Source organism: Streptomyces sp. NPDC057617 (genome assembly GCF_042800555.1).
Classification (GTDB): domain Bacteria; phylum Actinomycetota; class Actinomycetes; order Streptomycetales; family Streptomycetaceae; genus Streptomyces.
In genome coordinates this window covers 57,672-111,444 of record NZ_JBHVGV010000009.1, presented here as the reverse complement: position 1 = coordinate 111,444, position 53,773 = coordinate 57,672, and the positions used below count along the sequence as shown (strand labels likewise).

The window sequence follows — 53,773 nt, the reverse complement described above, 5'->3', positions numbered from 1 at the left end:
CCTTCTTCGTCTATGGCGCCACACAAAACCCCCCACTGGGGGGTTTGGTTGGGTGAGTGTGGGCCGAACCCCTCACGGCTTTTCCCCCTCCTCTTTCTCCCGCCCCCACCACCGACCCGTGGTTCAGGACGGGTTCAGTCGGTTCAGGACGGCGTTCAGGACGGGGTTCAGGACGGATTCAGCTTGATGGCGAAGCCGTTGAAGATGGACCACACGTCGACCCAGCCCAGGCCCGTACTGCACTCCTTGGTGGGGGTGCAGCCGTAGCCGACGCTGATTATGCCGTTGAGCTGACGGGAGTTGGGGTCGTTGATGTAGATCACGGGGCCGCCGCTGTCACCGCCGCGGGCGACAATGCCGCCGTTGTGCGGGACGCCGTAACTGCCCCAGACCGTGGTGCCGTTGACATTCCAGGTGACATTGCCCGCGTACACCGTACGGATGTTGCAGACGACCTTCGAGTTGTACCCGAGCTGGCAGGTGAAGTCGCCGACCGCGACATTGCGTACACCGTTCAGATAGCGGGAATAGCCCGTCGCGTCGACGCCGTCCCAGGTGGAGCGGTAGGTCGGGGCCTCGATGAAGGCCGCGTCGAGGTCGGGCCGCTTGTACATGACCTGGCCGATGTAGTTGCCGCCGGCGGCATAGACGTAGTCACCGACGTTGTAGCAGTGGCCGGCCGTGACCAGCCACTGGCGGCCGTCCCAGGTGCTGACGGCGGGAATCCCGCTGGTGCAGTTCGACTGGCTGCCGTACGCGGGGCCGAGCGCGGCGCCCGCGTAGAACGGTGTGGTGTCGTTCCAGCGGGACAGCGGCGTCGAGTTCGGTGCCTGCTTGACGCGGACCTCGCTGGCGCCGGTGGCCGCGCTCTGCTGCGCGACGGCCGGCGATGCGAAGTACCGTTCCGCCGCCTTCGGATCGTCCACGGCCAGTTCGATGACACCGCCGTCGACCGAACTGCCCGCCAGAGTGACCTTGAAGGGCAGGCCCTTGCGGTCGACGATCCCGGTGATCTCCTTCCTGAGCTGCTGTCGGGACTTCTTGCCCTGGACCACGTTGATCAGGCGCGTGTCCACCTCGGGATTGGTCTTGCGCACCGCGGCCACGAAGTTCCGGCCCTGGCGCACATCGGTCAGATAGACATTGACCGAGCGGTAGTCGGAGGCCATTTCGACCTGTGTGTAGATGTCCGTTCTGGCCCCCTGTCCCACCTGGGCCACGGCGTCCGCCGCCAGCCTCAGCGGTTCGAGAACCTGGGCCTGCTCCTCCGGCGTCATGGCCGCGACCGCCTCGACCGAGAGCGGCCCCGGTGGCTCCGCCTGCGCGGAGACCGCCATGAGCGGCAGGACGGCCATGGCCCCGACCAGGGCGATGGCACGGCGAATTGCCTTTTTCATCTGTCCCCCCTCATCGACCTCATGGGCGTGAGGTCGCACTCTGAGGGGACAGAAAGTAGTGATACGGGTACGGGGCGACAAGGACTGATTACAGACGAAGTTCACGGAGGAATCGGTACGGACGGCCTCCGCCCGGGGCCGCGTACGGGACGGAGTCCCAGCACCGCACGGACCACGGCCGCCCGTTCCTCCGGTCCCCCGTCGCCGCACGCACCGAGGTCATCCGCCTGGCCGGAAACACTCGGGCCCCGACGGGGCTACCGGCAGGTCCAAGGACTATTCCCTCTACCGCTCTCAATCGCCCGGCAAAAACCCGGAGTTGGTTCAGCAGTGCATGATGTCGTCGAAGTGCTCGACGAGCGGGGCCCCGGCCAGATAGGGGCGCAGGGCCGACCCGTACCTCGCGTACCGGTCGGTGCCACGGAAGTTGTCGAGGTGAGCCTCCTTCGACTCCCACTCGTTCACACCGACGAACCGCGTCGGTGTCTCACTGCTCTGGTGCATCGTCGCGCTGACACACCCCGGTGTGGTGGCGAGCAGGTCGTGACCCGTGTCCCGGTATGCGGACGCGAAGGCGGCCTCCTCGCCGGGTTTGACATCAATGATCGCGATTTCGGTAACCATGGGACGATCCTGACACAGGTACCGGGGCTTGTCCTGGCTGAATATGAGCCTCGCCCGGACTCGTTCCGTCCGCGGCCCCGGGCCGCGGCTCCGGGCCGCGGCTCCGTGGACACAACCCTCTATCACGACAAAGCGATGGCTGGGAGACGCCCTATTGGCCGAACTTTTCGGTAGCTGACGTTTTTGTGAAAACTGTGCCGACCAGAGTGGGGACGCGCGTGGCAGAAGAGCGCGCGACATCGTTGTCGGGGCGGGTGTGCCGTCCGGCAAGAGTCGAGAGGACCACCCCATGCTGGATTCCATGGTCGCCGTGGGCCAGGCGCGGCCCCCGGCACCGCTGTCGGGACGGAGACGCGTCCGCGCGGCCGTGGTGGCCGGTCTGACGGCCGGTGCGCTGGTCGCCGGACTGTCCCCCTCCTCCTCCGCCACCACCGTCCCGGACGAGAAGAGCAGCTCAAGCATCAGCGCGTTCGACGCCGTCGACCAGTTCATCGGCACGGAGCTGGACGGCACCCAGAACAAGGGCAACAGCGCCTACGGCAACACCTGGCCCGGCGCCACCGTGCCGTTCGGCATGGTCCAGTCGAGCCCGACCACGTACCGGTCGAGCGACGGCGACCAGAAGGGCGGGTACGAGTACACCGCCGACAAGATCCGTGGCTTCGGCATGACCCGGCTCTCCGGCACGGGCTGCGAAGGCCGGTTCAGTGCCTTCGACTTCCCCGTCCTGCCGTACACCGGGGCCCTCGCGGGCGGCGCGCTCCCGACGAGTCCGGCCGCCGGAATCACCCCGTACTACCTGGACTTCGACCACAGCGCAGAGTCCGCCGAGCCCGGCTACTACTCGGTGGATCTCGCCAACGGCGTCGGTACGGAGCTGACCGCGACGACCCGTACGGCCGTCAATCGGTACGACTTCCCCGCCGGCAGCGACAGTTCGACCCTGATCCTGGACGTGGCCGGTTCCAACAACCGCGTCTTCGACAGCGAGGTCACCGTCGAGGGCCGCACCGTCAGCGGCTGGGTGGAGACCGCCTCGGTGTGCGAGGAGGGCGGCCGCTACCGCGCCTACTTCTCGGCCACCTTCGACCGCCCCTTCACGTCGTACGGCACCTGGCAGGGCGGTACGGTCACCCCCGGCGCCCCCACCGCCCGCGGCGGCGCGGTCAAGCACGGCGCCGGCGCCTATCTCGTCTTCGACAAGGGCGCGGAGGTAACCGCGAAGACCGGTCTGAGCTATGTCAGCGTCGAGAACGCCGCCGAGAACGCGGCCTCGGAGGCCGACCACTCCTTCCAGGGAGTACGGTCCCGGGCCGCGCGGCTCTGGAAGGACGCGCTGGACACCGTCGACGTGAAGGGCGGTACGGAGGCGGAGCGCGTGAAGTTCTACACCGCGCTCTACCACTCGCTGCTGCACCCGAACGTCGCCGACGACGTGAACGGCCAGTACGCCGGCCATGACGGCACGGTCCGCACCGTCGAGCGCGGCCGGCACCACTACGTCACCTACGCGGGCTGGGACACGTACCGCGGGCAGTCGCAGCTTGTCGCGCTGCTCTTCCCGAAGGTCGGCGACGACATCAACCAGTCCATCGTGGACATGGTCCAGCAGAGCGGGAAGTGGCCCAACTGGCCGCATCTGAACCAGTCGCAGCAGAAGATGAGCGGCGACTCGCTCCAGGTGATCCTCTCCTCCATCGACGCCTTCGGCAGTACGCACTACGACCGTGAGGCCGCCCTCGCGTCCATGAAGACGACGCAGTCGCTGCCCGCGGACACCACCCTGCGCCGGTACGCGCAGCAGTACTTCAGCACCGGCTTCATCGAGAACCGCAAGGGCGACTCGGCCACCTCCAAGACGCTGGAGTACGCGATCGACGACTTCGCGATCGCGCAGCTCGCCGGCCGGCTCGGCGACAGCGACACCCGCGAGCGGTTCATGACGCGCGCGCAGAGCTGGCAGAACCTCTTCGACCCCACCACCCGGCAGATACGGCCCCGCGAGCGCAACGGCTTCGACCGCGGCTTCAACCTCGGTGAGCGCGGCGACCAGTTCGAGCAGGCGACCGGCTACCAGTACGGCTGGATGGTGCCGCAGAACATCGGCACACTGATCGAGAAGCGCGGCGGCGCCGACACCGTCATCAAGGACCTCGACCAGCACACCGCCGCCCTGGACGCGGGCGTGTACAACACGACCGGCGCGTATCTGAGCAACCAGCCCAGCTTCTCCATGCCGTTCATCTACAACTGGCTGGGCCAGCCCGACCGGACCGGCGACGTGCTGCGCCGCGCGGTCACCGAGATGTACGACACGACGCCCTCGGGGCTGCCGGGCAACGACGACCTGGGCTCGCTCAGTTCGTGGTACGTGTGGGCCAACATGGGGATGTACCCGTCGGTCTACGGCACGGCCAATCTGGTGCTGAGCGCGCCGATGTTCGAGCGCGTCACCGTCGACAGCGCCGACGCCGACCGGAAGATCACCATCAATGCCCCGGATGTCACGGCCGGCAAGCCGTACATCAACGAGATGAAGCTCAACGGCAAGAAGACCACGAGGTCCTGGGTGGACGAGGACTTCGCCCGGCACGGCGGGAAGATCGCGTACACCATGGACAGCGCTCCCGGTACGTGGGGCACCGGCGCCGCCGACGTCCCGCCGTCGTACACCGAGGGCGGCGACAGCCGCAACGGCATCGGGATCACCCCGGACGGCCAGGGCAAGCTCGGCTCGCTCGACCTCAGCGACAACTCGCTCTCGCGTGAGAAGCTCGCAGCGGCGGGAGCCGCTCCGGGCGCGAAGCTGCCGCTGACCGACACGGGCGTGACCTTCACCTGGCCGGACACCGAGCCGGGCGAGCCCGACAACTGGGTTCCGCACGGCCAGCGCGTCTCCCTGGCGGACGCCGAGGGCAAGGGCGTCGCGGCGAGCGGGATCTCCTTCCTCGGTCTCGCCACCAACGGGCCCTCGCAGGGCACGGCGGTCGTCGAGTACACCGACGGCACCACCCAGGATGTGCCGGTGCAGTTCACGGACTGGACCCCGGGCACGAACTACCAGTTCGGCAATGTGCCGGTGGTGGCCACGGCGGGCCGGAACAATGTGAACGGCAGCTCCGACACCGTACGGACCCTGGTGTTCGGTACGGCGCCGCAGGCGCTCGACCCGGCGAAGCGAGTGAAGTCCGTGGTGCTGCCGCAGGGCACCGACCGCGGTGTGATGCACATCTTCGACATCGCGCTGCGCCCCTGAGCCAGAGGCACTTCTGAGTCGGAAGAGGCCCAGTGGCCGAACCACTCGGCCACTGGGTCTCTTCCGGTCCGGAGGATCGGCCGCCCGCCCCGCCCCGGGATCTCCGTACCGGCCGTCTGTAGGGTGACAGCGACCGACTGCTTCGATGTGGAGGCGACATGGGAGACTTGAACCCCGACGTGATATTGGGGATGGCGGCCCAGGCACCCGATGGCATGGTGATCATCGACGGCGAAGGACTGATCCGCTACTGGAACCGCGGCGCGGAGCGCATCTTCGGATTCACCGCCGCCGAGGTCGACGGCCGCAGCCTGGATGTGATCATCCCGGAGAAGCACCGGAAGCGGCACTGGGACGGCTTCCAGGTGGCCATGGCCGAGGGAGTCACCAAGTACGGCGACAACGACCTGCTGAACGTACCCGCGCTGACCGCGTCCGGCGGGACGATCTCGATCGAGTTCAGTGTGATGCTGCTGGACGGACCCGAGGGCGGTCCGGGGTATGTCGCGGCCGTCATCCGTGATGTCACCGCGCGCCGGGCCCAGGAGCGGGAGACGCGCAAGCGTCTGATGGAAGCCACCCAGGACCGCGCCGCGTCCTGAGTCCTCAGGCCTGAATTCTGACCGCGTTCCGTGCACCGCCACGGAAGCGCTGCCGTCCCCAGGGGCGCGGGACGGCAGGGGCGCGCGACGGCGCGCGAAGCCACGGTCAGAGCAGTGCGGCGGCGGCCGTCAGCGGTTCCCACCAGGACCGGTTGGCCCGGTACCAGGCGACCGTCCCGGCGAGACCTGTGGCGAGGTCCACGGTCGGTCGGTAGCCGAGTTCCCCGGTGATGCGGGTGTGGTCCACGCAGTAGCGCCGGTCATGGCCCCTGCGGTCCTCGACGTACCGTACCTGCCCCCAATCGGCGTCGCAGGCGCGCACGATCAGATCCACCAGATCCCGGTTGGGCAGCGGTGTGCCGCCGCCGATGTTGTACGCCTCACCCGCCCGGCCCCGCGTCCTGACCAGCTCGACCGCGCGGACATGGTCCGTCACATGGAGCCAGTCCCTGACGTTGCCGCCGTCCCCGTACAGCGGCGCCTCCCCGCCGTCCAGCAGCCGGGTGACGAACAGGGGGATCAGCTTCTCCGGGAACTGGTACGGGCCGTAGTTGTTGGAGCACCTGGTGACCCGTACATCCAGGCCATGGGTCCGGTGCTGGGCCAGGGCGAGCATGTCCCCGGCCGCCTTGGAGGCCGCGTACGGACTGTTCGGCCGCAGCGGCGAGTCCTCGGTCCAGGAACCGCTCTCGATGGATCCGTAGACCTCGTCCGTGGAGACATACAGAAAAGGCCCGACCTCATGGCGCAGCGCCGCGTCGAGCAGATTCTGTGTCCCCACCACATTGGTCCGCACAAAACCGGACGCATCGCGGATGGACCGGTCGACATGGGATTCGGCCGCGAAATGCACCACTTGGTCGTGTCCGGCCATCAGCGCGTCGACCAGCTCCACATCACAGATGTCCCCGTGGACGAATTCCAGCGCGGGATGGCCGTCGACCGGGGCGAGGTTGGCCGGATTTCCCGCGTACGTCAGGGCGTCCAGGGCGGTGACGGTGATATCGCCAGGACCGCCGGGGCCCAGCAGCGTACGCACGTAATGGGAGCCGATAAAACCCGCTCCGCCCGTGACGAGAACTCTGGTCATGGCCGGAGGCTATGAACGCGCCCTCGCACGGAGCTGGACGGCCGCTTGAGATGGCTCCCGCCATGCCGCCGCGGGCTGTTCGAGCCGGTGTCGAGAGAGGCTCCAATACGGCATGGCTCAGTTGTGGGCGCGCGGCTTCACCGGAATCGACGAACGGGAGTGACCTGATGAAGGGGATCATACTGGCGGGCGGATCCGGTACCCGGCTCCAGCCGCTGACCCTGGCCGTCTCCAAGCAGTTGCTCCCCGTGGGCGACAAGCCCATGATCTATTACCCGCTCAGTGTTCTCATGCTGACCGGTATCAGGGACATCCTGATCATTTCCACCCCGGAGGATCTTCCGCAGTTCCGCCGGCTTCTGGGTGACGGCTCCCAGTTGGGACTGCGGATCGGGTACGAAACACAGGCCAGGCCCAATGGGCTGCCCGAGGCCTTTGTCATCGGCGCCGATCACATCGGTGACGATCCGGTCGCGCTCATCCTCGGTGACAACATCTTCCACGGCCAGAACTTCTACTCCGTCCTCACCGAGAACAGCCGGGATGTCGACGGCTGTGTCCTTTTCGGCTATCCGGTGCAGGATCCGGAACGGTACGGCGTGGGCGAGACCGGCCCCGACGGAACGCTGGTCTCCATCGAGGAGAAACCGGAGAAGCCGCGCTCCAACACCGCGATCACCGGGCTCTACTTCTACGACAACACCGTGGTGGACGTGGCGAAGAATCTGAAGCCCTCCGACCGCGGCGAACTGGAGATCTCCGATGTGAACCGCTGGTATCTGGAGCGGGGGAGCGCCCGCCTCGTCAATCTCGGCCGGGGCTTCGCCTGGCTCGACACCGGCACGCCCCACTCGCTCCTCCAGGCCGGGCAGTACGTGGGCACACTGGAGGAGCGGCAGGGCGTACGCATCGCCTGCGTCGAGGAAGTCGCCCTGCGCATGGGCTATATCGACAGCGACGAGTGCTACGGGCTCGGCGTCCGGCTCGGCAAGTCGCGCTACGGCGAGTACGTCATGGCGATCGCGCGCGAACTGGCCCCGGCCTGAGGCGGCCGGCCTGGAGCGTCAGGGAAGGAGAGCGGCGAGCGAGGCGGGCATACGGGACTTGAGGTCTTTCCACTCGCCCTCGCTGATGTGCTGCTGGAGCACGGTCAGTACGGTGTGCACCAACTGCTCGGTGCCGCCCTCCACCGAATAACGGAAATCCTGCCGGATCCGCTCCAGGAATTCCTCCTTGTGCATCTTCACCGGTGTTTCCGAGGGCTTCCAGCCGTCGTAGTAGATACCGCGCAGCAGAGTGGGCAACTGCGCGGCGAACTGCGCGCTCTCGTCGACGGGCAACCGGTCCCGTAGCTGGTGCAGAACCGCCCGCAGCGCGGCATAGGACTGCTTTCTGCGGTCCTTCGGCCATCCATAGGCCTTTTCGATCTCATTGAGGATGTGGTTCGCCTTGTCCACCATGGTGTCGAACGAAGAGAATCCTGTGTCGACCATCTCGTGATCCTTTCGGCTGTCCGAATTTAAGATCACGAACGGTCCTCTGTGCCAGTCATGGCGGGCGAACGGGTTCATCGGGCCCCCGCGCGGACCCGCCGTACCACGCATAAGGGTGCCCAGCGCGCGGAACTCGCGCGCGGGGCACCCTGCGGGATCGGACGGCCTCAGATCAGGCTGTCTCGGATCAAGCGGCCTCGGATCAGGCGACGACGTTGTCCTCGTGCAGCTTGGCGATGGCGTACGCGTCGTAGCCCAGGTCGGCCAGGACCTCGTCCGTGTGCTCGCCGAGCAGCGGCGCACCCTTGATGTCGGGCTTGAAGCCGGAGAACTTCACCGGGCTGCCCACCGTCAGGTACGTGCCGCGGTCCTTCTGCTCGACCTCGACGATCGTGCCGCTCTTGCGCATGTCGGGGTCCTCGGCGAGCTCCTTCATGCTGAGCACGGGGGCGCAGGGCACCTCCCACTCGCGCAGGATGTCGACCGCCTCGTACTTGGTCTTGTCGGCCAGCCACTTCTCGATCTCGCCGAAGATCTCCATGATGCGCGGCTGACGGGCCCGGGCGGTCGTGTAGTCCGGGTCCTCGACCCACTCGGGGTGGCCGATGGCCTCAGCGGTGCGCTTCCAGTTCTGCTCCTGGATCGTGAAGTAGATGTAGGCGTTGGGGTCGGTCTCCCAGCCCTTGCACTTCAGGATCCAGCCCGGCTGGCCGCCGCCGCCCGCGTTGCCGCCACGCGGCACCGCGTCGCCGAACTCACCGTGCGGGTACTGGGGGTACTCCTCCAGGTAGCCGATCTTCTCCAGGCGCTGCTGGTCACGGAGCTTGACGCGGGTCAGGTTGAGCACGGCGTCCTGCATGGACACCGATACCTTCTGGCCCAGACCGGTCGCGTTGCGCTGGATGATCGCGGTCAGCAGACCGATCATCAGGTGCATACCGGTGTTGCTGTCGCCGAGGGCCGAGCCGCTGATGGTCGGCGGGCCGTCCCAGAAGCCGGTGGTGGACGCGGCGCCGCCGGCCGCCTGCGCGACGTTCTCGTAGACCTTGAGGTCGGACCACGACGAGTCGTCGTTGAAGCCCTTGACCGAGCCGAAGATCAGCCGCGGGTTCAGCTCGTGGATGTACTCCCAGCTCAGGCCCATACGGTCCATGGCGCCCGGCGCGAAGTTCTCGACCAGCATGTCCGACTCGCGGATCAGCTTCTCCATGACCTCCTTGCCCTCGGGGGTCTTGGTGTTGATCGCCAGCGAACGCTTGTTGCTGTTCAGCATGGTGAAGTACAGGGCATCGAGGTCGGGGATGTCCCGGAGCTGGTTGCGGGTCACGTCGCCGCCCTGGGGGCGCTCGACCTTGATGACGTCGGCGCCGAACCAGGCGAGCATCTGTGTACAGGCGGGACCGGCCTGAACCCCGGTGAAGTCGATCACCTTGATTCCGGCGAGCGGCTTGTCACTCATGGTGGCTTCCTTCTTGTGAATGATCTCGGTACGGAGGGTGTGGTGTACGGGGGAGCGCGGTGAGCCGGTCGCTCACTTCTTCGCCGGCGTGATGTTGCCGACGGTGATGCCCTTCGGGTTGAGGTGCGCGATGTGACCGCTCTCGGTGCCGGCCGACGGGTCGATCGCGCAGTCGATGAGCGCCGGGCCGCCCGAGGCCAGCGCCTCGGTGAGGGCCGCGGTGACCTCGGCGGGCGTGGTGGCGCGGTAGCCCTTGCCGCCGAACGCCTCGATCATCAGGTCGTGGCGCGCCTGGAGCATCAGGGTCGTCGGCGACGGGTCGTCGTCGGACTCCAGGGGGTTGATGTCGTCGCCGCGGTACACACCGCCGTTGTTCATGATGACGGTGACGATGGGCAGCTTGTAGCGGCAGATCGTCTCCAGCTCCATCCCGCTGAAGCCGAAGGCGCTGTCGCCCTCCACGGCCACGACCGGCTCGCCGCTCTCGACGGCGGCGGCGATCGCGTAGCCCATGCCGATACCCATGACACCCCACGTACCACTGTCGAGGCGGTGGCGCGGCACATGCATGTCGATCACATTGCGCGCGATGTCCAGCGCGTTGGCGCCCTCGTTGACGAGGTACGTCTCGGGGTGCTCGTGGATGACGTCACGGACCGCCTTCAGGGCGCCCATGAACTGCATCGGGTGCGGGTCGGCCTTCAGACGCTCCGCCATCTTGGCGACGTTCTGCTTCGAGCGCGCCGCCAGCTCCTCGCGCCAGGCGGTGGGCGCCGTGATCCGGCCGGGCTTGGTCCGCTCGGCGAGCGCTTCGAGCACCGACTCGATGTCCCCGACGAGCGGGGCCGCGATGGGCTGGTTGCTGTCCAGCTCCTTCGGCTCGATGTCCACCTGGATGAACTTGGCGTCCGGGTTCCACTGCGGAGCCTCGCCGTGGTTCAGCAGCCAGTTCAGCCGCGCGCCGATGAGCATCACGACATCGGCCTTCTTCAGCGCCAGCGAACGGGCGGTGGCGGCCGACTGCGGGTGGTTGTCGGGCAGCAGGCCCTTCGCCATCGACATCGGTACGTACGGGATGCCCGTGGACTCGATGAACTCGCGGATCCGCTCGTCGGCCTGCGCGTACGCGGCGCCCTTGCCGAGCACCACCAGCGGGCGCTGAGCGCCCTCCAGGATCTCGATGGCGCGGTCGACCGCCTCGGGCGCGGGAAGCTGGCGCGGCGACGGGTCGACCAGACGGCTCAGCGTCTTGTCGCCCTCTTCCTTGTCCATGATCGAGCCCAGCACCGCGGCCGGGATGTCGAGGTACACACCGCCGGGGCGGCCCGAGATCGCGGTGCGCAGCGCGCGGGCGATACCGCGGCCGATGTCCTCGACCCGGCTCACCCGGTACGCGGCCTTGACGAACGGCTGCGCGGCGGCGAGCTGGTCCATCTCCTCGTAGTCGCCCTGCTTGAGGTCGACGAGGTGCCGCTCGCTGGAGCCGGAGATCTGCACCATCGGGAAACAGTTCGTGGTGGCGTTGGCCAGCGCGACCAGGCCGTTGAGGAAGCCCGGCGCCGACACCGTCAGTGCCACCCCCGGCCGCTTCGTGAGATAGCCGGCCGCCGCCGCCGCGTGTCCGGCGTTGCTCTCGTGACGGAAGCCGATGTAGCGAATGCCCTGCGCCTGCGCGAGGCGGGCCAGGTCGGTGATCGGGATGCCGACCACCCCGTAGATGGTGTCGACATCGTTCATCTTCAGCGCGTCGACGACCAGGTGGTACCCGTCGGTGAGCTCGGCCGGAGCGTCGACGGTAGCCGCGGTCTCCAGTGCAGAAGGGGCGGTCATGGTCCGAGGTCCTCCTTGGGCAGTCATGCCTGTTCGGCTTCTTGTCCCACCTTCGGTGCCGTGCGCGCAGCCGTCCAAGACCTATCGGCGACCAGCCGATAAACAACATTTATCGAGCGTGGTCGCCGCAGCTCGCACCGCGTGGCGGCCTCCCTTGATAGATACTCGCTATCGACTGTTCGTCAGCGCGTATTGGACGCACACCGCGCGCCCGCGCAGGCTCGACAGGTGACGGATTCAACAGATCTGTACGAGGAGGTGGTGGCCATGGCCGTCCCGACCGCGGCATCCGTGCGCGACACGGGTCCGTACCGGCCCCCGGGGGTCACGGGCCTCGTCGATCTCCTCGACCGGCACGCGCGCGACCGGCCCGACGCCCGCGCACTCGTCGTCACCGGCGACCGGCTGGGCCTGTCGTACGGCGCCCTCGCCGCGCTGGCCGACAGTGTGGCCGCCCGGCTCACCGGTGCGGGGCTGCGCCGCGGCGACGCGGTCGGTCTCGTCGGCGCCAACACCGCCGAATTCGTCGTGGCGTTGCTGGGCGCGGCGCGGGCCGGAGTGGTGGTCGCCCCGCTGGACCCGGCGCTGCCCGAGGCCCAGCTCACCGCGCGGATCGAGGCGCTGGGGGCACGCGCGGTCGTCCTCGGTCCGACCGCCCCCGACGCGGAACCCGTCGCCCGGGTCCCGGTCCCGGCCTGGCCGCTGCGCGTGGACATCTCCCGTACCGGCACGGCGACCGCCACCCTCGACACCGGCACACCGGCACACCGGGACGTTCCGGCCACGAGCGAGGCGCTGACAGCACAGGACGCCCTCGTCCTGTTCACCTCGGGCACCACCGACCGGGCCAAGATGGTCCCGTTCACCCACGCCAATGTGGCCGCCTCCCTCCGCGACATCTGTGCCACCTACGAGCTGGGCCCCGGCGACGCGACGGTCGCGGTAATGCCGTTCTTCCACGGTCACGGTCTGCTGGCGGCGCTGCTCGCCACGCTGGGCAGCGGGGGATGCGTCCTGCTGCCCGAGCGCGGCCGGTTCGCCGCGCACACCTTCTGGGACGACGTCCAGGCCGTGGCCGCCACGTGGTTCACCGCCGTCCCCACCATCCACGAGATCCTTCTCGACCGGTCGGCGACCGAGTACCCGGGCCCGCAGGTCGCGCCCCTGAGATTCGTACGGAGCTGCAGCGCCCCCCTCAACACGGCCACCCAGCGGGCACTGGAGCGCACCCTCGGCGCGCCGCTGCTCTCCGCGTACGGGATGACCGAGGCCACCCACCAGGTGACCAGTGAACCGCTGCCGGACTACGGGCCCCTGAAGCACGGGTCCGTCGGGCGGTCGACCGGGGTGGACCTCCGTGTCGTCGACCGGAACGGGCGCCCCTGCCCGCCCGGAGTCCGCGGCGAGGTGTGGCTGCGAGGGGCCACCGTCACCCGCGGCTATCTCGCCGACCCCGACGAGACGGCGCACAGCTTCACCGACGGCTGGCTGCGCACCGGCGATCTGGGCTCGCTCGACGAGGACGGCTATCTCTTCCTCGCCGGGCACATCAAGAACCTCATCAACCGCGGCGGTGAGAAGATCTCCCCCGAGCATGTCGAGGACATCCTCGCCGGGTGTCCCGGAGTCGCCGAGGCGGCGGTGTTCGCACTGCCCGACGAGGTGTACGGGCAGCGGGTCGGCGCGGCCGTGGTGGTACGCGAGGGCGAGATCATCGGGCCCGGGGAGATCCTTCAGTACTGCCGCAACCGGCTGTCCGCCGTCGAACTGCCCGACCGGCTCAAAGTCGTCGCCGCGCTGCCCCACACCGCCAAGGGCGGTCTCGACCGGCGGGCGGTGGTCGCGCTGTACGGCAGGGACGGAGACGACACGGGGCCGGGGCCCGGACCGGGCCCGGCCGCTGACAGCGCCGGCTGACGGCACCCACCGACGCCGGCGCCGGGGGGCGCCGGGGAACACCACCCGTAGGCCACGGGTCCGCGCGGCCGGCGCGGGCCTGCGGGGTACGGGCAGGTCGTGTCCGGCCTGAGGCCGGCCGGTTCGTCGCGGGGCCGGCCGGCCTATCTCACCCGGTGCTCGGTCGGCAGCGGCTGGTCGAAGAACTCGTCCAGCGACAGGCCCGTCGCCGCGTTCACAAAGGCGCGCGCGGCCACCGAACCGGGGATCGCCGAGTGGATCGCCACCGACACCGTCGCCCTGGCGTCCGGGGCGACGAGCCGTACGGCCCGGGTCCTGCCGATCACCGGCATCGCGCGCAGCCAGGTGTGCGGCACGATGCTCGCCCAGTCGCCGACACCCACGGTCGCGTAGAGCGAGGCCACCGAGTCCGTCTCCACCTGCGGGGTCACCACCACGCCGGCCTCCGCGAACACACTGTCGATGAGTTCGCGGATGCGCATGTCGGGGGTGAGCAGCGCGAGCGGCAACTGGGCCGCTTCCGCCCAGGTCATGGTGTGGGTCTGGGGCATCAACTGGTCACCGGAGGCCAGCAGTACGTACCGCTCCTGGTACAGCGGCACCACCTGGAGGCTCTCTCGCTCCTCGGGCGCGAAGTGTGAGATCGCCGCGTCCAGCTCGAACTCGCGGAGCTGGCGGTGCAGTTCCCTCGCCGACAGCCGGGAGTGGACCTGCACCTTGGCCAGCGGATGCGCCCCGCAGAACGCGGCGACCGGCAGCGCCAGGGTCGTCGACGCCGTCGGTTCCGTGCCGAGCCGCAGGGTGCCGGTGATGCCGGACTGGACGGCGGCGACCTCGGCCTTGAACGCGTCCTGCTCGGCGAGGATGCGCTTGGCCCAGACGACCAGCCGCTCTCCCTCGGGGGTGAGGCCCTCGTAGTTGTGTCCCCGGTTGATCAGCGTGACGTTCAGCTCGCGTTCGAGCTTGGCGATCGCCGCCGACAGCGCGGGCTGGGAGACGTAGCAGGACTCCGCGGCCCGCGCGAAGTGCCTCTCCCTGGCCACCGCCACGAAATACTCAAGCTGACGGAACAGCATCAGCGACTCCTCCCTGCCGGACACCGCGCCGGAATCGACCCGCGGACTCCGGTTACTCCGGTGACACCTTGAATCATCCTACTTATCAACCGCCCAACCAGCGGTTTTCGGACGCTGCCGCCGAGGGCGAGGCTCGCCGCCGGGAGCGGGAGGAAGCAGGGGCTGGGGGGAGTCAGCTGGGATGGAGAGGCCCTAGCCGCGCGTCGCGGTGCTGTAGACGTACAGCGCGATCACACCGGCGACGCAGGCGAGGATCACCCAGGAACCGAAACTGGTGTGTTTCCCACTGCCTCCGCGCTGCGCCACCTTCCCGGACCGTGTGGATCGTGTGGATCGCTTCGGCCGCTTGGGTGCTGCCCGTCCCGGGGTGACCGGCGTCGCGTCGGCCGCCGCCTCGGCCAGCAGTCGGCGGCAGGCCGCGGCGAGTACGCCCGTACCGGCGGAGAGGGGCACCACGGCCTCCGAACGCGCCGGAGCGGTGGTGCCGCCGTCCAGGATGCGCCCCGCGCGTACGAGGACCTCGTCCCGGCCGCCCGCCGGAGCGAGGCTGATCCAGCGCCGTACATGCTCGCCCCGGATGACCACACCGCCGGACCGCTCCCGGTACACGGTGTGTTCCCGCCACAACACCTCCGCCAACTCCCCGGCGATGTCCCTCAGTTGTGCGCTCACAACCCCTCCCCCTCCGCCCCACGGCGAATCGAACAAGCATCGCACTCTAGCGGCAGGCGCGGAGCGGGGGCCCAGCAGTACCCCTCAGCGGCCGTGCCCGGCCCCGGAGACGGATTTAGCCTGGTCGGCATGAGTGACTCTCTCCGCGGGACCGGCCCTGCCACCGGCCCCGGAACCGGTTCTTCCGGCTCCGGCGGCAACAGTGAGCTGCGGGAATTCCTGCGCTCCCGCAGGGCCCGGATCACGCCCGAGGCCGTCGGTCTGTCGCCGCAGCCGGGCACCCGGCGGGTACCGGGGCTGCGCCGCGAGGAGGTCGCCCAGCTCGCCGGGGTCAGTGTGGACTACTACGTACGGCTGGAGCGCGGGCGCGGTGCCAACGTCTCCGAGGCCGTGCTGGACGCGGTGGCCCGTGCCCTGCTGCTCGACGACACCGAGCGTGCGCATCTGTACGCGCTGGCCCGGCCGGCCCGTTCCCGGCGCCGTCCGCTGCCCCCGCAGCGGGTACGGGCGGGGCTGTACCGGATCCTGGACACCCTCGGCGACACCCCGGCCCTGGTCCTGGGCCGCCGTACGGACGTCCTCGCCGCCAACCGGCTCGCCCGCGCCTTCTACACCGACTTCGACGCCCTGCCGCACCGCGAGCGCAACATGGCCCGTTTCATCTTCCTCGACGAGGCCGCCCGTGAGCTGTACGCGGACTGGGAGCACTCCGCACGCGGCACCGTCGCGGCGCTGCATCTGTACGCCGGAGCGCATCCGCACGACCCCCAGCTCGCCGAGCTGATCGGTGAACTCTCCGTACGGGACACCGATTTCCGCCGCTGGTGGGCCGACCACGATGTGCTGGAGCGAACGTATGGCGCAAAGCGGTACCGCCACCCGCTGGTCGGTGAACTCACCCTGGACTACGAGGCGTTCCACCCCACCGGCGACCCCGACCAGATCCTCGGCGTGCACACGGCCGAGCCCGGCTCACCGTCCGAGCACGCTCTGCGTCTGCTGGCGAACTGGACGGCGGGCCCCGCCGCGGCGGCCTCGCCGGAGGAGGCCTCTCGTACCCCCTCGTCCCGGCCCGCTCAGTAGGACCACCGCGGCAGGACCACCGCGGCGTGAGCGCGAGCTGGCCGTGTCCGGCTCCGGTCGTTTCTGGTCGGAATTCAGACTGATTTCGGTCGGCTACGGGTGAGATCCGGACAACGGCAGAAACAAGCCGGATGGAACCGCGCCGCGACGGGCAGGTCCCGGCGGGCCGTGCCCGCGGCCCGCCGTCCTCGCCGCGCACCTTCCCGCGCGGCCGGCTCCGCCCCAGGACCGACCTCGCCCGGACCGGGTTCTTCTCACCCGGCAGCGTGAAAAACCCCAGCCCAAACGGGCTATCATCCGCTCTACACATTCCGATTGCGCACAGCCGCGCAGGCCGTGGAGTCATGGCACCGGTGAGTCTGCCCGGCCTGGTTCCGTGTGCCCCGCGGCCATGTCGCCCTGTGTCGAGAGGAGCGTTCCCGATCGCACTTCGCATCTGGCTCAGCAGCGCGGGGGTCGCCGCCACCGAGGTGGCCCGGATGTTGCGTGAGAACCCCGACGCCACCGATGTCCGTATCTACGGCACCAACATCAGCCGGCACGCTCCCGCGCTCTCGGTCTGCGACGTGAGCGAGGTCGAACCCCACCGGGTCAGCAACGCGGCATACGCCGAGTTCGCCCTGGACTTCTGCCGCCGGCATGCCATCGACGTCCTCATCCCTCCCCGGCGCCTGGACGCGCTCGCCCCCTACGCGGACGCGTTCGCCGCGCTCGGCACCAAGCTCATGTGCTCACCGGCCCCCGCCGTCTCCGTACTGACCAGCAAGAGCGGAACGTACGAAGCGGCCCGGGCGATCGGTGTCCCCGTACCGCCCTGGTGGATCGTCTCCGACGGCGACGCGCTGCGCGCGGCGGCGCGGGAGATAGCCGACGAGGGCGGCACCGCCTGCATCAAGCCCGCGGGGGAGTTCTCCGCGTTCGGCTTCCGCATCCTCGACGACACGCCCCTGCGGATCACGGACCTGCTGGCACCGGCACGGCCCGTCGCCTCCCTCGGCGCCGTGGCCGACGCGCTCAACCGGGCCGTGGACCAAGGGGAGCGGGTGCCCGAGTTCATCGTGATGCCCTATCTGGACGACCCGGAGGTGAGTATCGACTGTCTCTCGGCGCCGGGCGGCGCCATGGTCACCTGTGTCGCCCGCTCCAAGGACGGCCGCTACCGCCATCTCCTCGACGCCCCCGCCCTGACCGATATCGCCCGGCGTCTGGTGAGCCATTTCCGGCTCGCGTATCTCTCCAATGTCCAACTGCGGCACTGGCGCGGCCGGCCGATGCTGCTCGAAGCCAACCCCCGGGCCTCCGCCGGGATCTTCCAGACCGCCTTCGCCGGAGTGAACCTCCCGTGGGCCGCCGTCCGTCTGCTTCTGACGGGCGATCCCGGCCGGCTGGAGCCGCCGCGCCTGGGCGGCCGGGTCGCCGTCACCGAGACGGTGATGGCCCTGACCCCGGCTCAGCCACCGGTCAAACAACTGGCTCAGCCACCGCTCCAGCAACTGGCTCAGCCACCTGTTCACGCACTGGCTCAGCCACCGGCCCAGTCCCTGGCACCACCCGTCTCCGCCGGAGCCTGAGCCCGCCCGGGATTCCGGCCCTGAAGCGGGGGCGGTACGGTCCGCCGCCCCGCCCCCGCCCACGAACCCGTCCTGCCACCAGGGGCGGGTCATGCGCCGCCGGACGGCGCGGCCTCCGCCGACGGCACGTCGCGCAGGCCCAGGCGCAGATGCTCCACGTGGTAAAGGGCCTGGTCGAGCAGTTCGGCGACATGGTGGTCGTAGAGGGCGTAGATGACCGACCGGCCTTGACGCTCGCCGGTGACCAGTCCCAGGTTGCGCAGCAGCCTGAGCTGGTGGGAACAGGCGGACTGCTCCATCCCGACGGCCTCGGCGAGTTCACCGGCCGCGCAGGAACCCTCCTGGAGGCGCGCGAGGATCCGCAGCCGGGAGGGCGTGGCGAGGGCCTGGAGGGTCGCGGCGACATCGGCCGTCCCCACGGCGTCCAGGCGTTCGCGGGTGGTGGCGGTGTTCGTGGCGTCGACTCCATGGCCCATGGCGTCCATCCTACCGATGGCAAATGAAGACTTATTCATATATTCCTGGGTGAAGGTTCGTCCGGGTGCCCTGCCCCGATGGTGGGGCGCGCGGGGCGGATGCAGCGTGGTCCGTATGACAGAGACCTCGGCCGTGGCGTCCGGCCCGCAAGGGCAGGAGTCACCGGCCGGGCAGGGCCGCTCGACGGCGGGCGGCCTCGGACTGCCGGCCGCGGTCGCCGGGGTCTACACCCTCGTCCAACTGGCGCTCGTGGTACGGGGATCGGGGCTCGGCTGGGACGAGACCGTGTACGTCAGCCAGGTCGCCCGGGACGCCGAGGCCGCGTTCTTCAGCGCGCCGCGCGCCCGGGGCATCACCTACCTCGTCGCGCCCGTCACCCTGCTGACCTCGTCCGTCGGGGCGCTGCGGGTGTATCTGGCGCTGCTCTCCGGCGCCGGGCTTCTCGTCGCGCTCCGGGTGTGGCGCAGGCTGCTGCCCGTACCGGTACTCGCCGTTGCCGGAGCGCTGTTCGCCGGGTTGTGGATCACCGTGATCTACGGTCCGCAGGCCATGCCCAATCTCTGGGCCGCCCTCGGATCGCTCTTCGCTGCCGGGTGTTTCCTGCGGGCCGCGCGCGACCCGTCGGACCGCGCCGCGCTGGCCGGACTCGGCGGGGGAATGGCGTTCGTCGCGCTCATGCGCCCCTCGGACGCCCTCTGGCTCGCTCTGCCGCTCGGCGTCGCCGCACTGGTGGTCCCGGCGTGGCGGCGGACCGCTCTGCTGCTGGTGCTCGTGGCCGGTACGGCGCTGGGCTGCGGGCAGTGGGTCGTCGAGGCGTACACGGATTTCGGCGGTCTGCTCGCGCGGCTGCGCAGGGCCAGCGAGATCCAGGGGCACTTGGGCTGGCACCTCGCCTTCGACGACCAGGTGCGCGCACTCGACGGGCGGCTGCTGTGCCGCCCCTGCGATGTGCCCTGGCGGCGGCCGGTCACCGCCGTCTGGTGGTTCGTACTCCCGCTGCTCACCGCGGGCGGTGCACTGGCCGCCGCCCGACTCCGCCGGCTGCCCGTCGTCCTGCTGCCCGCACTGGCCGCGCTGGCCACGGCCGTTCCGTACCTTCTGCTGATCGGCTACGCCGCACCGCGCTTCCTGCTGCCCACCTACGCGCTGCTGTCCCTGCCGGTGGCGCAATGCCTGACCTGGATCTGCTCGGCCGTACGCCCGCGCCTCCTGGTGGTGAGCGTCCTCGCGGTGGCGCTCGCCGGGCATCTCGCGGTGCAGTACGCGGTCCTCGCCGCCGTCGCCGCGCGCAACCGCGAGAGCCGGGCGGCGTTCGGGCGGGTGGCGGCGGAGCTGGCACGCCAGGGAGTCCGGCCGCCGTGTGTGGTGAGCGGCACGGAGGCCGTCCGTATCGCCTTCCGCGCGGGCTGCGCGTCCCGGCAGACCGGCGGCCACGACCGCAGCATCACCCCCGCGGCCCTCGTCGCCACCGCCCGCGAGCGGCCGGTGGCCGTTGTGGTGGCGGGCAAGGACGCGCCACCCTCGTACGCCAGAAGCTGGCGGCTCCAGCGCCTCCCGGATCTGCCGGGCCGGCCCGGCCTTCGCGCCTATCTGGCCCCTTCCGCCCAACTCGGCCCGGGGAGCCGCCTATCCGGTTGAGCGCCTTCTCCGGCCCGTGCTACCGCTGACGGGCTCCGCGAACTCCGGTGCTGAGCAACGCTGTTCGCGCCGCCCGTCCTCAACCGCCCCCGGAGCAGGCTCAATACGGCCCGCTGCCTTCGAGGATCCGTCTTGGATTGTCGACCAGCATCGTGGTGATCTGCTCCTCGCTCACGCCCCGCCGCCGCAGCGCGGGCAGCACATCGCGGGAGATGTGCAGATAGTGCCAGTTCGGCAGCAGGACGGGCACATCGCGCATCGGGAGCCAGTCGATATAGCAGTTGGCGTCGTGCGCCAGCACGATCCGGTCGGTGTAGCCGCGCGCGCAGAGCGCGGCGACCGTGTCCACCCGCTGCTCGAACGGCAAGAAGACATCCAGCCCGAAACGGTCCATGCCGAGATACGAGCCCCGGTCGGCGATCGACATCAGATAGCCGAGATCCGTGGTGTCGCCGCAGCGCCCGATGACCACCCGGGTCAGATCCACCCCCTCGGCCGCGAACACGTCCTGCTGCTCGGTGCCGCGGCGGGTCTGCGCGTGGCTGTGCGTGAGGATCGGGACCCCGGTGGCCCGGTGCGCCTGGGCGACCGCCCGCAGCACCCGCTCCACCCCCGGGGTCACCCCCGGCACATCGGTCGCGCACTTGAGGATCCCGGCCTTCACCCCGGTGTACGCGATGCCGTCGACGATGTCGGCGATGAACATCTCCACCAGCGGCTCGTCCCCGCCGAGCAGGGTGCCGGGCCCGCGCATGCTCACAAAGTGCGGGACGTCGTCGTACGTGTAGAGCCCGGTCGCGACGACGATATTGAGGCCGACCTGCTCCGCGACCTTCTGGATCCGCGGGATGGAGCGGCCGAGGCCGATCACGGTGGGATCGACGATGGTGGAGATACCGTTGGCGGCGAGATCCGTCAGCCTCCTGACCGCCCGCGGCACCGCCTCGGACTCCCGGAACCCGGCCCGTTCCGGATGGTTGGTGACGAACTCGGGGTTGAGGACGAAGATATGCTCATGCATCAGGACCCGGCCGAGACCGCCGACCGGTACAGGACCACGGACGGTGTTCACCTCGGCCGTGGCGGAGGCCGTGGACGAGACGGTTTCGTACGGCATGTCGGACTCCCGCATCACGCGTGGGCGCACGGCACACGGCCGCACCGGGGACGGACTCGCATTGGCGGACTCCGCATGGCTCGGCGGCCGTACGGCACAGCCGGTACGTCGGCGGGACCGCCCGCCGTGGACACCTCGTCCCGACAGGACGCGGTGGGCTCACGAGCACCCCTGGTACAGGCTTCCCGGCCGCGCCGGTGCTGAAAAGGCGCATGCTCCCGGCGCTTGACGCATAGGCGCTCGCCACCCGGTGCGCCGAAGCGCCCCCTGCTTCAGCGGCACTCCCCGCACCGCCGCCCGCGCGCTCTCCTGTGTCCGGCTCCTGTGTCCGGCTCCGGGGCCCGGCTCCGGGGCCCGGAGCCGGGGACCGCGCGAGGGCGAAGCCCCGGAATTCCGGTTGGCCCGGCGCCCCCTGAGGATGGATCGTTCAGATGCTTCCCGTACACCCCTCCACCCCTCCCGCCTCGGAAGGCCCCGCCGATGACACCAAGCCCGATGACCGCGAACTCCTGGACAGACCGCCTCGACCGGGCCCGCGCGGCCGCGTCCGCAGCCGGTATCGACGCCCTGCTCGTCTCGCCCGGAGCCGATCTGCGCTATCTCACCGGCTATGACGCGCACCCGCTGGAGCGCCTGACCTGCCTCGTGCTGCCCGCCGGGGGTGCTGCCGGGGGCGAGCCCTTCCTCGTCGTACCGGCCCTGGAGAAGCCCGCCGCCGAGGCGTCGCCCGCCGGGAGCCTCGGGATCGAGATCACCGGCTGGGACGAGACCGACGACCCGTACGCCCTGGTCGCCGCGCGCCTCCCGCGCGCCCTCGCCCGCGTCGCCCTCGACAACCGGATGTGGGCCGAGAAGGCACTGGCCTTCCGCGCCGCGCTGCCCGGAGCAGAGCAGGTGCTCGCCGGACAGGTGCTGTACGGGCTGCGGGCCCGCAAGACGCCGGACGAGGCCGGGGCCCTGCGCCGCGCCGGGGAGGCGATCGACCGGGTGCACTCCCGGATGGGCGAGTGGCTGCGGCCCGGCCGTACCGAGCGCGAGGTGGCCCGGGACATCGCTGACGCGATCATCGCGGAGGGGCATGTGCGGGTGGACTTCGTGATCGTCGGCTCCGGACCGAACGGCGCCAGCCCGCACCACGAGGTCTCCGACCGGGTCGTGGAGGCCGGCGATCCGGTGGTCGTCGACATCGGCGGCACCACCGAGGAGGGCTACTGCTCCGACTCCACCCGTGTCTACGCGCTCGGCGAACCGCCGGAGGAGTTCCTGCGACTGTACGAGGTGCTGCTGCGGGCCCAGCGCGCCCAGACCGACGCCGTGCGCCCCGGTCTGCGCGCCCATGAACTCGACGCGATCGGGCGCGACCTGATCAGCGAGGCGGGGTACGGCCCGTACTTCATCCACCGGACCGGCCATGGCATCGGACTGGAGAGCCACGAGGAGCCGTACATCGTGGCGGGCAATCAGCTTCCGCTGGAGCCGGGGATGGCGTTCTCGGTCGAGCCGGGCATCTATCTCCCGGGCCGGTACGGGGCCCGGATCGAGGACATCGTGATCTGCACCGAGGACGGCGGGCAGCGGCTCAACAGGTCGGGCCGCGAACTTGTCGTCCTGCCGTGAGGGACCGCGCGACCGATTGGCTGCCCTGCCGCCCGACCGCCTGACCTCCCTGGCCCGTGCCGGCGGGCGACTTCCCGTACCGCCGGACGGGTGGTTGTACGCGGCGCTCCGCTGTGGTTACCTGACGTCATGACGCTCCGGCTCGTGACCCGCCGCCACGTGGACTACGTGCGTGTCACCAGCACGAGCTGTCACACCGCACGCTGACGCCGTGCCACCGACGGCCGGCCGCCGCTTCCCGGGCCGCTGAGACCGCGGGATCCGCCGCGTTCACCGGATCCGCCCCATCAGCTTGATCCGCCTGGTCCGCCTGATCCGCCGCCGGGAAGCGCTCGTTCCGCCGACTCCGCCGCGCCGTGCGCGGGGCGTGCCGCCGTGCGCCGTCCCGCGCCGGTATCCCTGTCTTCTGCGCCCCGCTCGCGCACCGCGCTCCGTACTCGCGGGCGCCCCGCACCTCATCGCCGTACCGCACCAGGGAGAACCATGAGCCAGTCCAGCGACTCCAGCCAGCCCATCGACTCCGTCACCGCCGGGCACACCCCCGAAGCCGTCCCGGACGGCCCCGACACCTCGGCCTGGTCGTTCGAGACCAAGCAGGTGCACGCGGGTGCCGCGCCCGATCCCACCACCGGGGCGCGGGCGGTGCCCGTCTACCAGACCACCTCGTTCGTGTTCCGGGACACCCAGCACGCGGCGGACCTCTTCTCGCTCGCGGAGCCGGGCAATATCTACACCCGGATCCACAACCCGACCCAGGACGTCTTCGAGCAGCGGATCGCCGCGCTCGAAGGCGGTGCCGCCGCCGTGGCGCTGGCGTCGGGGCAGGCGGCGGAGACCCTGGCGATCCTCACGCTCGCCTCGGCCGGGGACCACATCGTCTCCAGCACCTCCCTCTACGGCGGGACGTACAACCTCTTCCGGCACACCCTGCCGAAGTTCGGCATCGAGGTGAGCTTCGTCGACGACCCGGACGACCTCGACGCCTGGCAGGCGGCGATCCGGCCCAACACCAAGGCGCTGTTCGCCGAGACCCTGGGCAATCCGCGCGGCAATGTGCTGGACGTACGGGGTGTCGCGGACGTCGGGCACGCGGCGGGGATTCCGCTGATCGTCGACAACACCGTGCCGACTCCCTATCTGCTGCGGCCCATCGAGCACGGCGCGGACATCGTCGTGCACTCGGCGACCAAGTTCCTCGGCGGGCACGGCACCACCATCGCCGGGATCGTCGTGGACGGCGGCACCTTCGACTTCGGCGCGCACGCCGAGCGCTTCCCGGACTTCAGCGAGCCCGACCCCAGCTACCACGGACTGCGCTACTGGCCGGCCCTGGGCCCGGGCGCGTTCGCGGTGAAGCTGCGGGTGCAGCTCCTGCGCGACATCGGCCCCGCGCTGTCGCCGCTGTCGGCGTTCCTGCTGCTCCAGGGCGTGGAGACGCTGTCGCTGCGCATCGAGCGGCACTCGGCCAACGCGCAGGCGCTCGCGGAGTGGCTGGAGCGGCGGGACGAGGTCGCCGCGGTCCACTACCCGGGACTCCAGTCGAACCGCTGGCACGACGCCGCCCAGCGGTACCTTCCGCGCGGCGCGGGCGCGGTGCTGGCGTTCGAGCTGCGCGACGGGGTCGAGGCGGGCAAGCGCTTCGTCGACGCGGTGGAGCTGTTCAGCCACCTCGCCAATATCGGCGATGTACGGAGCCTGATCATCCACCCGGCGTCGACCACGCACAGCCAGCTCAACGCCGAGCAGCTCGCGGCGACGGGCACTTCGCCGGGGCTGGTGCGGCTGTCGGTCGGCATCGAGAACCTCGCGGACCTCAAGGCCGATCTGGAGGCGGGCTTCCGCGCGGCGAAGGGCGCGTCCTGAACCGCGCGACCGACACGGATTCGGGGCTGCCGGGACCGCCTGGACCTCCGGGACCGCCCGGGGCGCCCGAGCTTCCTGGATCGCCCGGGCCGCCTGGGCTTCCTGGACCGCCTGAGCGGCCGGGACCGCCGCACCGAGGTGCCGTATCCGCAGAGTCCGGGGCCTCGGGAGTCGTGCCCCCGGCCCCCGGGTCCGCCGGCCCAGCGGCTCCCGGTGCCCTTCCCCTTCCGCCGGCCACCGGTGCCTGGCGGGAGGGGGATCCGCCCGGGCGGCGCCGGTGGTGGGTACGGGCCGGGCCGCTGGCGCTGGAGGCGGGCGGCGAGCTGCCGGAGGTCCGTATCGCCTATGAGACCTGGGGGCACCTCGCCCCCGACGCCTCGAACGCCGTACTGGTTCTGCACGCCCTCACCGGCGACAGCCATGCCGCGGGCCCGGCCGGGCCCGGCCATCCCACCCCCGGCTGGTGGGACGCCCTGATCGGGCCCGGCCGGGCCCTGGACACCGACCACTGGTTCGTTGTCGCGCCCAATGCGCTGGGCGGCTGCCAGGGCAGTACGGGACCGTCCTCGGCCGGCCCCGGAGGACGGCCGTGGGGCTCCGCCTTCCCGCGGCTGACCCAGCGCGACCAAGTGGCCGCCGAGACCGGCCTCGCGGACCAACTGGGCATCGAACGCTGGGCGTTGGTGCTCGGCGGCTCCATGGGCGGTATGCGCGCCCTGGAGTGGGCCGTCGCCCACCCCGGGCGCACGGGCGCGCTGATGCTGCTCGCCACCACGGCGAGCGCCAGCGCCGAGCAGATCGCCTGGGCCACCATCCAGGCGCGCGCGATCCGCTCCGACCCCTTCTGGTGCGGCGGCGACTACCACGACGCGGAACCGGGGCACGGCCCGCACACCGGGCTGGGACTGGCCCGCCGGCTCGCCCATGTCACATACCGCAGCGAGCCCGAACTCCATGTCCGCTTCGGCCGCGACCCGCAGGGTACGGAGGACCCCTGGCAGGGCGGCCGCTACCAGGTCGAGTCGTATCTCGACCACCATGCCGCCAAGCTCGTACGGCGCTTCGACGCGGGCAGTTACATCACCCTCACCGATGCCATGAACACCCATGACATCGGGCGCGGCCGGGGCGATGTCCGGGCCGCGCTGCGCCGGATCTCCGCGCCCACGCTGGTGGCCGGTGTCGACTCGGACCGGCTCTATCCGCCGTCCCAGCAAGGGGAGTTGGCCGCGGGCATCCCGGGCGCGGACCGTCTGCGCGTGATCGAATCGCCGTACGGGCACGACGGTTTCCTCATCGAGACGGAACAGGTCGGCTTGCTCGTACGGGAGTTGACCGCCCGGACCGGGTGACGGCCAAGTCTCGCAGACGACAGGGCGCCCCCGCCGGACGGCGGGAGCGCCCCTTCTCTGTGCCGGCTCAGCGGCGCACGATCAGCAGTACTGCGCTTCCTTGCCGATCGAGCGGTAGAAGCAGTCCGCGTTCTCCAGAAGCTGGAGCACCGCGTCCCGGTTCCTGCTGGTCTCGCGGTCGATCACCTCGTCGGGCGGGTAGAAACCGCCGCCCGAACTCGACGACGGGTACATCTCGAAGGTGTACGAGAAGATCTTGTACGTCCCCCACAGCCAGTCGTCGATCGAGCCGTCCGTGATGTAGAGATCACTGGCCTGCTCGGGGGTGTAGCCATTGCTCGCGGCCATCTTCTGGCCGACGGTCGCGAAGGCGTTGCGGTCGTCCAGTGTCATACCGGTCGTGGTGTCCGCGGTGGTGTAGCCGAAGGGCCAGAGCACCAGTTCGCTGTAGGTGTGGAAGTCGATACCGGCCTTGATCTGCTGCGTACCGCCGACGACCCGGCTGCGCACGAAGTTCGCCACGACCTTCACCTCGGGCGCGGACTCGGCGGCGGCGCCGCGATAGGTGTCCGAGGAGGCGCTGCCCGACGAGCCGCCGCAGCAGCCCCAGCGGTAGGCCCAGTTGCGGTTGAGGTCCGTACCGACCGCGGTGGAACCGGAGTTGGGCTGCCGGTTCTTGCGCCAGCTCCGGTACGAGCCGGTCGCCACGTCGTACTCGCCGCCGTCCGGGTTGAGGTCCGGGATGATCCAGATCTCCCGGCTGTTCACCAGGTTGGTGACCCGCGAGTCGGTGCCGTAGTCGGAGGTCAGCTCCTTGAGCAGATACAGCGCCATCTCCACGGTGAGGTGCTCACGCGCGTGCTGATGGTGGGTGAAGAGGACCTCGGGCTCGTTCTCGTCGGTGGCGACATTGTCGCTGATCTTGATCGCGACCATGTTCCGGCCCTGGTACGAGGTGCCGATCACCCGCTGGCTCACCAGGCTCGGGTTCGCCGCTATGACGGTGTTGATCTCGCTCGTCATCTCGGCGTAGTTGTGGTACCTGGAGTCGGCGGAGGGGAAGTCGAACGGCTCGATGACGCCGTCCAGCGTACGGTCGGGGACGGCGCCCAGCGGGGTGGGGTCGTAGCCCAGCGCGCGGAGCTTCCTCGCCTGTGCGGGGTCGGCCGAGACGACCACGCTCTCGCTGTCCGACTCGTCGATCGTCACTCCGGTCCTGGCGAGCGCGGTACGGGTCGCCGAGGTGGCGTGCATCCGGATCTCGTACTGCTTGATGGCCTCGTCGGCCGCCGCTGCCTCGGCGGCGGGCGACGGGGGAGTGGAATCGGCGCTGGTGGCCGTGGCGGTGACACCGAGGGCCAGGGCCAGCAGGGCGGCCAGGGTCACCGTCCTTCTGCGGCCGGTGCCGCCGCTTCCACGTGTTCGGAGCCGCATGGAGTCTCCCGGGTGTGGAGGTGAGTGGGGGGTGGTGCCGCGACGCGCCCTGTGTGCGGGACAGCGGAACTGGGGCCGTCCGGGGTCATCCTGGGGGCATGACATGAGCCGGTCAAGAGTGCGATTGCGGCGAAGGGGAGGCCGGGCATGGTTCACGACGGCCCGGGTGCCCCGTCGCTCACCATCCCGGCCACCACCCCCTGCGGAGCACGCCTAGAAGTCGAAGATGGTGCCGCTTCCGCTGTTCTTGGCGCACGGGTTGCCGAAGGTGTGGACGTACGAGTAGCGCTTCCCCTCCCAGACGCCCTCCGCGGTCACCGTCACCGGGTTCCACTCCTTGCTGCACACCGCGCGTGAGCCCCGGGTGGTGATGGAGTCCAACTCGGCCCGGGTGGTGTGCAGTTCGGCGCAGGCGCCGACCGCGTCCGGGTGGCTGCCGCCCGCCGTGGGCGCGCAGGTGAGGGTCACGGCGCGCAGCACCGTACCGGTGGCGGCGCTGTCTCCCGCGGTGACGCCCAGCACCAGGGCGGACGGCGCGTACAGGCTTCCCGCACCGGTCCCTGCGCCGTCCGCCGCGCCCGCCGCGCCGACGCAGGGCAGTGTGCTGAACGCCAGTGTGGTGGCAGTGAGCGCCAGACCTCTTGCGATGGACCGCATTGCGAATACTCCTTGGTCGAGATTGGGTAAATCGCAGGCAGTCTGGCCCGGCCCGGCGGCGAATGCGTGGCACCACCACCATGTCCGGCCGCGCGGTGTGATGCCATGGCTGCAAATGGTGGTCACCCGAACGGCGCTGGTACGGCCCCGGCGCGCGGTGTGCGTCAGAGACCTTGCTTGCCGGGGAGGTCTTCGGCGAGGTCTTTCAGGACCCGGTCGGCCACCGCGAAGGCCGAGTTGGCGGCCGGCACGCCGCAGTACACGGCCGACTGGAGCAGTACCTCGCCGATCTCCTCAGGCGTGAGGCCATTGCGTACGGCGGCCCGTACATGCATGGCGAGTTCGTCCCGGTGGCCGCCCGCGACCAGTGCGGTGAGGGTGATACAGCTCCGGGTACGGCGGTCCAGGGTGCCGCCGGTCCAGATCTCGCCCCAGGCGTAGCGGGTGATGAAGTCCTGGAAACGGGCGGTGAAGGGCGTGGTGGCGGCGATCGCCCGGTCGACGTGCGCGTCGCCGAGGACCTCCCGGCGTACGGCCGTGCCCGCCGCGTACCGGTCCTGCCGGCCCGTGGCCGACTGCCGCAGATGGGACAGCAGCGCGTCGAGTACGGCACCGGGCCGCTCGACGCTCGCGAGGTGCGCGGCGCGGGGCAGCTCGACCAGCGTGGCGTCCCGGATGCCGTCGGCGAGTTCGCGGGCGTGGGCGGGCGGGGTGGCCGGATCGTCACGGCCGGCCACGACCAGGGCGGGCGCGTCGATCCGGGCGAGGTCGTCGCGCAGATCGAGCCCGGCGAGGATCTCGCAGCAGACGGCGTACGCCTCGGGGTCGACGGCCCGCAGATCGGCCACGAGCGCTGCCACGGCCGCGTGGCCGCTCGTGGCGAACCCGGGGGTGAACCAGCGCCCGGGAGCGGAGTCGGCCAGCGATTCGGTGCCTCCGGTACGAACCAGCTCCGCGCGCTCATGCCACGGCCCGGCCCCGCCGAAGTGCGCCGAGGAGCACACCAGCGCGAGCGAAGAAACCCGCCGGGGACGACGCGCCGCCAGCCAGCCCCCGACGGCCCCGCCCAACGAGATCCCCGCGTACGCGAAGCTGTCCACCCCCAGCGAGTCGGCCAGGCCGAGCACAAGCTGTCCGAGGTCGGCCATGCTGCTTCCGGCGGGAAGGAGCGACGCGGGGGAGCGGCCGTGCCCGGGCAGATCCCACCGTACGACCCGATATCGCGCGGCCAGAGCGGCCATCTGGGGCTCCCAGACGCCGAGCGAGGTGCCGAGGGAGGGCCCGAGGACGAGCACGGGGGCGTCGGCGGGGCCGTCGACGCGGTGGTGAAGGAGAGGAGTCATGGGAGGTCCTGGCCGGAGGTCGGGTGGGGACGACGACTGCCGTCGGGGCCGGGGTTCTGGTCGGGCGCCCGGTCTCGGTCGGGCGCCCGGTCGGAGGCCAGGCCAGGGCCCCGGCGGGGATCCTGACGGGCGTTCCGGTCGGGGTCCGGGTCGGCGTCCTGGCCGGAGTGCGGCGTACGGGCTTGACCGCGGCCAGCACGCGTTGGGCGGCTGAGTGCCTCGTCGGTCAGGGCTAGAGCTGCGCCCAGGTAGGTGTCCGGGGTGGTCAGCTCTCGTAGCCTCTCCGGGGGGAGCGCGGCGCTCACCCGGGGGTCCTCCGCCAGCACTTCCGCCAACGCCTTGCCCTCGTTTGCCGCCCGGCGGGACGCCGCTGTCAGCAGGTCTCTCGCCGTGGCGCGGCCCAGTAGGGGGGTGAGGCGGGCCGTCAGACGTTCGGTGAGCAACTGGCCGCCCGTCAGGGACAGGTTCGTGCGCATGCGGGCGGGGAAGATCCGCAGGCCGCCGACGAGTTCCGCCGCTGTCTCGGCCGCGGCTCCGGTCAGGCGCAGTGCGTCGAGCAGGGGCTGCCACTCGGCGTGCCAGGCGCCCGCCGGGCGTTCGTCCTCGGCGGCCAGAGAGGCGAAGAGTACGGCCGCGAGGGCGGGGACCTGGCGTGCGGTGGACGCGATCAGGATTGCCCGTACGGGGTTGTGCTTGTGCGGCATCGCTGAAGACCCGCCGCCCGTCCCCTCGGCGACCTCGCCGATTTCCGTACGGGACAGCACCAGCACATCCGCCGCGATCTTCCCCAGCGCGCCCGCGCAGAAGGCGAGCGCCCCGCCGAGGTCGGCGACCGGGGTACGCAGCACATGCCAGGGCAGCGGCGGCGAGGCGAGGCCCGTCTCACGCGCGAACGCGGCCGTCAGCGCCCGCCCCGCGTCCGGGTCCCCGTCGGCGGCGGCCCCGAACGCCGCCAGTGTGCCCGCCGCGCCGCCGAGCTGCGCCGGCAGAGATGCCCGTACCACCGCGAGCCGGTCACGGGCGTCCAGCACCAGCGACCGCCACCCCGCCGCCTTCAGCCCGAAGGTGGTGGGCACCGCGTGCTGGGTGAGGGTGCGGCCCGGCATCACGGTGTCGCGGTGTTCGGCCGCCAGCGCGCCGAGCGCGTCGGCGGTGCGCTCCAGATCGGCCGTGATCAGGTCGAGCGTACGTGCCGCGACCAGCATGAGCGCCGTGTCCACGATGTCCTGGCTGGTCGCACCCCGATGGACGAACTCGGCGTCGTCCGGCTCCAGTTCGGCCACCGCGCGGGTGAGATCGGCGACCAGCGGGATGACCGGGTTGCCGCCGGCCCGGCCGCGCAGGGCGAGCGACCGTACGTCGAACCGTTCGGCGCGGGCCGCCGCCGTGACCGTACGCGCCGCACGCTCCGGGGCGAGTCCGGCCGCGGCCTGGGCGCGGGTCAACGCGGCCTCGGCGTCGAGCATCGCCTGAAGGACCGCCCGGTCGCCGGTGGCCGCCTCGGCCGCGCGGCCGGCCCACACCGGCCCGAGCAGCCCGGCGCCGTCCGCGCCGCCCCGCTCACCGACCGGAGCCACGCCGCTAGTCGGAGGTGTCGGAGGTGGTGAAATCAAGGAAGACCGTCTCCTTCTCCCCTTGCAGCCGGATGTCGAAGCGGTGGACCCGCTCGCGTTCCTGACGGGCCATCAGCGTGGCACGGCGCTCCTCGGGCAGCCCCGACAGCAGCGCGTCCGATGACGCCGGAGCCCCCACGTAGGCCCGGGTGAACAGATGGTGCGACAGCCCGCGCGCGAACACGCACACCGCCAGATACGGCCGCCCGCCCGGCGGTTCGAGCGTCCGTACCGCCCAGTGCCCGTCCGCGTCCGTGGCCACCCGCGCGAAACCGGTGAAGTCCAGGCCGTTGCGCCCCAGAAAGCCACCGGTCACCGGGTCGCGGCGAAGCGATCCGGGGCGCCCGGCCAGCGAGCCGTCCGGCGTCGCCTGCCAGGTCTCCACCAGCGCGTCGGGCACCGGGGCGCCCTCGCCGTCGTACACATATCCGTGCACGGTGAGCGCCTCCGGATGCCCGGCGGGCACCACCTCACCGCCGCCCGGGAAGGGCAGGGCATATCCGTAGAACGGGCCGACGGTCTGGGAGGGAGTGGGGCCCGGTGTCACAGGTCCAGTCGGGCGCGGCATCAGCGGTCCTCCCCGGATCCGGGCACCTGTGCTACAGCCTCCGGCAACGCCGTTTCCGGCAGCGTCGCGGCCGGACCGTCGAGCACGATGTCCCACCGGTAACCGAGCGAGAACTCGGGGCTGGACAGCTCGTGTTCGTACACCGCGACCAGTCGCTCCCGCGCCGCCGGATCGGTCACCGACTGGAGGATCGGGTCGTACGGGAAGAGCGGATCGCCCGGGAAGTACATCTGGGTCACCAGCCGCTGGGTGAAGGCCGTGCCGAAGAGCGAGAAGTGGATGTGCGCGGGCCGCCAGGCGTTGAGATGGTTGCGCCAGGGGTACGCGCCGGGCTTGACCGTGGTGAACCGATAGCGTCCCTGATCATCCGTCAGACACCGTCCCACACCGGTGAAATGGGGATCCAGCGGCGCCGGATGCTGGTCGCGCTGATGCGCGTACCGCCCCGAGGCGTTGGCCTGCCAGATCTCCACGAGCTGGTGGCGTACGGGCCGTCCCGCCCGGTCGAGCACCCGCCCGGTGACGGTGATCCGCTCCCCGAGCGGTTCGCCGTGGTGCTGCCGGGTCAGGTCCGCGTCGAGTTCCGTCACATCGGTCACGCCGAACACCGGTCCGTACAGCTCCGCGGCCTCCGGGTCCCCGCCCATCGGGACCAGCGGCCGCTTCGGATGGCGCAGCACGCTGCTGCGGTACGGGGCGAAGTCCCGGCCGGGATGTGCCGGCCGGTCCGCGCCGCCGGTCACGGCATCGGCCGCCGCCCGGTGCGCCTCGGCTATCTCCGCACTGATCCGGTGCTGCGTGAGGGGTTCGGAAGGGGCGAGTGGTTCCGAGGGGGCGAGGGGTTCGGGAGGCGGCACGGGATCACCTTTCGAGTACGAGGGCCAGGCCCTGTCCGACACCGATGCACAGCGCGGCGATGCCGGTGCCCGAGCCCGCGGCGGCGAGCTGATGGGCGACGGCCCCGGTGATCCGGGCACCGGAGGCACCGAGCGGATGGCCGAGGGCCAGCGCGCCGCCGCGCGGATTGACGACCGCCGGATCGATCCCCGGCCACTGGCCCAGACAGGCGAGCGCCTGGGCGGCGAACGCCTCGTTGAGTTCGAGGACATCCACCTCGGTGAGTTCCCGGCCCGCCTTCTTCAGCGCGCGCTCCACCGCCTCCACCGGTCCCGCGCCGAAGTACTGCGGCTCGATCCCGGTGACGGCCGAGGCGCCGATACGGGCCAGCGGCTCGCGCCCCGTCGCCCGCAGACCGTCCTCGTCGGTGAGCAGGAGCGCCGCCGCGCCGTCGTTGAGCGGCGAGGAGTTCCCGGCGGTGACCGTGCCGCCCTCGCTGAACACCGGCTTCAGCCGGGCCAGCGCCGCCGCCGAGGTGTTGTCGCGGATGGACTCGTCACGCCCGAGGTCCACCCCCTCGACGGGTACGGTCTCCGTGTCGTACCGCCCCTCCCGCCAGGCCCGCGCCGCCTTCTGGTGGCAGGCCAGCGCGAACTCGTCCTGTTCGGCGCGGCCGATGCCGTACCGGTCGGCGACCAGTTCCGCGCCCTCACCGAGCGGAACCGTCCACTCCGCGGGCATCCGGGGATTGACCAGCCGCCAGCCGAGGGTCGTCGAGTACATCTGCTGGTGTCCGGCGGGCAGGGCGCGCTCCGGTTTCGGTACCACCCACGGCGCGCGGCTCATCGACTCGACACCGCCCGCCACCGCGACCGAGGCATCGCCGACGGCGATGGCGCGCGCCGCCTGGATCACGGCCTCCATGCCGGAACCGCACAGCCGGTTGACGGTCGTGCCGGGCACGGTGACCGGCAGTCCGGCGAGCAGAACCGCCATCCGGGCGACGTTACGGTTCTCCTCCCCGGCGCCGTTGGCGTTGCCGAGGAAGACGTCGTCGATACGGGCGGGGTCCAGGGCGGGCGTACGGGCGAGCAGGGCGCGCAGCACCCCGGCGGCCAGATCGTCAGGGCGCACCCCGCTCAGCGCGCCCCCGTACGCGCCGAAAGGGGTCCGTACGGCGTCGACGACATACACCTCACGCAGTCGGCCGGACATGCCTACTCCTCGGTCTCGTCGGTCTCGTCGGAAGCCGGTGTGCGCAGGGGCGCGGCCGTCCTGGCCCGTACCTCCTCGGGCGTGACATCCGGCGCGGTCTCGACGAGGACCAGCCCCCGGCCGGTGATGTCGATGACGGCCAGATCGGTGATGATCCGGTGGACGCACGCCTTGCCGGTGAGCGGCAGGGTGCACTCCTCGACGATCTTCGGGGAACCGTCCCGCGCCGTATGGTCCATCAGCACGATCACCCGGCGGGCGCCGTGGACCAGGTCCATCGCCCCGCCCATCCCCTTGATCATCCGCCCGGGGACCGACCAGTTGGCGAGATCGCCGCCCGCCGACACCTGCATGGCGCCCAGCACGGCGGTGTCGATATGGCCGCCGCGGATCATCCCGAAGGAGAGCGCGGAGTCGAAGTACGCGGCGCCGGGCAGCACCGTGACCGTCTCCTTTCCCGCGTTGATCAGATCCGGGTCGACCGTCTCGTCCGTCGGGTACGGGCCGACGCCCAGCACCCCGTTCTCGGAGTGCAGGACCACATCGACCCCCTCGGGGAGGAAGCCGGGGATCAGGGTGGGCAGCCCGATCCCGAGGTTCACATACGAGCCGTCGGCCAGTTCGGCCGCCGCCCGGGCGGCCATCTCGTCGCGCGTACGGGCCATCAGGACCTCACCGTCCTCTTCTCCACCCGCTTGGCACCGGCCTGTTCGGGCGTGAGCGGCACCACGCGCTGCACGAACACCCCCGGGACATGGACCGAGTCGGGGTCCAGCGCCCCCGGTTCGACCAGCTCCTCCACCTCGGCGACGGTCACCCGCCCGGCCATCGCCGCCAGCGGGTTGAAGTTGCGGGCGGCCTTGGCGAACACGAGATTGCCGTGCCGGTCGCCCCTGGCCGCCCGTACCAGCGCGAAATCGGTGGTGATGCCGGACTCCAGGACATGGTCGCGCCCGCCGAACACCCGGACCTCCTTGGCCGGTGAGTGCACCGCCACCGAGCCGTCCCGCGCATAGCGCCAGGGCAGTCCGCCGTCGGCGACCTGGGTGCCGACACCGGCCGGGGTGTAGAAGGCGGGGATGCCGCAGCCGCCGGCGCGCAGCCGCTCGGCGAGGGTGCCCTGCGGGACCAGCTCGACCTCCAGTTCGCCGCCGAGGTACTGGCGGGCGAACTCCTTGTTCTCGCCGATGTACGAACCGGTGACCCGTGAGATCCGGCCTTCTGCCAGCAGCAGCCCGAGCCCTTCGCCGTCCACCCCGCAGTTGTTGGAGACCACACTCAGCCCGCGTACGCCCCGGGCGCGCACCGCCTCGATCAGGACGGCGGGCACCCCGCTCAGACCGAAGCCGCCGACGGCGAGCGACGCGTGGTCCGCGATGTCACGGACCGCCTCGGCCGCGGACTGTGTGACCTTGTCCATGGAAGGACTCCCCGCGGTTCTCTTTGTTCGCAGAATGAACTAGAGTTCACTCACTTGCTGTCCCCGAGTGTGCGTGCACCCGGCACGCGTGTCAACGCCCTGCACCGGAGAGCCGATGACCGCCCTGCGTCCCGCCGCCACGACCCACGCCGGTCCGGCGGCACCCGCCGAGCCCGTGCCCCCCGAGGCCGTCGGCCCGCTGATGCGCGGGATCGCCGTCCTGCGGGCGATCAGCGACGCCGGAGGCAGGGCGGCCCTGAGCGATCTGGTCCGTACGACCGGCCTCGCCCGCTCCACCGCCGACCGGATCGCCGCGACCCTCGCGCGGATGGGATACCTCCGCCTGGACGGCCACTCCGCCGCCCTCACCCCCCGCCTGATGGAGCTGGGCAACGCTTATCTGGGCGCCCGCCGGTTCCCCGCCCTTCTCGCCCCGCTCGCCGAGCGGCTCGCCGAGGAACTCGACGAGTCGGTCTCGCTGGCCGTGCCCGACGCCGACGGCATCCGCTTCGTGCACCAGACCACCCGGCGCCGCGCGATGTCGCTCACCTTCCGCATCGGCGATCTGCTGCCCGCCGAACGCACCGCGCCAGGACCGCTGTTCGCCGCGGACTGGGACGAGACGGAGTGGGCACGGTGGCGGGAGCGCCGGGCGGCCGACCCAGAGGACCGCGGCTTCCCCGCCGTACCGCCGCGCGGCCCGGACTCCGGCGGGCCCGGCTTCGAGGAGCGTACGGCGAGCGCGGCCGAGCGCGCCTGGGGCCTGGACGACCAGCTCATCGAGCCGGGGCTGATCGCCCTGGCCGTCCCCGTACGGGACGCGGACGGGCGTACCGTCTGCGCGGTGAGCGCGGTCAGCCACACCAGCAGGCACAGCGCCGACTCACTGCGCCACTCGCTGCTGCCACGGGTAAGGGAAGCCGTGGCCAGCATGGAACGTACGCTACGGACGGCCGGCCCGGCACCCGACGTCCCGCCCGCGGGACTCGCCGACTGGACCAGCGCCTCCAAGCAGCAGCTCGGCGCGGAGTTCCTGGAGTCCCTGGCCCGCGGCCTGACCGTGGTGACGGCCTTCGGCGAGGGATGCCCCGAACTGACACTCACCGCCGTCGCCGAGGCCACCGGGCTGGCCAGGGCCACCGCCCGGCGCGCCCTGATCACCCTCGAACACCTCGGCCTCGTCGTCGCGGAGGACCGGACCTTCCGGCTCACCCCGCGGGTGCTCGCGCTCGGCTATCCGACGCTCTCCCGCACCACACTGCCCGAGATCGCCACCCCGCATCTGACCGCGCTCGTCAAGAAGGTGCACGATTCGGCGTCCCTGGCGGTGCTCACCGGCGACGACATCCAGTACACGGCACGGGTCGCCACCGGCCGCATCATGAGTGTCAACATCACCCTCGGCACCCGCTTTCCGGCGTACGCGGCCTCGATGGGCCGGGTGCTGCTGGCCGCGCTGCCGCCCGAGGAGCGGGCCGCCCGGCTCGCCCGCACCGAACCACGCGCGCTGACCCCGCGCACGGTCACCGGCCGGGCGGAGCTGGCCGCGCTTCTGGAGCGGGTGGAGCACGACGGATACGCCCTGGTCGATGAAGAGTTGGAGGAGGGCCTGCGCTCCCTCGCCGTACCGGTGCGCGACCGGACAGGGCGCGCGGTGGCGGCCGTGAATGTCGCCATGCACAGCAGCCGTCGCTCCGTCGAGCGGTGCCTGGCCGAAGTGCTGCCCGAACTCCGCGCCACGGCAGGGGGTATCGAGGCGGATCTCCGTATCGCCGGGCGGTTCAGCCGTATCCCCGCGGCCTGACCGGGCCGGGCTGCGGGCTGGGGGCCGGGCAGGGGCGATGCAGGGGCTCGCGTCCGCCGTACCGCCGCCGTACCGGATCCGTACGTACATACGCGCGGACGCACGGCAGCGGTACGGCGGGCCGACGGGCCCCGCACCCTCAGACGTTGGGCACCTTCAGCTTGTCCCAGCTCGTCTTGCCCGGGATGCCGTCCGCGTCGCTGCCCGAGTAGCCGAGCTTGCGCTGCCAGGCGGCATACGACTTCTTGTCGGCGTCCGACCAGTCGGGGCTCGGCCCGACCGCGTAGCGCCCGCAGCCCTCCGCCACCAGCCGCTTGCCCATCGCCGTGATGATGGCGCTGCGCCGGCCGGGCGCGAAGAAGGCGGCTCCGGGGAACGGCTCGTACTTCTTCGCCGGGGGCTTGGGCGGAGGTGGCGCGGACGGTCCGTCCGGCTTGCCGCCGAGCCGTGCTCTGATGCGCTCGCGCATCGAGTCCATGGTGAAGCCGCGCGGGTCGATCTTGCCGGGCTGCCACTCCTTGTGCCCTATCACCGAGCGGTGGGTCCAGCCGTGCGCACGGCAGATCGCGGCCGCGGCCTTCTCGATCGCCTCCAACTGGGCGGCCGGCCAAGGGTCCGTGCCATTGCCCAGGTTGACGCACTCGAAGCCGTAGAAATAGCGGTTGCCATCGGTGTTGGCCTCGTTGTCGGCGGGCAGCGCCGACTCGTTGATCACCGCCCGCAGGACCTCGTCGTCCCCCGAACCGGCGTGATTGGCCCGGCCGTTGCCGACCAGATAGACCGTGCCGTCCTTGGCGATCACACCGTGGCACAGCGGACCCGGCAGGCTCGAATGGCCGTTGTAGCAGAGCTCCACCGAACTCTGGGTGCCCGAGGTGACGGTGTGATGGATCATCACCCCGTGCAGCGGCCCCCACGGGCCCTTGTGATTGCGGTTGTGTGTGCGCCAGCTCCGGTGCTCGACCACGGTGAGGCCCTCGTCCTTCAGGGCTTTGAGTAGTTTCGCGGCGGTCAGAGGAGTTGCCATCGTGGTGCTCCTTCCCAAGTGCGATGTATCAATTCTCAGGCCCCTACTGCCCGTTCCGCTCGTCCGTTCCGGTCACGTGGCTGTCGGAAGCGGCCAGTTCGGCGGCCAAAGCCTCCTCCTCGGCGGCGGCCTCCGCCGCGAGTTCGCCCTCGTCCGCCGCGGGGACCGGGGTCGCCAGCGGGCCGAAGGACAGCCGCAGATCCACCGGGGAGCCCTCGCCGGGCACCCAGGCCAGTGGCGCGTAGTGGACCTCGATCCCGTCCGGCGACCGCAGCAGCGGACGGCGTGCCGCGTCCGTCGGCCACTCCACATCGCCCGTGGCGGTACGGGCCGGTACGGTCCAGAAGTCACCGGAGCGATAGGTCTTCCCCGGCTCGAAATAGACGAGAACCCCGTCCTCCAGCGGCAGCCAGCCGCCCTCCTCGATCCGCAGCGCGCCATGGTGCAGTTTCGGGGCACCCCGTCCCGTACGGCCCGACGGCCCGTGGCCGCCGGTGTGCCGGGCCCCCGACGGGTGGTCCCAGCGCCGCAGATACGGATGGAGTCCGGGGCGCCGCCCCACCGACGGATCGGGCTCGCCGGAGAGCCGTACCCGCCGTCCCGGCAGATCGACCTCCTCCACCCGCAGCAGCGGCAGCGGCTCGCCCCTGCTGATGTAGGCGGTGTCGACCAGCTCGACCCAGTCGCCGACGTTCAGATCGAGCTTGTCGTCACCGCCGAGCGAGGCCAACTCGGCCCAGGTGCCGTCGAGTCCGTCGACGACGAAGGTCACCGAGCCGTTCTCGCGCGACCACTTGAACGTCGCGTCCTTGGCCGTGCCGCCGTCATGGATCTCCACCCGGTACATCTGGTTCTCCGGGCCCCGGTACTGCGCGTCCGGCGGCACCGGACACGGGTCCTCGTCGGTGTGCTCGGGCCGTCGGCTGCGCGCCGCCATCCGGGCCGTCGGCGCCTGCGCCCGCGCCCACTTGTCGAACGCCGCGCGCACCTCGTCCCTGGACGCCCCGTCCGCCAGCTCCAGTTGCCCGGCGGCCAGCGGCAGCACCTGCCAGACGACCTTCAGCCGGGCCGCGGTGTCGGGCATCGCCGAGCCCAGCGCCACCTCGCGCAGCAGCGGATCCTCGGCCGCGGTGACCGAACGCTCCCACACCTTCAGATGGACCAGATAGGGGAACTGCGCGGGCAGCCGGTCGCCGGGGCGCTCCGGGTCCCGGTACGCGTCCGGCTGGTCCCAGTACGTCCAGGTGGCCGGCGGCTCCGGAGCCGCCTCGCCGTCCTCGGCCTGCTGCCCGTCCTCCACCACCGGAACGCCGGGCAGCGGGCGCGTCGCGTCCAGCGGGATGCCGTCGACGTAGTAGCGGCCCCCGCCGATCGACAGATCGTCCAGCTCCCGGCCGCCGCGTACGGAACCCACCCTGAAGCCGGTGGCACCGCGCGGGCCGCCGTGCTGCCCGATCAGATCGGCGGCGACGGTACGGGCCTGGAGAAGCTGGATCGCGGCCTGCTCATTGGCGTCCGCGTCGAGCTGGACCCGGCCCTGCTGGGCGATCACCGCCGAGTAGTGCCGGTCGGGGCGGAAGGTGAGCCGGGAGATGTCTGCGTGCATGGGAAGGGGTCCCCCTCGGAAGTTCTGCGTCCGTCGGTCCGGTGCGGGCGGGTGGTGCGCGGGTGCTGGGGTCGTACGGGGCGCTCGGTGGCTTACGGGTCGTACGTGCGGTCCGGAGCGTGCTCGGCGGATCGGTGCCCGGTGGCGGGCTTCGGCGCTCGGCCCCGGGCGGTCAGGTGACGTGGAAGATCCCGGCGTCGGTGCCGGCCGGGGTGTACTCGGCCAGCCGGGCCCGCAGACTGTCCAGGCGCTGCGGCTGGTACAGATCGTGGAAGGCGCCCATCTCGGAGCCGTCCTCCGCGCCCCGCTTGATCTCCTCGGCGCAGCCGGCGGCGAGCTGCCCGTAAGCCGGCGTGCCGTACCGCTCGCCGGTGAACAGCGGCCGTACCCGCTCCGCGTCCTCGCTCCCCACCAGATCCGGCTGGCAGCGATGGCGGCGCGGGGTGCGCGAGCCGGGCGGTACGTACGAGAAGCGCAGCCGGCCGGTGCCGCGCCTGGCCACCCGGATCCGCCCGGTGAAGACACTGTCCTCGGCGATCTCCACCGCGTGGGTGTGGATCTCGCCGATGACGGTGGTGCGATAGGCGTGCAGGACGGCATGGGCGTGACGGCAGTCCGGGGCGGACAGCGCCGCCCGGTCATGGCCGGTGGCGTCCAGGATGCTGTCACGGACATGGATCGGCAGCGGGTCGTCGCCCACCTCGTCGCCGATCACCTCGATCGTGCCGAGGACGCTCCGCTCGATCGCGACGCAGGCGGTGGTCCTGTCCAGGACCAGGCTCGGTTCCTCGGGGGAGTGCGGGGTGCACTCGGGCTCCAGCGACCAGCCGGGGACGAGCGTGCAGTGCCGCAGCACCACCGCGCCGACGGGTCCGCTGACATGGAGGCCGCGCCCGGTGACCAGCAGTCCGTCCAGCACGATCCGCGGAGCCCGAGCCCGAGCCCGAGCCGAAGCCGCCTCGCTCCCGCTCCTGCTTCCGTCGTCCTCCTGCGCGCGGATGTTCAGCGCGTCCGGGCGGTTGCTGTACCAGTCGAGCAGCCGGATCACCGGGCGGGTGCCCTCGGCCGCTCTCAGCTCCAGCCGGTCGCCGGGTTCGAGATCGAAGTCGAGCTGCTCCTGATAGGCGCTGCTGTGCGTGATCTCGATGACTCCGTCCGGACCGCAGCGCCCGGCCCGCCGGTCGTCACGCCACTCGCCGTACGCGTCCATGATCCGCCGGTGGGCCTGGCCGGGCCCGACCCGGTAGACGGCCGCCGTCGGCGGTGTCTCCCGGTCACGCGGATACTCGCCGCCGCCCGTGTCGTCCGAGAACGCGTAGTGGTAGCTGACCCAGACACCCTGGCGCGGCGCGGAGCGTGAGCCGAACGCGATCCGGCCGAGCACCGGGTCCACGGCCACCTGCCCGCGTTTGGGCCGGTAGCGCCAGTCCGTCAGATCCGCCACCACAAGGTCCGACAGCGGCACCGGTTCCTCACGGCCGTCGCACCGGATGGTGAAGCTCTTGCCAGGCCCGTAGTAGTCGGCGAGCCGGTCGGCCAACTGCCTGCGGCGGATGTAAGCGGGTACGTTGTCGATCGTCGCGACATGCGTGGCCGACGGTTCGGGCACCGGCCTTGTCACCAGCGGAGTGTCATTGCCCAGGATCGAGAAGGTGTAGAGGTTACGGGCCCGGTCGACGCAGTACGCGGGCGCCCCGGTCACGTGGTACGGCTTCAGCCGCCACACGAACAGGCCCACGCCCGCGGGGGAGTTGCCCCCTTGGGTACGGGACGAGCCGGCCCGCCGTACATCCACCGACCGGGCGGTCGTACCGAAAGGACCGCCCGCCAGATCCAGCGCCGCGCCCTCCCGAACGTCCGCGAGCCGGCCGCGCCCCAGCCGCCGCGCGTTCACGGCCGCCGTCCCGGACCCGTACAGTCCGACCGGCTGCTGATGCGAGACCAGCCGGGAGAACTCCACGGCCCGTGACGGCCACCCGGCGACTCCGTCGGCCAGCTCCTCCAGCAGGGCCAGGGTGCCCTTGCGCCGCCGGTTGGCGACGGTCGCGGCGACATCGCGGCGTGGTGCCAGCGCCTCGGCGAGCAGCTCGCGCGAACCACCCGCGCCCGTACCGCCGTTGAGGCCCTTCGCCTGGACCCGCTCATAGCCGGGCAGCGGGGTGTAACCGACCAGATCGCCGAGGTACGGCAGCACCCAGGGCGCCGCGGTCTCCACGAACCAGTCCTCGTAACCCTGCTCGACCCCGTCCCGTACCCGGTCCACCTGCTCGGCGATCACCGCGAGCAGCGCCCGCAGCGGCTCGCCGCCCCCGCCCGCTCCGCCGCCGGTCCGGGCGTCGCGCAGCCGGTGCCACTGCGGCAGCAGCTCCGCGAGCCCGTCCGGTTCCCTGCTCATACGGTGACCTCCGTCAGAATCAGTGTGTCCGCGACCCGCGGTGAGAGCAGGGCCAGTTGGGCCGGCCTGATGCCACGGAAGACACACACCGCGCGGCCCTTCGCGAGCCGCCGGGTGTCGGTGATGTCCGGGTTCAGGCGCAGCAGCTCGGCCAGGGAGATGCCGTACCGGACGGCGACCCGCGTCAGCGTCTCGCCCTCCTCGGCCGTCACCCGGTGGACGGTCTCGTCGTACGAGGCGAGCCGCGCCGGGACCGCCGTGCGCGGCTCGCCGAGCCGGCCCGCGAGCCCGCTCAGCTCGTCCGGCGTGACGGACGCGGGGACCCCGGTGAAGACGTCCACATCGATGTAGTCGACCCCCGGGACCCGGTGCGCGGTCGCGAGCACGTCCGACAGCACCGCCGGACGGCCCAACTCCCGGCGCCCGCTGCCGAATTCATGGAGCAGTGCCTGCCGCAGCCGTGGCTCGACCACCGTCCAGGTGTGGTCGCGGGCCACCTTCACCCGCGCGGCGAGCAGCAGCAGGACCAGCTCGCGCACATCCACCCGTACCGGAAGGCGCGCGTCGCCGTACCGGGCGAGCGAGGCGCGCAGCGCGCGCAGCACCTCGGAGTCCTCGGCGATGGGGATGTCGTCGACTCCGGCGACCGTGAGATGCAGCACCCGGCGCCGCCCGTCGAAGAGTTCACGGGCCGAGGCGCGGCCTATGCCCGCCCGCGAGCGCGCGAAGTCCTCGTAGTCCGCCACCGACACCAGCCGGTCGAGCGCCGAGACCGCGAGCGGGATGGTGCGCCGTGTCAGCCCGGGGCCGTCGGCGTCCGAACCGCCCGTCGCGGGCAGCGGGTTGGTGACCGCGGTGACCCCCAGCGGCCGGGTCACCGCCTGGGTGATCCGGTCCGCCGGCAGATTGGCGGCCCGGCCGGTGCCGAAGCGGTAGCGGGCCCGGACGTTCTCGTGCCCGGTGGGCAGCCGCGCGCCGAACACACCGTCGCCGAAGGTCACCGTTGTCCGCCCGTCCGCGGCCGTCCCCGTGACATACACGCGGTCGCGCGGACCGCGTCCCGCCAGACTGTCCACCTCGTGCCAGAGCAGACCGTCGACGCGCACCTCCAGCGTCGGCCGGGCGCCCAGCGGACTGTCCGCGGGCAGCCAGGTCAGCGGCGACTGCCACAGGGTGAACGTCTGATTGGTCCGGTCGGCGTCACCGCTGCCGACCGGCTCGTCGCGGCTCTCACCGTGCGTGGCGGGCACCACATTGCCCTGAACACGGACCGTGTCCCGGCGGTAGCGGTGGACCAGATCCGCGGTGAGCACCAGCCTTGTGTGGACATGGTCGCCGGGCAGCAGCGGATCGATCTCCTGCTCCACCGCCGCGACGACGGCGAGTTCGGTGCCGCGCACCCCCGCGGTCCCGGGGATGTCGGTGCGTTCGCCGGAGACCGCGAGATGGCGCCCCGGCCGCAACCCCTCGTACAGCTCCGCCAGTTCGAGTTCATTGCCGTGCACATCCTCGCCCAGCGGCTCGCCCGCGAGGCGCAGCGACTGGCCGCCGGCGTGCACGGTGGTGTCCCGGATCATCGAGAGCAGCACATCGTGCTTGTCCAGCCATGGGTCGGCGAGCGTCAGTTCGGTGCCCCGGCCGGTGATGCCGTAGTTCGTGTACGCGGCGGTGCGCACAGCGGTCACCCGGGTCGTCACCGACGCCAGCTTCCTGTCGCCCGGAATGCCGTCGGGCCCCTCGGCTCCCTTGCGGGGCCGCTCGACGGCCACCCAGCTCCCCACCGTGATCCCGTCCTGCACCGAGTCGAGGGGCAGGACATGGAGATCGGCGCGCTCGGGCACGGTCACGATGCCGACCTCGACATTCGGCGGCTCACCGCCGACGGTGTAGCGCGCGTGCACCTCGAATCCGCCGTGGGCGGCCCGCTTGTACTCGCCGGGGGACAGATACCAGTCCAGCGGGTCCCCGTTCTGTACGCCGACATGGACCCGCCCGTCCTCGCCGGGCCGGGACACGAACAGCTTCAGCTCCGGCAGACCGGGCTCCAACTGGGCTGTCACGCCCGGCTCCTGGGAGTCGGCCGGGCGCCGCGCCAGCCAGCTCAGATCCCGGTCCTGGGCGGAGCGGGTCATCAGCGTGACCCGTCCCGGCGGCAGCTCGAAGCTGGTCTCCGCGGGCAGATTCTCCGAACGCTGCGCCGAGGAACCCAGCTCCGTGTGCTGGAACTCCGCGCGTACGGGGACCCGGCCGGCCGTGTCGTACACCACGCGCATGGTGGTGAGTGCTGAGCCGTTGAGCGGCCAGTCCGTCTGCCGGATCACCCGGCCCCGTTCGTCCTGGACCGGCTTGAGGGGAGCGGTCGCGCCGAACGGCGCGGCGGTCACCCGCAGGGCCTGGAGTTCACGAAGCAGGCCGGGCAAGGGAGTTGGGGCGGCGGCCCTGGCCCTGGCAGGCGAGGTGGCGCTGCGCCACGCCGCGTACAGTCCGTCCGCGACCCGGGGATCCAGCGCGGCGAGCATCTGCGCACCGAGGTCCGAGCCGGGTGCGAAGAGCGCCCCGGGATCGTACGCCCGTGCCCGGGATCCCGGCGGCGCGCCCGCCGTACGACCGCGCAGGGCGGGCAGTACGGCGCCGAGCGCCAGCATGGCGGCCGAACTGTCCGGCGAGGCGGGCGAGTCCGGCTCCACCGGCTGGGAGGGCGCCAATTCCCCCGCGCGCTCGATCAGTTCACCGATCACCGCCTCCAACCGCTCGAACCAGGCGCTGACTTCCTCGTACGGGGCGGCCACCGCCTGTGCCTCGGCGAGCCGTTCGTACGGATCAGCGAGCCGCCGGGCGAACTGCGCCGGGGTGGTGATCCCGTCCAGATCCGCGCGCAGGGGCGCCAGCACCTGCGCGTCGAACTCCTCGATGATCAGGCTGACCGGCCGGGGATGGGGACGGTCCGGGGTGGGCTCCCCGCCCTCGCCCTCCCGCTCGTCCTCGGCGATCCACTTCCGCACCTCCGCCACCAGCTCGCTCAGCGTCGGCGGGGCGGACTCCGGCAGCCCGATCGCCGTCACATCGCCCTCGCGGTCGATCCGGATCCGCGCCACCGGAAGCAGCAGCCGCTGCCCGCCGGCGTCCGGCTCCTCCCCGCCGAAGACGAACAGCAGCTTGTCCCCGGTCTGGAGAGAGGTGCCGGTCCCCGAGATGTCGATCTCCGAGCGGCGGCGCAGATCGTCGGGGGTGAGCCGGGCCGGGCGGCGCCTGCGGACCGCCAGCTCGTTCCAGGCCCAGCGGGCCGTCAGGTCCTCGCTCGTCTCGAAGGCCTGCGACTCCTCGGTCGCGGAGGCGGGCACACTGTTGCTGCGCGCCCCGCGCGGGATCAGCACCGGCAGGTCCTCCGCACGCGGATCCCGGTCCAGTGTGTACGCCACATAGGTGTCCGCCGCGATCCCGGGCCGCGGCCGGTGCCCGACCAGGCGCCCCAGCAGCACCAGCGAGCGGTGGTCGCCGGCGGTGCGCAGATACCCCTCGTCGGCGATCCGCTCGGAGTGGAAGGTCAGCAGATCGCCCACCACCGCCCACGCGTCCAGCAGCCCGATCGCCGGGTCGTCGGGGGTACGGACGGTCAGCCCGCGCAGCGCCGGATACGCGGGGGAGGCGAGCCGGTCGAGCATCGCCGCCAGGAACGAGCCGTACTCACCGACCCGGTAGTCGAGAGCCGAACGGCCCGGCGGGTTGTAGAGGGGCGCCGGCGCGTGCCGCTCGTCGTGCCCGCCGCAGCCGCAGCCGGCGTGTGTGCAGGTCATCGCGGACCTCCGCCCAGTTCGATCGTCAGCCGGCCGTTCTCCGGCCGGTCCGGGTCGTTGTCGCAGCGCGCGACCTCCAGCGGGCCGAGCCGCAGCACACCCGCCTCCAGCGCGGTGTCGTCGAGCGGATCGGCGTCGAAGAGCCGGCTCAGCCGGGTCACCCGTACGCTCTCCACGCCCTGGACGGCGGCGGCCACGGCCACCAGACGGCTGAGCCGCACCGGTTCGCCGAAGGTCAGCGCGTCGGGATGGAAGAAGCCGGGCCGCCCGCCGGACAGCCGCCCGCTGCCCAGCAGCCCGTACAACTCCGCCAGGATCTGCCCGTGCTGCCGGCCGGGCGCGGCACACACCGCGAGGACGATGTCCAGCGGTACGGCACGGGCTGGGGCGACCACCAGATCGTGGCCGATCCTGCGGTAGCTCTCCAGGGCGTACGACACCGAGTCGAGCAGCGCGGGGGAGGGCTCGCCGGAGCCCAGCGCGTCCACGGCGACATGCGCCTCCCGCACACTGCCGGTCCAGCGGATCTCCGCCGCGGCCCGCGCCACCCCCGGGAGCTTCGACGCCAGCGCCGCGTAGTCCTCGGCGGTGACGGCCCGCAGCCGCGAGCGCTTCAGATCGAGCGGGGCCAACTGCCGTACCTGCTCGACGGGTTCGGGCTCGGTGCCGCCGACGGCGGGAAGCGGATTGCGTACCCCCGCCACCGGCATCGGCTCCCCGGCGTCGGTCGCGTCGGGGTCACGGGCCAGTACGAGATGGTTGATGGCCTCGGCGCCGACATTGCCCGCCGTGCCGCCGCCGAGGCGGTAGCGCACATCCAGCAGGGTGCCGGGCCTCGGCCGCGCGCCGTGCCGTCCGTCGCCGAAGCGCAGCGCGATCCTGCCGTCGTCCTCCAGCTCACCGACGAAGTGGCGGTCGCGGGGGCCGCTGGTGAGCAGATCGCGCCGGGGAGTCCAGCGCTCGTCGCCGTCCGCCACGGTCACCGCGGGCAGCGCGGCCCCGGGGTCCTGGACGAGCGCGGCGGCGGGGCCGCGCAGCACCGGCTCACCGGGGTGCAGCCCGGCCGCGTACGCACCGCCCCATGTGTGCGCGATCTCCCAGGCGATCCCGCCGTCCAGCACCGTGCCCGCGCGGGCACGCGCCGTCAGCACCTCAAGGCGGCGCAGCTTCGCGGCCAGCAGCCGCTCGCTCCGGTGCAGCAGCTCGCGCAGCGCACGGACCGGATGGCGGCGCAGTTCGAGCCGCTCCAGCAGCCGTAACCCGAACAGCACTGTCAGCTCGGCGACTTCGGGCTCGGTGAGGCCGTCGCGGTCGCGGGCGCTGCGCCACAGCTCCACCAGCCGCTGCCGCACACGGCCCGGGATCGCCGCGAGCCGGTCGGCCTGCCCGGCCGAGACCTGGCGGGGCTCGGGGAACGGTACGGCCTGGACCACCGGCGAGCGGCCCAGCACCGGCCTGAAGCGCGGCCGGATCCCGGGATAGGTCACCTGCGCCAGCAGGGTGGCGAGGGCCTCCGCCTGGGCGTAGGTGGTGCCGGGGACGACCTTCTCGGTCCGCCGGCCCGCGCGCTCAAGCCCGAGACCGGCCCGTACGGTCGCGTCCTCGCCGACGACAGTGAACAGTTCCCGGATCTGATGTGCTGTCAGCGCACGTGCGTGACGGGTCTGCTCCAGAAGGGAGTTGATGAGCGCGGCCGTCGCGTTTCCCGCGTTCCGGTCCCAGCAGTCGAAGCTCGGCGGATCGCAGGAGCCGGGTACGGCGGGCGCGGGCGGCACCGTGACCGTCTCGGCTCCGCTTCCGTGTGTGTCGGATTCGCCTCCCTGGAAGGCCGTCGACCGGCCGTGGTCGACGAGCACCACATTGCCGCGCGCCACACTCACATCACCGACCGGCTCACAGTCCGTTCCACCGCGTGTGGACAGACAGAAGGGGAAGGCGAGCGCGTCCTCCCGCGCCCAGGTGACCTCCAGGACCGGCTGGTCCGCCAGCCGGTCCACCAGCGGGGTGACCGAGGTGAGGCGTACGGCCTGCCGGTGCGCCGGATCGGCGTCACCGGGCGTACCGGAGCGCGGCCCCCGTACCTCCTCGAACAGCAGCAGATCACCTGGCGCCAGATCCAGTGCGCGGTCTTCGCACTTCTCGTCCGTCCACGCGTCTCTCAGTGTCGCGGCGGTGGCACCGGCGGGCAGCGAACACACGTCGTTGCCCCAGGTCCAGAAGCGGATGGTGTTGTGCGCGGGGCGCAGCACCAGCGGCTCCTCGGCCATCAGCGGTTCGAACACCTCCACCGAACCGCGCTCCTCCAGCGCCGCCAGATCCCGGTCGTCGATGACGGTGCCGATCTCGGGCCGGTCGCGCGGGCCCAGCGTACGGACGTCGACCGCGGCGAAGCGGAACGTACCGGCCGGCAGGGTCAGTTGACGTACCGTCTCGACCGCGACGAACGCGCGGGCGTTGCATCCGTCGTGCATCGGATAGTCGATGAGCCGCACATGGCGGCGTACGGAGACGCGGCGGCGGGCCGTGTCGAGATACGCCTCGGTGGCGACCGCGTCCTGCTGGTAGCTGATCCGGTCGGCGGTGTGGGCGAGGAGTTCGACCAGTGTGATGCCGAGGTCGGCGGCATTGCGCTCGGTCCACGCGGGGGTGGTGAGCGCCAGCCGGTCCAGGATCAGCCGTCGGATCGTGTCGTAGTCGCGCGCGGTGTAGTCGATGACCGGTGCGGGCGGGTACGGGCGGTGGGGGCCGGGCTCGTGGTCCGCGCGGTCGAAGGGGACGACGGGACCGGGGGAGTCCGGGCGGAAGGTGAACTCGGCCTGGAAATACCGCTGGTCGAAGCCGGGGAACGGCTCGGTGCCCGGCCGACCGTACGGATCGGTGTCGACGAGGGAGAGCCGGTAGCGGGAGCTGTCGCCGGTACGGTCGAGCGTGACGAACAGCCGGTCGTCCAGCTCCGGGTCCTCCTCGCGCTCGACGGCCACGTCGACGGCCTCGATACCGGTGATCCGGCGGCCGCCGTCGATCCGTACATTCTCCGGGGACACACCGTGGGGCGCCTTGCCGAGAAAGGTGACGGTGAGGGTCAGCCCGTCGTCACCGGCCTCGACCGCGTCGACACCGCCGAGCCGCGCGGCCCGTACCCGCGCGCGCCGCCCGCCCGTACGGCACTCCACCTGTCCTCCGGGCCCGCTCATGCCGGACCACTCCCCTCGAACACCTCGTCGCGCCGGCTCGCGGTGGAGCGCACCATGTACCGCAGATACACCCGCACCACGTTCTCCTCACTCACCACGTCCAGCGCCTCCACCTCGATGAGTTCACCCAGCCAGCGCTGGAGCGAGGCTTGTACGGACAGCTCCAGGGCGGATGCCAGCTCCGGGCTGTTCGGGGTGAAGACAAGATCGAGCAGACCGCACCCGAAGTCGGGCCGCATCACACGCTCGCCGGGCGAGGTGAAGAGCAACTGCTCGATCAGATCGCGCACATGGGCGTCGTACGCGGCGTGCGCGGTGCGGCCGCGCCGGTCGGTACGGAAGGGGAAGGCGATGTCGCTCCGCACCCTCGTCATCGTGAGGACACCTCCCGCGACGCCGCGTGGCCGACGACCGGCGGACCCTGCGGCACCAGCGCGGCGCTGAAGCAGAGCGCGCTCGTGGTGTGCAGCAGTACGGGCGCGCCGTCGATCAGCACACTGTCGCGGTCCGGCGTCCAGCGCACGGAGACGCATGGGTGCGGTACGCCGTCGACGGTGTGCCGGCAGCCGCTGACGGTGAAGACATCGGTCGCGGTGGGCACGGGCCGGCCGTCGATCCGTACCGCGGACGACGGGGCGGAGGGGGGTGAAACCCGGCCGCCGTGCGGGCAGTTGATGGCAGACCCGCCGTTCACGAGATTGCCGTTGCCGGACAAGACTCTGCTCCCCGTTCTGTTGGTCCTCATCGCTGTCGCTATCGCTTCTTCGGCACGATCAGCCGGCCCTCGTTGATGTTGACCTCGTCGCCGATCAGCACGATCGACGCGCCCTTGCCGTTGCCGACCGTCACGCCCTTCTCGTCGATCTGGATGTACGCCCCGCCCTTGGCCTCCAGCAGAATCCCCGTACCGCCCGGCACGTCCGACATGACCAGCTTGTGATCGCCGGGCGTCTGGATCACCACCGGCTGGGACGCGGGCAGTTCGGCGCTCGCCCGGGGCGGCAGCTCGGAGGCGTCCCCGTACCAGCAACCGGTCCAGACCGGGAAGCTGGCGTCGCCCTGCTCGAACTCCATCCACACGCCCGCGCCGATCTCCGGCACGGCGTACTGGCCCGACCGGCGCCCGGTGAACGGCAGGCAGGGCAGCGCCCAGGTGGACGCCTCGTCGCCGAGCACGTCCGGGACCTGGGCGGTGATACGCCCGAGCTTGAGCGGGTCCTTGTTGTCGATGACCCGGCCCCGGAACTTGCCGAGGAAGCGGTTGCTGTTCGGTGCCGCCATGGGGCGTTGTCTCCTGGTCTGTGCTGTTTCTCGGGTGTGGGGTCCTTACGGGCGCACGGTTCTGCCGCGGGCGATCAGGCCCTCGCGGGAGAGCGTGAAGTTCTGCTGGTACGAGCCGGGCCTGAGGTTGTGCGTGACGGACTTGACGTAGTAGTCGCCGTCGTACGTCAACCCGGCGCCCCGCACCCCGACCAGCTCGCGCGGGCGCAGCACGTACCCGTGCCGGTTGACGTCCAGCGATCCGGAGCCGGAGATCGCGTCGGCGGAGGTGGCGGCCCTGGCGAGCGCGGTGGCCTCAGCCTGCCCCTGGTCCATCTTGGCGGTGCCGGAGAGCGTTCTGCGCTTGAGCGCCGGGGTGGCGCGCAGTCCGAGCGGGGGCCGCAGCGGGCTGATGTCGGGCTGGGCGAGCAGGGTGGAATCGCGCGACTTGGGGTCCTGCACGCGCGCCTGCGGTTCCTCGCGGGCGGTTCCGTCGTACGCGAAGGTGAGCTGGTCGACGGTGGAGTTGTTGTCCATGTTGACGTTGAGCGCGTGCTGGCGCTGCCCGAGGCGCTGTTCGGGCCCCCAGAACGCGGTGGAACGGCCGGGAACGGGCCCGGGATCGAGATAGAACGTGAACCCGTTGGCCTTGGCCAGCTCATTCACGTACTGGAGGTCCGTCCCGGTCTGATAGTCCACGCGGCGCTGCTCGTTGGGCGGCTGCTGGATCTGCTCGCGGATGATGCGCGTGTCGATCCCGTAGTCGGCGTACCTGGCGAGGATCCGCTCGACGCGCTGCGAGGGCGCGAGATTGGGATACCGGTCGGTCCGCTCTTCGAGGTCCAGCAGCAGGGTGAGGTCCTCGCCCGTGACCGTGAGGGTGGTCTGCCCCGGCTGGTTGCTGGCGCCGACCTCCTGCCGCACGATCAGCCCGTCGAGCAGCACGGTGGGCGTCCCTTTGACGGTGGCCGTGACAATCACCCGCGTCCGGGGATCGAAGAACCCCTCGGGCAGCAGCCGCCGCGTGATCAGGCCTTTCTTGGTCAGATCGAACGCGATCTGAAATCCGCTCCGTTCCCCGGCGGTTGTGGTGATCTGCGCGGAGAGCAGCGCCTCGGTCACCTCGGCGGGAACGGGGCGGGTGAGCTTGGGGCCCATGTGGAGGGTGAGGTGTACGGGACCGTTCCCGATGGGTTCGTCAGCCACGGAACCCACCCGGCAGCGGAATGTCGATCGTGCGTCCGGGCTCGTCGGTCAACTCACCGGGATCGAGAACCGGATTGGCATCGGCGATCTGCCACCACTGCCCGGGATCGCCGAAGTACCGCTGCCCGAGTTGATCGGGCCGCTCGCCACTGCTGACGGTGTGCGGCGCGGTCTCCGTTTCATTCAGGGCCGGGAGCAACCGCCGCTTGGCGTACCGCACCTCGGTCCCGTCCGGCTGCCGGTGGACCCCGATCTCGGCATCGTGATACCGGCTGGAGCGAGGGTACGGATGGGCCCCGGGTATCCCGTCCCAGGCACTCTCATACGGCTCGACCACGGTGTCCGCTACCTCCCCGTCCCGATTCCGCCACTGAGCCCGAGCGCCCCGATCCCCCCGCCGACAACGGCCCCGGCGAGCCGTTCCTTCTGCGCGAGATGCGCGAGATAGAACTCGGCCCCCGGATGCCCGGCGGGCAGATCACTGACCGTCAGCACCTTCAGCCCGATACTGAGCGAGGCCCGAATCGGATTCAGCCGCACATCAAAGGCCGACTCATTCACCGACAGTTCCGTGAGCCGCACGGGCATCACCCGCTTGCTGCCCCAGGTGAACAGCGTCAGTGGCGTCTCAATGGGACTGATCTCAATGGACCCGTTCTGCGCCAACCGGGAGGCGGCGCGGAGCTGAGCGGTGGTGGGCTGCACCAGCATCTCCAGCACGGCAAGCTGAGGATGAATCCCATCGGGAGCGGCGACATCGAGCTGATCGGTGGCATCGATCTCGGCGGTGAACTTCCAGGTCTCCTGAGCAGGCCCTTTGAGCCGCAGGGCCTCGTTTCTGTCCCCTCCACTACCACCGCCCCCGGCATCACCTCCACCGCCGGCGGCCTGGGGCGCGACGGAGCGTTCGAGGGTGTCGGGGTTGAACTGGAGCACGATGATGCGCTGGGGGGTGCCGCGCTCGGGGTCGACGATGACGATCCCTGACCGGATGGGCTTGGGAATATCCGCGTAGCGAGTCATTGGCCACCTTTGTCTTGCGATTCCTGGTTGGCTTGCCTAGCAGCATTCAGCTGAGTGGACATTACGTCGAAAATCGTCTCTGCCTGTGCACGTACAGATTCGACCGAATCGTGCTTTCTGATGTAGTCGAGCAACGGAATAAATTCGTTCCAATTGGTAAGTGAAACCATGAGAAGCGCCACGCGGCGCACGAGGGGGTCCGGGTCGTGCATAGACCAGCGGAATAGCGCGAAGAGATCCGGCTCGAATGGTCCGGAACAATGCACACCTAGCACGTGCAGGGCATCCATCACGGCAGAACCGTCGCGCGTTCCGTCGAACAAATCCTGCAGCGATTCGGAGCTGTGAAGATCTAGTCGTGATTCCAGCTCCCCGAGCGTTGGGTCGACATCAGGCCCCTGGATCAGCAGGTAATCGACACGAATCAGATGGTCCTCGATCCAATGGATCGCAGCGCCACGATCGGTAGAGAGCCAGATGATTTCAAATGGAGTCTGTTCCCCCTTCGGTGTTTTCTGGTGATAGGTCCAGTCCAGTTGCTCGGCCAAGTGCTCGATATCCGTGCGACCTGTCCCGGATTTAGGAACCAAGCGGATCTTCTTTGACATGAATGCTCTTCCTTCAGGGCAAATTGTTCGATGCATCGGCATACTACTAGTTTCAGGTTACGGCACCCATATACCGCCGGGCGAGAGATAGCGCGCTGCGTTGTGCTTTGCCCATTCCGGGAACTTTTTGATGAGTTGCTCTTCGTCCAGATAGAGCGCTCCGGACATATTGCTGGCGAACGCCCGTGTCAGGAGTAGACGCGCATTCGCGCGCATGGCGGTCACCGCATCCATGTCTTCTTGACCCTCGACTGTCAGGCCACCTGTCTTTGAATTGGTCTTATCGCGTGCGATTCCGCTTGGATCGACCAGATATGCGGAGGCGCGTACCGCGTGCGGCGGCGACATGGTGTTGGTGTGGGCGGCGACGTCCTCCCATGTGGAGCCGGGGAAGTCGGCCAGCTGCATGGCCATCACGTTCATCAATGCGGCGGCAGGGTAACGGGCACCCTCGACTGTTCCCATGAGACGCACTGCAGCCGCGATGGTTTCGGCTGCCTGCACATTGTCGCGGAAGAAGGGGTCGTTGGGGATCTGTCGATTGAGGATAGCGAAGTATGCGGCTTTCATGCGGCGACGCGCTGTGACGGTGGGATTCGGGCCACCGAGGTTGTGCTTGCGGAGATAGTGTTCGA

The 53,773-nt window shown here is 70.9% G+C and carries 43 protein-coding genes (1 of these 43 running past the window's edge); 11 read left to right on the top strand and 32 right to left on the bottom strand.

All coding sequences use genetic code 11. The annotated features are described in order from the left end of the window. Positions 1–167: 167 nt before the first annotated feature. On the bottom strand, positions 168–1,397 hold the full coding sequence (locus ACFU9P_RS22710; protein ID WP_384083677.1) for a hypothetical protein: 1,230 nt from the start codon (positions 1,395–1,397) through the stop codon (positions 168–170). A gap of 324 nt (positions 1,398–1,721) precedes the next feature. Then, on the bottom strand, positions 1,722–2,021 hold the full coding sequence (locus tag ACFU9P_RS22705) for an antibiotic biosynthesis monooxygenase family protein (RefSeq protein ID WP_376372562.1): 300 nt from the start codon (positions 2,019–2,021) through the stop codon (positions 1,722–1,724). A 289-nt stretch (positions 2,022–2,310) separates the two neighbouring features. On the opposite strand from ACFU9P_RS22705, the gene ACFU9P_RS22700 reads away from it, so the two are divergent. Next, complete coding sequence (locus ACFU9P_RS22700) at positions 2,311–5,277, top strand: GH92 family glycosyl hydrolase (RefSeq protein ID WP_384083674.1); 2,967 nt, start codon at positions 2,311–2,313, stop codon at positions 5,275–5,277. 158 nt (positions 5,278–5,435) lie between these two features. Continuing rightward, a complete protein-coding gene (locus tag ACFU9P_RS22695; protein WP_376372557.1) occupies positions 5,436–5,879 on the top strand; it encodes a PAS domain S-box protein in 444 nt (147 codons plus the stop codon). Positions 5,880–5,985: 106 nt separating this feature from the next. On the opposite strand, the gene rfbB is transcribed toward ACFU9P_RS22695, so the two are convergent. Further along, positions 5,986–6,969 carry a dTDP-glucose 4,6-dehydratase gene (gene rfbB, locus ACFU9P_RS22690; protein WP_384083669.1) on the bottom strand — a complete coding sequence of 328 codons (984 nt, stop codon included), beginning with the start codon at positions 6,967–6,969 and terminating at the stop codon, positions 5,986–5,988. A 167-nt stretch (positions 6,970–7,136) separates the two neighbouring features. Here rfbB and rfbA point away from each other — a divergent pair, with 167 nt between their 5' ends. Beyond that, positions 7,137–8,015, top strand: coding sequence for a glucose-1-phosphate thymidylyltransferase RfbA (gene rfbA, locus ACFU9P_RS22685; protein ID WP_384083666.1), 879 nt, complete (start codon positions 7,137–7,139; stop codon positions 8,013–8,015). Between the two features lie 18 nt (positions 8,016–8,033). Here rfbA and ACFU9P_RS22680 read toward each other — a convergent pair whose 3' ends face one another. From ACFU9P_RS22680 to oxc, 3 genes are all read right to left on the bottom strand, one after another. After that, the gene (locus ACFU9P_RS22680) at positions 8,034–8,462 is read right to left on the bottom strand and encodes a DUF2267 domain-containing protein (protein ID WP_384083663.1); all 429 of its coding nucleotides are present in this window, start codon (positions 8,460–8,462) and stop codon (positions 8,034–8,036) included. Positions 8,463–8,664: 202 nt separating this feature from the next. After that, entirely contained in the window at positions 8,665–9,921 is a 1,257-nt protein-coding gene (gene frc / locus ACFU9P_RS22675; protein WP_376372545.1) for a formyl-CoA transferase, read from the bottom strand. Positions 9,922–9,993: 72 nt separating this feature from the next. Next, positions 9,994–11,751, bottom strand: a complete 1,758-nt coding sequence (oxc, locus tag ACFU9P_RS22670; protein WP_376372542.1) for an oxalyl-CoA decarboxylase — start codon at positions 11,749–11,751, stop codon at positions 9,994–9,996. Between the two features lie 267 nt (positions 11,752–12,018). Here oxc and ACFU9P_RS22665 point away from each other — a divergent pair, with 267 nt between their 5' ends. Further along, positions 12,019–13,668 carry a FadD7 family fatty acid--CoA ligase gene (locus ACFU9P_RS22665; protein WP_384084232.1) on the top strand — a complete coding sequence of 550 codons (1,650 nt, stop codon included), beginning with the start codon at positions 12,019–12,021 and terminating at the stop codon, positions 13,666–13,668. A 143-nt stretch (positions 13,669–13,811) separates the two neighbouring features. Here ACFU9P_RS22665 and ACFU9P_RS22660 read toward each other — a convergent pair whose 3' ends face one another. Together ACFU9P_RS22660 and ACFU9P_RS22655 are read right to left on the bottom strand one after the other, a co-directional pair. Beyond that, a complete protein-coding gene (locus ACFU9P_RS22660) occupies positions 13,812–14,744 on the bottom strand; it encodes a LysR family transcriptional regulator (RefSeq protein WP_376372539.1) in 933 nt (310 codons plus the stop codon). A gap of 192 nt (positions 14,745–14,936) precedes the next feature. Then, on the bottom strand, positions 14,937–15,416 hold the full coding sequence (locus tag ACFU9P_RS22655; RefSeq protein ID WP_384083659.1) for a hypothetical protein: 480 nt from the start codon (positions 15,414–15,416) through the stop codon (positions 14,937–14,939). A 129-nt stretch (positions 15,417–15,545) separates the two neighbouring features. On the opposite strand from ACFU9P_RS22655, the gene ACFU9P_RS22650 reads away from it, so the two are divergent. Next, positions 15,546–16,499 carry a helix-turn-helix transcriptional regulator gene (locus tag ACFU9P_RS22650; RefSeq protein WP_384083656.1) on the top strand — a complete coding sequence of 318 codons (954 nt, stop codon included), beginning with the start codon at positions 15,546–15,548 and terminating at the stop codon, positions 16,497–16,499. A gap of 131 nt (positions 16,500–16,630) precedes the next feature. Next, complete coding sequence (locus ACFU9P_RS22645; protein ID WP_384083653.1) at positions 16,631–18,070, top strand: ATP-grasp domain-containing protein; 1,440 nt, start codon at positions 16,631–16,633, stop codon at positions 18,068–18,070. Between the two features lie 89 nt (positions 18,071–18,159). Here the strand turns inward: ACFU9P_RS22645 and ACFU9P_RS22640 are convergent, their stop codons facing one another. Next, positions 18,160–18,546, bottom strand: a complete 387-nt coding sequence (locus tag ACFU9P_RS22640; protein WP_384083650.1) for an ArsR/SmtB family transcription factor — start codon at positions 18,544–18,546, stop codon at positions 18,160–18,162. A gap of 115 nt (positions 18,547–18,661) precedes the next feature. On the opposite strand from ACFU9P_RS22640, the gene ACFU9P_RS22635 reads away from it, so the two are divergent. After that, positions 18,662–20,185 (top strand): hypothetical protein, encoded by a 1,524-nt coding sequence (locus tag ACFU9P_RS22635; protein WP_384083647.1) that lies wholly within the window; start codon positions 18,662–18,664, stop codon positions 20,183–20,185. A gap of 100 nt (positions 20,186–20,285) precedes the next feature. Here ACFU9P_RS22635 and ACFU9P_RS22630 read toward each other — a convergent pair whose 3' ends face one another. Next, positions 20,286–21,302: a phosphotriesterase gene (locus ACFU9P_RS22630; protein WP_384083644.1), complete on the bottom strand. Its 1,017-nt coding sequence runs from the start codon at positions 21,300–21,302 to the stop codon at positions 20,286–20,288. 495 nt (positions 21,303–21,797) lie between these two features. On the opposite strand from ACFU9P_RS22630, the gene ACFU9P_RS22625 reads away from it, so the two are divergent. The 3 genes from ACFU9P_RS22625 to ACFU9P_RS22615 all read left to right on the top strand — a co-directional run bounded on the left by ACFU9P_RS22625 (position 21,798) and on the right by ACFU9P_RS22615 (position 26,134). Then, positions 21,798–22,919 (top strand): M24 family metallopeptidase, encoded by a 1,122-nt coding sequence (locus ACFU9P_RS22625; RefSeq protein ID WP_384083641.1) that lies wholly within the window; start codon positions 21,798–21,800, stop codon positions 22,917–22,919. Between the two features lie 483 nt (positions 22,920–23,402). Then, complete coding sequence (locus tag ACFU9P_RS22620; RefSeq protein ID WP_384083639.1) at positions 23,403–24,782, top strand: bifunctional o-acetylhomoserine/o-acetylserine sulfhydrylase; 1,380 nt, start codon at positions 23,403–23,405, stop codon at positions 24,780–24,782. Positions 24,783–24,955: 173 nt separating this feature from the next. After that, positions 24,956–26,134, top strand: a complete 1,179-nt coding sequence (locus tag ACFU9P_RS22615) for a homoserine O-acetyltransferase (protein ID WP_384083636.1) — start codon at positions 24,956–24,958, stop codon at positions 26,132–26,134. A gap of 81 nt (positions 26,135–26,215) precedes the next feature. Here ACFU9P_RS22615 and ACFU9P_RS22610 read toward each other — a convergent pair whose 3' ends face one another. The 9 genes from ACFU9P_RS22610 to ACFU9P_RS22570 all read right to left on the bottom strand — a co-directional run bounded on the left by ACFU9P_RS22610 (position 26,216) and on the right by ACFU9P_RS22570 (position 35,221). Next, on the bottom strand, positions 26,216–27,568 hold the full coding sequence (locus ACFU9P_RS22610) for a M14 family metallopeptidase (RefSeq protein ID WP_384083633.1): 1,353 nt from the start codon (positions 27,566–27,568) through the stop codon (positions 26,216–26,218). 213 nt (positions 27,569–27,781) lie between these two features. Beyond that, positions 27,782–28,225, bottom strand: coding sequence for a subtilase-type protease inhibitor (locus ACFU9P_RS22605; protein ID WP_376372514.1), 444 nt, complete (start codon positions 28,223–28,225; stop codon positions 27,782–27,784). 164 nt (positions 28,226–28,389) lie between these two features. Next, positions 28,390–29,568 carry a 3-oxoadipate enol-lactonase gene (pcaD, locus tag ACFU9P_RS22600; RefSeq protein WP_376372511.1) on the bottom strand — a complete coding sequence of 393 codons (1,179 nt, stop codon included), beginning with the start codon at positions 29,566–29,568 and terminating at the stop codon, positions 28,390–28,392. Next, a complete protein-coding gene (gene pcaB / locus ACFU9P_RS22595; RefSeq protein ID WP_376372509.1) occupies positions 29,565–31,145 on the bottom strand; it encodes a 3-carboxy-cis,cis-muconate cycloisomerase in 1,581 nt (526 codons plus the stop codon). The genes pcaD and pcaB overlap by 4 nt, the downstream gene beginning before the upstream one ends. A gap of 4 nt (positions 31,146–31,149) precedes the next feature. After that, complete coding sequence (gene pcaG, locus ACFU9P_RS22590) at positions 31,150–31,749, bottom strand: protocatechuate 3,4-dioxygenase subunit alpha (protein WP_376372507.1); 600 nt, start codon at positions 31,747–31,749, stop codon at positions 31,150–31,152. Then, entirely contained in the window at positions 31,749–32,606 is an 858-nt protein-coding gene (pcaH, locus tag ACFU9P_RS22585) for a protocatechuate 3,4-dioxygenase subunit beta (protein ID WP_376372504.1), read from the bottom strand. The genes pcaG and pcaH overlap by 1 nt, the downstream gene beginning before the upstream one ends. A gap of 4 nt (positions 32,607–32,610) precedes the next feature. Further along, the gene (locus ACFU9P_RS22580) at positions 32,611–33,801 is read right to left on the bottom strand and encodes a thiolase family protein (protein WP_376372502.1); all 1,191 of its coding nucleotides are present in this window, start codon (positions 33,799–33,801) and stop codon (positions 32,611–32,613) included. A gap of 2 nt (positions 33,802–33,803) precedes the next feature. Beyond that, positions 33,804–34,466, bottom strand: coding sequence for a 3-oxoacid CoA-transferase subunit B (locus tag ACFU9P_RS22575; RefSeq protein WP_376372499.1), 663 nt, complete (start codon positions 34,464–34,466; stop codon positions 33,804–33,806). Beyond that, a complete protein-coding gene (locus ACFU9P_RS22570; RefSeq protein WP_376372497.1) occupies positions 34,466–35,221 on the bottom strand; it encodes a CoA transferase subunit A in 756 nt (251 codons plus the stop codon). Before ACFU9P_RS22570 ends, ACFU9P_RS22575 begins: the two co-directional genes overlap by 1 nt. 115 nt (positions 35,222–35,336) lie before the next feature. On the opposite strand from ACFU9P_RS22570, the gene ACFU9P_RS22565 reads away from it, so the two are divergent. Next, on the top strand, positions 35,337–37,025 hold the full coding sequence (locus tag ACFU9P_RS22565; protein ID WP_376372494.1) for an IclR family transcriptional regulator C-terminal domain-containing protein: 1,689 nt from the start codon (positions 35,337–35,339) through the stop codon (positions 37,023–37,025). 139 nt (positions 37,026–37,164) lie between these two features. Here ACFU9P_RS22565 and ACFU9P_RS22560 read toward each other — a convergent pair whose 3' ends face one another. The 13 genes from ACFU9P_RS22560 to ACFU9P_RS22500 all read right to left on the bottom strand — a co-directional run. Next, entirely contained in the window at positions 37,165–38,052 is an 888-nt protein-coding gene (locus ACFU9P_RS22560; protein ID WP_384083627.1) for a peptidoglycan-binding protein, read from the bottom strand. Positions 38,053–38,095: 43 nt separating this feature from the next. Further along, positions 38,096–39,658, bottom strand: a complete 1,563-nt coding sequence (locus tag ACFU9P_RS22555; RefSeq protein ID WP_384083625.1) for a DUF6519 domain-containing protein — start codon at positions 39,656–39,658, stop codon at positions 38,096–38,098. A gap of 172 nt (positions 39,659–39,830) precedes the next feature. Then, on the bottom strand, positions 39,831–42,053 hold the full coding sequence (locus ACFU9P_RS22550; RefSeq protein ID WP_384083622.1) for a hypothetical protein: 2,223 nt from the start codon (positions 42,051–42,053) through the stop codon (positions 39,831–39,833). Further along, positions 42,050–45,847, bottom strand: a complete 3,798-nt coding sequence (locus tag ACFU9P_RS22545) for a putative baseplate assembly protein (RefSeq protein ID WP_384083619.1) — start codon at positions 45,845–45,847, stop codon at positions 42,050–42,052. Before ACFU9P_RS22545 ends, ACFU9P_RS22550 begins: the two co-directional genes overlap by 4 nt. Next, the gene (locus ACFU9P_RS22540) at positions 45,844–49,041 is read right to left on the bottom strand and encodes a putative baseplate assembly protein (RefSeq protein WP_384083617.1); all 3,198 of its coding nucleotides are present in this window, start codon (positions 49,039–49,041) and stop codon (positions 45,844–45,846) included. The genes ACFU9P_RS22545 and ACFU9P_RS22540 overlap by 4 nt, the downstream gene beginning before the upstream one ends. After that, positions 49,038–49,415, bottom strand: a complete 378-nt coding sequence (locus tag ACFU9P_RS22535) for a GPW/gp25 family protein (RefSeq protein ID WP_384083614.1) — start codon at positions 49,413–49,415, stop codon at positions 49,038–49,040. The genes ACFU9P_RS22540 and ACFU9P_RS22535 overlap by 4 nt, the downstream gene beginning before the upstream one ends. After that, on the bottom strand, positions 49,412–49,756 hold the full coding sequence (locus tag ACFU9P_RS22530; RefSeq protein WP_384083611.1) for a hypothetical protein: 345 nt from the start codon (positions 49,754–49,756) through the stop codon (positions 49,412–49,414). Before ACFU9P_RS22530 ends, ACFU9P_RS22535 begins: the two co-directional genes overlap by 4 nt. 38 nt (positions 49,757–49,794) lie before the next feature. Continuing rightward, positions 49,795–50,322: a phage baseplate assembly protein V gene (locus ACFU9P_RS22525; RefSeq protein ID WP_384083608.1), complete on the bottom strand. Its 528-nt coding sequence runs from the start codon at positions 50,320–50,322 to the stop codon at positions 49,795–49,797. A gap of 45 nt (positions 50,323–50,367) precedes the next feature. After that, complete coding sequence (locus ACFU9P_RS22520; protein ID WP_384083605.1) at positions 50,368–51,507, bottom strand: hypothetical protein; 1,140 nt, start codon at positions 51,505–51,507, stop codon at positions 50,368–50,370. Further along, entirely contained in the window at positions 51,500–51,844 is a 345-nt protein-coding gene (locus tag ACFU9P_RS22515; RefSeq protein WP_384083601.1) for a hypothetical protein, read from the bottom strand. Before ACFU9P_RS22515 ends, ACFU9P_RS22520 begins: the two co-directional genes overlap by 8 nt. An 8-nt stretch (positions 51,845–51,852) precedes the next feature. Next, positions 51,853–52,530, bottom strand: coding sequence for a hypothetical protein (locus tag ACFU9P_RS22510; protein WP_376372464.1), 678 nt, complete (start codon positions 52,528–52,530; stop codon positions 51,853–51,855). Further along, positions 52,527–53,138 (bottom strand): hypothetical protein, encoded by a 612-nt coding sequence (locus ACFU9P_RS22505; RefSeq protein ID WP_384083598.1) that lies wholly within the window; start codon positions 53,136–53,138, stop codon positions 52,527–52,529. Before ACFU9P_RS22505 ends, ACFU9P_RS22510 begins: the two co-directional genes overlap by 4 nt. A 57-nt stretch (positions 53,139–53,195) precedes the next feature. Continuing rightward, positions 53,196–53,773: the 3' end of a DUF4157 domain-containing protein gene (locus ACFU9P_RS22500; RefSeq protein ID WP_384083595.1), read on the bottom strand. It continues 6,163 nt past the right edge of the window; 578 of the gene's 6,741 nt are visible here — the last part of the coding sequence; its start codon lies off the right edge, out of view — the gene reads right to left on this strand; the stop codon is at positions 53,196–53,198.

Coding starts and splice junctions, on each gene's coding strand:
- ACFU9P_RS22710 (WP_384083677.1), bottom strand. CDS start 1,397: ATGAAAAAGGCAATTCGCCGTGCCATCGCCCTGGTCGGGGCCATGGCC.
- ACFU9P_RS22705 (WP_376372562.1), bottom strand. CDS start 2,021: ATGGTTACCGAAATCGCGATCATTGATGTCAAACCCGGCGAGGAGGCC.
- ACFU9P_RS22700 (WP_384083674.1), top strand. CDS start 2,311: ATGCTGGATTCCATGGTCGCCGTGGGCCAGGCGCGGCCCCCGGCACCG.
- ACFU9P_RS22695 (WP_376372557.1), top strand. CDS start 5,436: ATGGGAGACTTGAACCCCGACGTGATATTGGGGATGGCGGCCCAGGCA.
- rfbB (WP_384083669.1), bottom strand. CDS start 6,969: ATGACCAGAGTTCTCGTCACGGGCGGAGCGGGTTTTATCGGCTCCCAT.
- rfbA (WP_384083666.1), top strand. CDS start 7,137: ATGAAGGGGATCATACTGGCGGGCGGATCCGGTACCCGGCTCCAGCCG.
- ACFU9P_RS22680 (WP_384083663.1), bottom strand. CDS start 8,462: ATGGTCGACACAGGATTCTCTTCGTTCGACACCATGGTGGACAAGGCG.
- frc (WP_376372545.1), bottom strand. CDS start 9,921: ATGAGTGACAAGCCGCTCGCCGGAATCAAGGTGATCGACTTCACCGGG.
- oxc (WP_376372542.1), bottom strand. CDS start 11,751: ATGACCGCCCCTTCTGCACTGGAGACCGCGGCTACCGTCGACGCTCCG.
- ACFU9P_RS22665 (WP_384084232.1), top strand. CDS start 12,019: ATGGCCGTCCCGACCGCGGCATCCGTGCGCGACACGGGTCCGTACCGG.
- ACFU9P_RS22660 (WP_376372539.1), bottom strand. CDS start 14,744: ATGCTGTTCCGTCAGCTTGAGTATTTCGTGGCGGTGGCCAGGGAGAGG.
- ACFU9P_RS22650 (WP_384083656.1), top strand. CDS start 15,546: ATGAGTGACTCTCTCCGCGGGACCGGCCCTGCCACCGGCCCCGGAACC.
- ACFU9P_RS22645 (WP_384083653.1), top strand. CDS start 16,631: ATGGAACCGCGCCGCGACGGGCAGGTCCCGGCGGGCCGTGCCCGCGGC.
- ACFU9P_RS22640 (WP_384083650.1), bottom strand. CDS start 18,546: ATGGGCCATGGAGTCGACGCCACGAACACCGCCACCACCCGCGAACGC.
- ACFU9P_RS22635 (WP_384083647.1), top strand. CDS start 18,662: ATGACAGAGACCTCGGCCGTGGCGTCCGGCCCGCAAGGGCAGGAGTCA.
- ACFU9P_RS22630 (WP_384083644.1), bottom strand. CDS start 21,302: ATGCCGTACGAAACCGTCTCGTCCACGGCCTCCGCCACGGCCGAGGTG.
- ACFU9P_RS22625 (WP_384083641.1), top strand. CDS start 21,798: ATGACCGCGAACTCCTGGACAGACCGCCTCGACCGGGCCCGCGCGGCC.
- ACFU9P_RS22620 (WP_384083639.1), top strand. CDS start 23,403: ATGAGCCAGTCCAGCGACTCCAGCCAGCCCATCGACTCCGTCACCGCC.
- ACFU9P_RS22610 (WP_384083633.1), bottom strand. CDS start 27,568: ATGCGGCTCCGAACACGTGGAAGCGGCGGCACCGGCCGCAGAAGGACG.
- ACFU9P_RS22605 (WP_376372514.1), bottom strand. CDS start 28,225: ATGCGGTCCATCGCAAGAGGTCTGGCGCTCACTGCCACCACACTGGCG.
- pcaD (WP_376372511.1), bottom strand. CDS start 29,568: ATGACTCCTCTCCTTCACCACCGCGTCGACGGCCCCGCCGACGCCCCC.
- pcaG (WP_376372507.1), bottom strand. CDS start 31,749: ATGCCGCGCCCGACTGGACCTGTGACACCGGGCCCCACTCCCTCCCAG.
- ACFU9P_RS22580 (WP_376372502.1), bottom strand. CDS start 33,801: ATGTCCGGCCGACTGCGTGAGGTGTATGTCGTCGACGCCGTACGGACC.
- ACFU9P_RS22575 (WP_376372499.1), bottom strand. CDS start 34,466: ATGGCCCGTACGCGCGACGAGATGGCCGCCCGGGCGGCGGCCGAACTG.
- ACFU9P_RS22570 (WP_376372497.1), bottom strand. CDS start 35,221: ATGGACAAGGTCACACAGTCCGCGGCCGAGGCGGTCCGTGACATCGCG.
- ACFU9P_RS22565 (WP_376372494.1), top strand. CDS start 35,337: ATGACCGCCCTGCGTCCCGCCGCCACGACCCACGCCGGTCCGGCGGCA.
- ACFU9P_RS22560 (WP_384083627.1), bottom strand. CDS start 38,052: ATGGCAACTCCTCTGACCGCCGCGAAACTACTCAAAGCCCTGAAGGAC.
- ACFU9P_RS22555 (WP_384083625.1), bottom strand. CDS start 39,658: ATGCACGCAGACATCTCCCGGCTCACCTTCCGCCCCGACCGGCACTAC.
- ACFU9P_RS22550 (WP_384083622.1), bottom strand. CDS start 42,053: ATGAGCAGGGAACCGGACGGGCTCGCGGAGCTGCTGCCGCAGTGGCAC.
- ACFU9P_RS22545 (WP_384083619.1), bottom strand. CDS start 45,847: ATGACCTGCACACACGCCGGCTGCGGCTGCGGCGGGCACGACGAGCGG.
- ACFU9P_RS22540 (WP_384083617.1), bottom strand. CDS start 49,041: ATGAGCGGGCCCGGAGGACAGGTGGAGTGCCGTACGGGCGGGCGGCGC.
- ACFU9P_RS22535 (WP_384083614.1), bottom strand. CDS start 49,415: ATGACGAGGGTGCGGAGCGACATCGCCTTCCCCTTCCGTACCGACCGG.
- ACFU9P_RS22525 (WP_384083608.1), bottom strand. CDS start 50,322: ATGGCGGCACCGAACAGCAACCGCTTCCTCGGCAAGTTCCGGGGCCGG.
- ACFU9P_RS22510 (WP_376372464.1), bottom strand. CDS start 52,530: ATGACTCGCTACGCGGATATTCCCAAGCCCATCCGGTCAGGGATCGTC.
- ACFU9P_RS22505 (WP_384083598.1), bottom strand. CDS start 53,138: ATGTCAAAGAAGATCCGCTTGGTTCCTAAATCCGGGACAGGTCGCACG.